Genomic DNA, 57,671 nt, shown 5'->3' with positions numbered 1-57,671 from the left:
AGTTTCTTTGCTCAGTGGCAAGAATCCTAAGAGACTCAGTCTTATTTACCTTCTGGATTCATTATATCTTTAAAGCTTGCTTTCTTTTTATTAACTTTTGCGCTTTCAAGTAACAATTCAACAGCTTGCTCTTCTAATGCAACATTCTGCATTTGTTGGTTAAGCTCTTTGTTTGTTGCGTAGTACTCGATAACTTCTTTTGGATCTTCGTAAGCTGATGCGGCTGATGCAATTAATTCGTTAACTTTGTTTTCGTCAACTTTTAATTCATTAACTTTGATCACTTCACCTAGTAACAAACCAACTTTAACACGGCGTTTAGCTTGCTCTTCAAACATATCAGCTGGAAGCTCTGGCATGTTATTAGGATCCATTTGACCCGCAAAACGTTGCATTGCTTGCTTACGTAAAACGTCAATTTCTTGAGCGATTAACGCTTTAGGAATTTCAACATCGTTAGCAGCTAATAAGCCTTCGATTACTTGCTCTTTAACTTTAGCTTTAACCGCTTGGGTTAACTCACGAGTCATGTTAGTGCTTACTTCAGTGCGTAATGCTTCTACGCCACCTTCTTGAACACCAAACAATTTAGCAAAATCTTCATCGATTGTTGGTAATACTGGACCTTCAGTTTTATGAAGAACGATATCAAACTCTGCTTCTTTGCCTTTTAGGTTTTCAGCATGGTAATCATCAGGGAAAGTCACTTTAATTGTTTTTTCATCGCCAGCTTTCATGCCAGTAATTTCTTTTTCAAAACCTGGGATCATGCGACCAGCGCCTAATTCAAGTTCGAAATCTTTAGCTTCGCCGCCTTCAAAAACTTCACCGTCAACACGGCCAGTAAAATCTAAAACAAGTTTGTCACCGGCTTTAGTTTTACGCTTGTTTTCTTTCCACGTTTTATGTTGATTCTGTAATGTAATAAACATTTCATCTAAATCAGCATCTGTAACTTCAACGTCAGGACGTTCAACGTTAATTGAATCTAAGCCCGTTAAAGCAACATCAGGGTAAACTTCAAAAGTAGCTTCGAATTCTAGCGCTTTGCCGTCTTCATTGCTTTTAGCAATAAAACTTGGACGACCAGCTGGATTCATTTTTTCTGCAACAATTGCATCAACAAAGTTACGTTGCATTAATTCACCAGCAACTTCTTGACGAACTGATTGACCGTAACGCTTTTGGATAACAGTCGCAGGAACTTTACCTGGACGGAAACCATTAATTCGCTGGGTTTTTGATATGTGACGAAGACGGTTTTTAACTTCTACATCTACTGATTCTGCAGGAACAGAAATAGTTAACTTACGTTCCAAACCTTGTGTAGTCTCTACTGAAACTTGCATTTTAATACCTCAAAACTTAGCGTTTTAGTAACGCTTTCAATAACACAACTACTTCACAGCTTAATTAGCCAAAGAGTGTGACGTTTGTAGCCCTATAACCAACGCTACAGAAGCCCGAAAAATCAGAGTAAATACCAACACTAATAAATAGTTCCTCGCTCAGCGAGGTTTAAAAGGCATGATATAGACCTAGATTTTAAAATAATGACGCGAAATTATAGCGATGCTTGATATAAGAGTCGACCCTTTAATGACGTTATTTTTGACTTATTTTTTAAATGGGTGATAAAACGAGTAAAAACAGTGTGTGCTGACTTCATTTAAATGTAATAAATTAAATTTAAAGTGCATAAAGATTGGTGTAACTGGTAGTTAAAGAGTTGTTCTAGATTAAATTTATGATTTGTAAGGAGTTGTTCTAAATTAAACTTATGATTTGTAAATAGGAGTGTATAACGGGAGATGATAACGATAAAAGGCATATAAAATAAGAAGTGGTCGGTGATGCAAGATTCGAACTTGCGACCCCTTGGACCCAAACCAAGTGCGCTACCAAGCTGCGCTAATCACCGACATTTTCTACTTAACCTACTTACTACAATATTTCATCACCATTTCTTGAGAAAAAATGGGGTGGCTAAAGGGACTTGAACCCTCGACAACCGGAATCACAATCCGGGGCTCTACCAACTGAGCTATAGCCACCATTGTAAAATACTGTTTGGTACGCCCTGCAGGATTCGAACCTGCGACCCACGCCTTAGAAGGGCGTTGCTCTATCCAGCTGAGCTAAGGGCGCACATTACCTACAGGCCAAATTTTTAGTTATTAAAAATAATTAAAAAAGTGGTCGGTGATGCAAGATTCGAACTTGCGACCCCTTGGACCCAAACCAAGTGCGCTACCAAGCTGCGCTAATCACCGATATGTACTGCGTTTAAAAGAACTAAAAATATGCCCCTTTCAACGGATGCGGATATTACCTAGTTGCCTGAGTCCCGTCAAACCTTTTTTATAAAAAAATAACCGTTTGCTCACTTTTAAAACAAGCCGCTTGATAATCAGCACTTATTGCCTATAAATATAGCAACTCTTCAATTATCAATAAATTCAGTTTTTGGCATACTTGATAAGCGTATATTTTATTTTTAAATCTTCATTTGACGATATATTACCGAATAAAAGACCATTTATAAGAACAGTAGCTATAACAGTCCAGGTTTTTATGCGAAAATAGTGTCGTTTTTCATCATTTAACTAAGTTAATAGAAACTATCATGACAGCAACTCTTATAGACGGTAAATATATTGCTCAGCAGCTTAGGCTCTCAGTAAAAGAAAAAGTAGCAGTACGCGTTAAAAATGGCTTACGACCTCCCGGGCTAGCCGTGATATTAGTCGGCTCAGATCCTGCTTCACAAGTTTATGTTGGTAGTAAGCGTAAAGCATGTGAAGAAGTTGGTTTTCTTTCTCGCTCATATGATCTGCCCCCAACAACCACTCAAGCTGAATTATTTACTTTAATTGATGAATTAAATAATGACGAAAATATTGATGGTATTCTTGTTCAACTCCCTTTACCAAAAGGTTTAGATGCTAATTTAATTATCGAGCATATTAACCCTTTAAAAGATGTTGATGGCTTCCACCCATTCAACGTCGGCAAACTAGCACTTCGTCAACCAGGATTGCGCCCCTGTACACCTAAGGGCATTATCAAGCTGATAGAGACTACCGGTATAGACCCACATGGTTTAGAGGCGGTTATAGTAGGTGCTTCAAATATTGTTGGTCGTCCAATGACATTAGAACTATTACTGGCCGGTTGCACAGTAACCACCACGCATAGATTCACTAAAAATCTTGAAGATAAAATACGTAACGCTGATTTACTTGTTGTGGCCGTAGGAAAACCTGAGTTCATTCCTGGAGAATGGATTAAGGCTGGCGCTATTGTTATTGATGTGGGGATTAACCGTTTGGCCAATGGCAAACTTGTTGGTGATGTAGGTTTTGATATAGCTCAAACGAAAGCCGCTTATATTACGCCCGTACCTGGCGGCGTAGGCCCAATGACAGTAGCAAGTTTAATCGAGAACACTTTGATAGCTTGTGAAGAATTTCACTAAATTTTAAGCCGCTTAATATAAAGGAATAATCAATGTCTGACGCTATTTATCAGTTTAATGCGCTGAACAATAAAAAAGAAACCGTTGAGTTGAAAGACTACCAAGGTAAGGTAATGCTTATTGTAAATACGGCAAGTGCCTGCGGATTTACGCCTCAATATGAAGGCTTACAATCACTTTACAGTGAGTATCAAACACAAGGTTTAGCGGTTTTAGCTTTTCCTTGTAATCAGTTTAAGCAACAAGAAAAAGGCAGTAATGAGGAAATACAGCAGTTTTGTGATCTAACGTTTAATATCAAATTCCCATTATTTGATAAAATTGACGTCAATGGCGACAACACTCACCCTCTTTTTACCTTTTTAAAGGCACAAGCACCTGGAATACTAGGTTCTAAGAGCATTAAGTGGAATTTTACTAAGTTTTTAGTGAACAAGAAAGGCCAAGTAGTTAAACGCTATGCGCCAACCACTAAACCGACTAGCATTAAAGCGGATATAGAAAAGTTACTCGCTGAGTAACTTATAATAAGCAGCCAAAAGTGTTGGCTGCTCTTATTATCTTATTGAGCTTTTGCTACTTTTAACATTTCAAGGTTACTGGCAATATCTTCTGCCGCTGTTCTTGGCGAAATATCATCATCTATTTTCAAGATTTTACCTTCTTTAGAAATATAAAATGTCACACGACTAGCAACCTGCATCATATTCAACACATCGTAGGCTTTTGCAGTCGCTTTTGTCGGATCGCTTAACATCGGAAAGTCTGCGCCGGTTTTCTTAGCAAAATCTCTGTTGTCATCTAATGGGTCAACACTGGCCATAACGTAACTTGCATTATACGCTCTGATCAAATGCCCCTTCTCAACCAATGACTTACATTCAATGGTACAACCACGTGTGTTGGCCATTGGATACCAAGCTAAAACAACCGCTTGCTTACCTTTGTAGTCACTGAGTTGGTAATAATCACCATTGGTGGCTTGCAATTTAAAATCTGGTGCTTGCTCTCCCACTTTTAAATCAGAGGCTAACAAACTAAAGCTCGTTAATAATGCTAAAAATGTACAAACTACTTTTGATGTTCTTTTCATCAGAGTTACCTTTTAAAAATGAATGGATATTATGTTGTTACTTTACCTTATTTTACCTCATTAACCTTTAGCTAAAAGGTTATCGAGCCAACTTGTCGGTAGTATACGTTTGAATACGGCAAATAGTTTAGTAGGCACGGTAATTCTGTATCTTATTTTCGGGCGTTTACTCTCTAAGGCATGGATCAACGCTTTGGTGACATCTGCCGCTTCTAAGGTAAATTTTGCATTCGAGGTTTTACTGGCCAGCCTTGCTATTTGTTGTTGATACTCAAGATGATGGGCACTGTGTTTAGCGTCAATGTTGGCTGTAAAAGCACTTAAGGCATTGGCGCGAAATTGAGTATTAATGGGACCCGGCTGTAAAAGTATCACTGCGATATTCGCTGATCTCAATTCTAACCTTAAGGTGTCAGACAAACCTTCAACAGCATATTTTGAGGCATTATAAGCACCACGATAAGCCATAGAAACAAAGCCTAACACTGAGCTACATTGAATAATTCGGCCATGACCTTGCTTGCGCATAACCGGAATAACTTGTTTAGTCAGCTCGTGCCAGCCAAAAACATTGCTTTCAAATTGGCTTATAAGCGCTTGAGTTGGTAAGTCTTCTAATGCGCCCGGTTGACCATAGGCACCATTATTAAAAAGAAAATCTAATGTCCCCCCAGTTTCATTGAGCACAAAAGCAAGTGCCGCATGGATACTGTCAACTTGGGTTAAATCAAGCTGGCAAGCGGTTAAACCTTTTTCTTGTAGCATAACAACATCGGCTTGTTTTCTTGCGGTAGCAAAAACTTGATAGCCTCTTGTTGATAACGTCAGAGCCGCATCTAAACCAATACCGCTTGAACAACCTGTTATTAAAATAGATTTTTTCACGCTGTTATTATTACCTATAATTCGAAAATTTGCTTTATTGTCGGTGAGCATACTGGGGATATCAAATCAGTACAAGGCGAGATAATTAATTGTATAGAGAAACACGAATGCCCAGCGCAATAATTGTTAGGCTAACATGATACACTTTTGTTTAAACACTAAAACGAGTTAAGCAACCATTGAAAGATTGTAATCAATGTGGAAAATGCTGTATAAAATATGGCGACGGAGGCATAGCAGCTTCGATTGAAGATATTGAGATGTGGGAAATTTTTCGCCCTCATATTCATCAATATGTAATAAAAGATAAGATTTGGTTTAATCCTCAAACCGGTAAACAACTGACACAGTGCCCTTTCCTAGAAAAAATGCCTAACCAAGATGCTACCGAGCAAGTTAAATATACTTGCGCAATTTATCAAGACCGCCCTGAAGACTGCCGGGATTATCCGAGTAATGTCAGTGAGATGCTCAGGGATGAGTGTGAAATGATAGAAATCATCGATTTAACCCATCCCCAACAAGCGCAATACAAACTTAATAAATTAATGAGCCGCAGTTAACGTTTATTTTTTGGCACATAATTTAGAATAGAAAGTGGCACCACTTTTTTGACTGGAAATCCTTCAAATTCTTTGCGTTTAATAACATGCCCTAAACGGCTTTCTATCGCACACAAGTTTCTAAAATTATCCTTGGCTACAAATGATACCGCTTCTCCAGAGGCTCCCGCTCGCCCTGTTCGGCCAATACGGTGAATATAGTCATCGACTTGATCAGGTAAGTCGTAATTAACCACTCGAGTGAGCTCGCCGATATCAAGACCGCGTGAAGCAATACCTGTAGCGACAAGAAACTTAATTTTACCGGCTTTAAAGTCATTAAGAACTTGTTCTCGCATCGCTTGTGTTCTGCCACCATGAATAGACTCGGCACTAATGCCACGTTTTTCTAGCTGGCTAACAAGTTTAGCTGCACCGTGTTTTGTTTCGATAAAGATCAGCGCTTGCTGCCATTGATGTTCAATAATTAAATGGCTCAGTAATGCCGACTTATTACCTTTATCAACCGTTATTAACCATTGATCAATTTTAGGTTTAGAGGCGCTATTATTGCCGATAGAGATTTCTGTCGCATTACTAAAGGTACGCTTTGATAACGTTCGAACATCATCAGAAATAGTGGCTGAAAATAATAAGTTTTGACGTTCGAGTGGCAAACGTTCAATGATTTTATTAATATCTTCAATAAAACCCATATCAAGCATTCTGTCAGCTTCATCTAAAACAAGGACTTCAAGTTCATCAAAATGCAGAGCACGTTGATGAGCCATATCAAGTAATCGCCCGGGAGTCGCAACAACAATATCAACCCCCCAAATAAGCTTCTGCCTTTGCGGTTCAATGTCAGTACCACCGTACATTGCCATCGAGCTTAGGTCTAAATACTTACCATAATCACGGATACTTTGTTCTACTTGAACGGCAAGTTCACGTGTTGGGGTAAGAATAAGCGCTCGAATACGTTTGCCACGTAATTTTCGTTCGGTATTAAGTTTTTCAAGTATTGGTAAAACAAAACTGGCCGTTTTACCGGTACCTGTTTGCGCTGCAGCAACAAGGTTTTTTCCCGATAAAATAACCGGAATGGCTTTTTTCTGAATAGCCGTTGGCTCGCCATATTTTAAGTCAGCAAGTGCTTTTAAAAGCGGTTCACTTAATCCCAGTGTCGAAAATGGCATAATACTATCCTTGAAGTTTAATTTTTAAACCTTTAATAAAGGTCGATAAAACTTCATCACTACAATCTCTATAATGTTTATTATTGATGCTTCGAAAAAATGCACTTAATTCATATTTGGTTAAGCTCAACTCGGCTAATTCAAGCGTATCAATCACTTCATCAGCTTGTAGAGAAAAAGCAATTTTTAACTTATTAAAAATAGCGTTATTAGTTAAGACAGCTTCAGGAACCGCTTGTGGCCCTTCTTTTGCGCCTCTTCTTTCAACAATCAAGCCATTGAGGAAACTAGCAAATTCTACATCAAGTAGTTCAACATAAGTCTCATCGTCTTTTTCTTTATAAAAACAAACCAATTGCTCTGCTGATATTTCACAAGCATTTAATTTAAAGACGGCACGGGTTTTTTCGTCATCAAAATCAAGTAAAGTACTTAAGCGACGAAGAATATCATTGTTTATCATGTTTAGACCTAGAGAACGTTGTTAAGGTGAAGGCAGCAGTAGAGTTGTCTTCAGAGTGGTAGAGAGTATAGCGCACTCGTTTTAAATGTTTGCTAACTCATTTTTTTGTCTATTAAATAGTGCTTAGTTAAAGCGTTAAAAACGCCATTAAAGGCGTTTTCAACAATCAAATAACTCAGCTAAAAGAGGACTAAGCTCTTTTTTGAGCCTGTATTTGGCTATCAAGATATTCATCTAACGAACCTTGAAAATCAACAAGCTTTTTATCTTTAATGTCGATAATACGGGTTGCTAAGCTAGAAACAAACTCACGGTCATGGCTAACAAAAATTAACGTACCTTCAAAGTCTTTTAGCGCATTGTTCAATGCATCTATCGCTTCGATGTCCATGTGGTTAGTCGGCTCATCCATAATTAATACGTTGATATCAGCCATCATTAAACGACCGAATAACAAGCGATTTTTCTCACCACCTGAACAGTTACGTGCTTTCTTGTTAGCATCATCATCAGTGAATAACATACGTCCTAGCATGCCACGAACACTTAAATCATTGTGACAAGGTCTACGCCATTGCGACATCCATTCCATCAATGTTAAGTCATTGTCAAAGAATGAACCACTATCTTGTGGACAATAACCCACAGAGGCATTTTCAGACCATTTAACAACGCCTTCAGTTTGCTCTAACTCGCTCATTAAACAGCGAAGTAACGTTGTTTTACCAACACCGTTTTCTCCGATGATAGCTAATTTAGCACCCGCTTCTAACAATAAATCACCTTTAGAAAACAAAGTAACGCCGTCAAAACCATGCGCTAAACCTTCAAGTTCTAGTGCTTGTCTGTGCATTTTCTTGCCAGGGGCAAAAGCTATTTTTGGGGTGATACGACTTGAAGACTTTACATCATCAAGTTTAATTTTATCCATTTTCTTAGCACGAGAACTTGCTTGTTTCGCTTTAGAAGCGTTAGCGCCAAAACGGTTAACAAAGTCTTGCAACTCAGCGATCTCAGCAACTTTTTTATCATTACCGGCTAATAACTGCTCGCGTAACAAACCAGACTGCGCTAAGAAGAACTCGTAATTACCCGGATAAACGCGTAATTCACCGTAATCAATATCAGCCATATGTGTACATACTGAATTAAGAAAATGTCTATCATGAGAAATAATAATCATGGTGCATTTACGTTTGTTTAACTCAGCTTCTAACCAACTGATGGTATGGATATCCAAGTTGTTGGTTGGCTCATCGAGTAATAAAATATCAGGGTTAGCAAATAAGGCTTGCGCAAGTAAAACACGAAGTTTCCAACCTGGAGCAACTTGTTGCATTGAACCATAATGAAAAGATTCTTCGATACCTGCTTCTAGTAGTATTTCACCTGCGCGACTTTCTGCGGTGTAACCGTCCATTTCAGCAAATTCACTTTCTAAGTCACCAACACGCATACCATCGGCTTCGCTCATTTCAGCTTGTGCGTATATAGCATCTCTTTCTTGCTTTACTTTCCATAATGGCATATCACCCATAATAACAGTGTCAATAACATTGTGTTGTTCAAAAGCGAACTGGTCTTGACCCAACGTACTTACTTTGTTGCCAGTACTAACCGAGACATTGCCCGAACTTGGTACTAAGTCACCACTGAGTATCTTCATGAATGTAGACTTGCCACAACCATTTGCGCCGATCAAACCGTAGCGGTGACCATTGCCAAATTTAGCCGAAATGTTTTCAAACAAAGGCTCTGCGCCAAATTGCATTGTAATGTTAGATGTAGTGATCAAAGATAAATTCCTAAATAGTGCTAACTAAAATTGTTAACCAGCAACGGTGAAGATAGCAAAAATAGAAACATATTTAAGACCATCAAAATAAAGTGGCGCATTATACAGTAAAAACTCTATTTTCTCTACTTAATCCTTAAAATTTTTGGTTGTTTTTTCACCAGTATCAACACAGAAGTGATTAGTGCTTGATATATTATTAAAAAAAATAATCAAAGCTCGTTAATCGCCTAGGGTATTTGCTTGCAAAACCTTATTTGCTCTAGTATTTTATTCGCACAATAAAAATAATATATGCGGATATTTCATGTCTATTGATACAATTTATAAGGTCACTTTACATCCTTTCATTAATGAATCTATTGCTAGCTTAAAATCGATGACCAGTTTATCGGGGAGCGCCGGCGAAGCTTTTATGGATAAAGTTGAAGACTTTCGTTTTAAAGGTTATGCCGTTTGCTCTGATATTACCGGCTGTTTAGATGGGGTAATTATGATGCATCATTACCCAGAAACCGCAGTAGCTATTGGTAATTCTGTTTGCCAAAATATGTTTGATGAAGCATATGATTACACAGAAATAAATGACGAGTTAAGTAATGCTTTAGCAGAATGGGGCAATACCATTGTTGGTCGAGCAACTGATTTACTGAGCCGCAACAACTTAAAATTTGATTTTTCTAGCCCATATTTTATCCATAATTTTAAAGATATGGAAAAATACTTAGCAGGCGTTAAAGAGATAATAACTGTACCAATTACCGTTGAAGGTGTTGGTCGTTACTATTTTAATTTATTGGTGCGTAATGTTAATTTTCAAACCAGTAATGTTGAAAGAGAACAAAGCTCAGGCATTGCAAATCCACACAGCACACCTTTACCACTAGAGAGTAAAATATTACTTGTTGACGATAGTGCGATGATACGAAAAGCAATAAAACGCTTTTTAGCCGGTTTAGGTTATGAAAATGTCATTGAAGCAGACGATGGTAGTACTGCGGTAGAAGCGGTAAAAAATCAAGCACCTGACTTCCTTTTCATGGACGTTGTGATGACTAAGATGAACGGTAACGAAGCATTGAAAGCTATTCGTGCCAGTGGCTCAAATGTACCTGTGGTAATGTTGTCTTCGGTTACCGATAAAGGACTCGTCGATGAATGCCAAGCAAGTGGCGTTTCTGGTTTTATTTTTAAGCCAATTCAAGCCAGTAATGGCGCAAAAATAATTAAAGACTATTTAAAAGTAGTTTAAGCCCGTACATATTTATTTGATGAGGTACTTTATTTCAAAGATAAAGTACCTTTAAACTATTTAATATAAAAAAGAAGTTTATAAAAGACATGGAAAAAGACACTGTTTCAACGGGTAACGTTTATGTGATGACTCACTCTTTTTTTTCAGATGTGATAAGAATAGGCTGTACTCCAGATGATCCGGTCGAATACGCTCGGTTACTATCAAAAAACTCGCCAGGTGATTACTCGCTGGTATTTTCTTTAGCGTGTAACAACCCGTGCGCGATAAAAAAGAAAATACGCGAATATCTCAACGCACAAGAATACGTTAATGAGTTTTACCAAGTATCGGCAGAGGTCGCAGCAAAACTATTAAAAAGAGAAACCTTAAGAATTGCCATTACTAATGAAGTAAGTACTGACTAATTTTTATAGAAAACGTCCCTGCCCCGGACAATAGCCACAATAAAACCACTTAACCCTATTTGACTAGTAGCTCACTAACAATAAGCTTTAACAAAAAAGTTTCACGTTCAATAGAAAGTCCCTTTTTTAGACTATTCGCTATTGTTTGCTCATTATGACTAATAGCTTGATGTATATTCATCCAAATTGGATGCATACCATTATTAATTTCATGCGCTTCAAGCTCGGGTTCAAGTAACTCTTCATCTATTGAACAAATATAACAGTAAGACTCCATATGAATAAGTTCGAAGTCGGGCTTATGCCAAGGTCTAAACTCTTCATATAAACCAAACGCTTGAATATTTTGCACATTATGCGCGCCAGTTTCTTCTTTTAACTCGCGCACCAAACCGGCAACATTACTTTCACCTTCGTCGATACCGCCACCGGGTAAACTGTAATCATGATACCGCTTGGTATACAGCAAAAGTATATCTTCACCCTTTAAGACAATAGCCCGCGTTGCTTTTCGAGTAAATTGGCGTGCTGACATATCACGAATGTCAGGATGAATAGTTGATTTTAGTAAACGCATAGCAGGATCTTTAGAAATATCTAGAAAATCATCACCATTAAAACAAGAAGTTGTTAACTCCACACCCTAACCGTAATAATTTTAAACAACAGGTTATGAGCATCTTACTACAGTGAAGATAGATTAGCCGAAGATTTTATAGCTCCGCATAAATAGTACCCAGTACTAACAGGAGCTTGCGCTATTATTTTGGTATATCAATAAAGTACTTTAGAATAATCACCAGATTTGTCATTATTAAAGTGATGTTATCTGTCATATGAATATTAAGCCCAGTGAACAGGGTCAACATGATAATAATTTTTAAGTTGCTGATAGAGCATCGGATACTTAGCATGAAACTGTTTAGCTTGCTCAAAAAACACTTCACTGGTAACAGCAAAAAATTCAGCCGGATTTGTTGCTCCGTAATAATCAAATAATGAGGGTGATCCGGTTCTTGCTTGCATCTTTAACTGTTCAAATTGTAGAGAAAAAGCAGCAGACCAACCTTGATAGCTCTGCCCTTTATCCAGTATAGGCGCACCGTTAGCGCTGCCATTTTCTTGGTCTAGCTGATGGGCAAACTCATGAATGACCACATTACGACCATCATCAGGTATTTTTGCACCGTCTAAAGTATCTTGCCAAGATAATACAACTTTACCAAAATCCCATGATTCACCCGCCAATGCTACTTTTTGTTGGTATCTTAAGCCATCAGTCCCCATATTTTGCTGTTGCTTAATAAAAGCCCGAGGGTAAACCAGTATGGTTTGTAATTTAGGGTAAAAATTAGTCTTGCGATTAAGCAACAATAGACATGCTTGGGCAGCAATCGTTATACGTATTTCATCGGTTATTTTAACACCGTTACAACCAACGAAGGTTTTCTCCGCCAAGAATACCTGAATATGTTGCTTTAACTGCAACTGTAAATCTGTTGGCATTTGTCCAAAATAAGGCATTCTTTGTTGAATGATTTTTCGCCATGTTTTTTTAAATGGCTGACGCCTTATTTTATCTCGCTGATATTCTCGCCAGTAAGGTTTACCGACAGAATAGCCAATAAGTAAAACGCCAATAAATATGGGAAGAAGATAAGACAACATAATGAACTTTACTGGTTAGGATTTACTATGATGTAGGTCCGCTATGATTAAATATCAAGCTATTTTAGCTATATTTCATCATTAAAAACGCTAAATATTAATTTTTCCGTCCTTTAAAGAACCTTTTAAGCTAAATACTGATTGTTGCCAATAAAGTTAACAGGTATACATATTGCGACATTGTGAGTATTATTTTAGCGTTAAGTAATACTTATAATAAAAGGCTCGATCGCAGGGCAATACTTGGAATTAAAACCACATGAAATTATCAAAAATATCTGCAGCGTTAGCAGCTGTGCTCGCTTTTTCTGGCTGCTCTGAACAAGAAACAAGCAGCAATAAAGCAGAGCCAAAGCAAACTCATCAAGCGACAGCAACTAGCAACAATGAATTTAAATGGCAGGTAGACCGTTTTGCTGATATCCGTGTTATACGTTATCAAGTACCTGGTTTTGAAGAGTTGCCTCTAGAAACTAAAGAATTGTTATTTTATCTTTATAAAGCAGCGCTTTCTGGTCGTGATATTACTTGGGATCATAACTACAAATACAACCTCACCATTCGTCATACGCTAGAAGCGGTTATCGCTGATTATGCCGGAGACAAAAGCAGCGAAGAATTCAAAAAGTTCAATGAATACACCAAACGTGTTTGGTTTTCTAACGGCATTCATCACCATTATATGTCAGGTAAATTCAGCCCTGAATTTAGCCCTGAAACTTTTGAAAGCTATGTCATGTCAGTTGCCGAAAAAGGTAAATTACCCTTAAATAAAGACCAAAGTGCTGAGCAGTTAGTGGCCTTACTAACGCCTATTTTATTCGACCCAACGGTCGCACCTAAAATGGTTAATCAGTCTGCTAACATTGATAATGTTGTTGCCTCTTCCGTTAACTATTATGAAGGCGTTACCGAACAAGAAGTTGAAGAATTTTATAAAAACAAGGTCGATGTAGACCCTAAGCGTCCAGTATCTTGGGGCTTGAATTCTAAATTAGTAAAAATTGACGGCAAGATAGTTGAACAAGTGTGGAAAGTGGGTGGTATGTACGATAAAGCCATCAGTGAAATTGTCTTTTGGCTAGATAAAGCAGCAACTGTTGCTGAAAACGAGCAACAACGTAAAGCCCTAACCTTGTTATCTAAATACTATAGAAGCGGTGATTTAAAAGACTTTGACGACTACTCTATTGCGTGGGTTAAAGACGTTAATTCAGATGTTGACGTAGTAAATGGTTTCATCGAAGTTTACGACGATCCTCTAGCTTACAGAGGTTCATTTGAATCCGTTGTTTCGGTAAAAGATCACGAAGCCACCAAGGTGATTGCTAAGATTGCCGCTGAAGCTCAGTGGTTTGAAGATAATTCACCACTCATTGAAAGCCATAAGAAAAAAGAAGTCAAAGGTATTACCGGTAAAGCCATTACAGTTGTTATTGAATCTGGCGATGCTTCTCCTTCTACGCCTATTGGCATTAACTTACCCAACGCTAACTGGATACGCGCTGAGCATGGTTCAAAGTCGGTAAGCTTAACTAATATTGTTAGTGCTTATGACAACGTAAAAGGTGGTTCGTTAGCCGAGTTTGTTTGGGACGATGCTGAACTTGCCCGCAGCAAAGAATTTGGTCCGTTAGCGTCTCACTTGCATACCGATTTACATGAAGTTGTTGGTCATGCTTCTGGACAAATTAACGAAGGCGTTGGCACACCTAAAGAAACTTTAAAGCAATATTCGTCAGCCCTTGAAGAAGGTCGCGCCGACTTAATTGCCTTGTACTATCTTATGGATCAAAAATTAATTGATATGGGTGCAATGCCAAGCTTAGAAGTGGGGAAAGCAAGCTACGACAGTTATATTCGTAACGGCATGATGTTGCAATTAAGGCGTCTAAAAGAGGGTGAGCATATTGAAGAAGCGCACATGCGTAACCGCCAGTTAATTGCAAGTTGGGCATTTGAAAAAGGTGCCACTGACAATGTTATTGAAAAGCGAGTTCGTGATGGAAAAACTTTTTTTGTTGTTAACGACTATCAAAAGCTACGGACATTATTTGGCCAATTATTACGTGAATTACAACGAATAAAGTCTGAAGGTGACTTTGCTGCAGGCCAAGCTTTAATTGAAGGCTACGCGGTTAAGGTCGACAAAAAATTGCACTTAGAAGTGTTGAGCCGTTATGAGAAACTTAAATTAGCACCATATTCTGGTTTTGTTAACCCTAAATTAGAGGCCGTTTATCTAGGTGATAAAATGACTAATGTTAAAATCACTTACCCTGATAACTTCCAAGAGCAGATGTTGGAATATGGTAAAGATTATGGTTTATTGCCCGTTTTAAACTAAAGTCAAAACCTCTTAAAATAACGTAAACGTTATCAGAAACCAAGGCGTGTGATCACAATAATCATACGCCTTGTTTATTTTGCTTAAAACGCCCTCTTTATCCTTAAAGTTATCTTTGGCATAATGTCGATTAGCAATATTAAGTAAAAACATGACAACTAAGTATTTTATAATATTTACGCGCAGCTTATAACTATAAAATTAAAACTATAAATTAATACAATCCAGAGAATTCTAATGAAAAAAACAACGATTCTATTATTAGCGATGGCTTCAACATTTGCCACAGCTGATGAAGGTATGTGGCAACCTCACCAATTGCCAAGCATTGCATCAGAACTTACCCAAGCAGGTTTAAAATTAAATCCTAACGATTTAACCGATCTTACTGGTTTTCCTATGGGTGCTATTGTCAGCCTTGGTGGCTGCACGGCTTCTTTTGTTTCTGATAAAGGCTTAGTTGCCTCTAATCACCATTGTGTTTATGGCTCTGTTCAATACAACTCAACAGCAGAAAACAACCTACTCGCCAATGGTTTTCTAGCAAAAACCTTTGATGAAGAGCTACCCGCTACACCCGGCAGTCGTATCTATGTAACAGAAGAAATCAATGATGTTACCACGTTAATTAAAGGCAGTATTACCGAGAACATGTCGGGCTCTGAGCGCTATAAAGCCATAGATAAAAACTCTAAAACATTAGTAGCTGAATGTGAAAGTGATGACAAATATCGTTGTAGTGTTGTCAATTTTCATGGCGGTTTAGAATATTATTTATTTAAACAATTAACTATTCGCGATGTTCGTTTAGTCCATGCTCCAGCAAGTAGTGTTGGTAAGTATGGTGGCGATGTTGATAACTGGATGTGGCCACGCCACACCGGAGACTATGGTTTTTATCGTGCATATGTCGGTAAAGATGGGCAACCCGCCGATTTTAGTAAAGACAACGTACCTTATGAGCCAAAGCATCACCTAAAAGTGAATAAAAGTAGTGTTGATGAAGGCGATTACATTATGGTGCTAGGTTACCCAGGACGCACCAACCGTTACCGCACTGCACTTGAGGTTGAAAACCAATTTACTTGGACTTACCCTAATGCTAAAAATTATCGTGAAGAGCTTATCGACTTAATTCATAACGAGTCTGCACCAGAAAGTGAAGCGAGAATAAAGTACGAAAGCACCTTAGCCGGCTTAGCTAACTACGCAAAAAATTACGGTAGCATGATAAAAAGCTACAATAAAGGCACAACGTTAGCCCGTAAACAGCAACTAGAACAAGACTTAAGCGCTTGGATCAATGCTGATAAAATGCGAAAGGCTAAATATGGCAACGCACTTACCGGCCTAAATAAGCTACTAAAACAAAACCAAAAAACTCAAGCACGCGATCTTATTCTAGGTTATATGGCTTACAACAAAATGTTAAGCACCGCTTATCGTTTACATCGTTTAGCCGTAGAAAAAAACAAACCAAACGTAGCGAGAGAAAGAGGTTACCAAGAACGTGATCTTGCACGTTTTGAACAAAGCATGAAAACCTTTAATCGTCGATTCGACGCGAATATCGATCAAAAGATCTTATTCGCTATGTTGACACATTATGTTGAATTGCCTAAATCAGAACGTATTCTCGCCATCGATGAATTTTTTGAACTTGAACAAGGGCTAAATAAAAAAGCCTTAAGCACTAAGCTTGAAAAAATGTATCAAACATCAACAATTGCTGACCAAGAAACTCGCCTTACTTGGATGAATAAATCGGTAGCCGACTTTGAAAAAAGCTCAGATCCCTTTATTCAACTTGCCGTAAAGACTTTTTCTGTAAGAAAAGCACTTGAAGAAAAAGACGAAGAATTGTCAGGTAATATTCAAGCTTATCGTCCTAAGTATATGGAAGCGTTAATCGCCTATTTTAACGATAAAAAACTCCCTGTATACGCAGATGCTAACAGTACATTACGTATTACTTACGGTAACGTAAAAGGTTATTCGCCAGTAGACGGACTCACTGCAACACCTTTTACCACACTTGAAGGTATAGTAGAAAAAGACACAGGTATAAAACCTTTTAATGCGTCTAAAAAACAACTCGAGTTAATTAAGAGTAAAAATTATGGCGAATACGCTAAAAAAGAACTCGGCTCAGTGCCAGTAAACTACCTAGGCACATTAGATATTACCGGTGGTAACTCTGGCTCACCTACTCTCAACGATAAAGCAGAATTTGTTGGTTTAGTCTTTGACGGTGTTTATGAAAGTATTATTGGTGATTGGGATTACGACACTAAATTAAACAGATCGATTCACGTTGATATTAAATACATGTTATGGGTGATGGAACATGTTGACGGCGCGACCAATCTTATTGAAGAAATGGATATAGTTGAATAATTAACTTAATTTTATTTACCTTAAAAATCCGGCTTAAGCTGGATTTTTAACGTTAACTAAACGAGATTATATGAACGATATACTTGCTAACAATACGTTATCCAAAGGTTGGTTGTTACTCTTTTCAGTTTGGGTACTCGCCACCATAAGCACGCTTGCTAGTTTATTTTTTAGTGAGGTTGTTAAACTCCCCGTTTGCTCTTTGTGCTGGTATCAGCGAATTGCTATGTACCCTTTGGTCGTTATTTTACCAATGGCTTTATTTCCATTCGACGCTAAAGTGACCCGCTATGCGAGTGTATTGGTTTTATTTGGCTGGCTAACCGCATTATTTCATGTGTTATTAGTGGCCGGTTATATTCCTAAAAGCGCACAGCCCTGCGTACAAGATATTCCTTGTTCAGAAACGCATCTCAATGTTTTTGGGTTCTTAAATATGCCAATGATGTCTTTACTAACCTTTAGTCTCATGGCTTTATTATTATTTTTTATGACTAAATCGGAATCATCATGAATAAAAAAACACTTTTCATTAGCGCCAGCCTTATTATCCTTTTGGCTTTTATTGGCGCAGCAACAATATTTAAAGCAAACAATAGCCACCAGAGCGCTAAGGTTGAAAACCTCGACATCATTGAACGTGTTGGCGCGCCAATAAAAGGACCGTTAGAGGCAAAAGTGACCATTGTCGAATTTTTCGATCCTGCTTGCGAAACATGTTCAGCTTTTTACCCACTGGTAAATAATTTAATTAAACGCTACCCTGGTAAAGTTAAGGTTATGATGCGCTACACCCCTTTCCATAAGGGTTCAGATCAAGTGGTTAAACTACTTGAAGCCGCACACTTACAAGAACAGTTTTGGCCGGCAGTAGAAATTTTATTTGCCAAACAGCAAGCCTGGACTCGCCATCATGTTGCTCAACCACAAAGTGCTCGTGCGTTATTAAAGGACTTACCTTTAGATAGCGCACAGTTTATGCGTGATGTCAGTAGCGAAAACGTTAGCAAGGTTATAATGCAAGATATCGCAGACGGTAAAACCCTCGAAGTTCGAGCAACGCCGCAGTTTTTTGTTAATGGAAAACCTCTGGTTAATTTTGGCTACGAACAGTTAACTCAGTTAGTTGAAGAAGCCATCGCCGAAGCCTACTAAGTGTTAAAAACAAGATGACGGTAAAATGTATAATCATTTTATCGTAAAATAAAATGAAAAAGGCGCGTATTCCCTCAAAGAATACGCGCCTTTTTTATGTTTACCAATAAGGTCTGATAAAAAATATCAAATCGACTTAGTTAATACTGTTCTCATCACTTAATTCAATATTAAGTTCTAAGACATTTAAATCGCCACCTTTATTATCAAGGTTTATCGAAAAACTTTCATCGGTGACTTTAATGTACTTACGCAATACCTCAAGGATATCCGCAGTGAGTTGCGGCAAGTAATCAGGCTGTTTATTTCGACTATTGCGCTCATGTGCAACAATAATTTGTAAACGTTCTTTCGCCTTAGAAGCGGTTGTTACCTGTTTTTCTTTTTTACGTAAAAAATAATCAAGTAATGCCATGTTATCCTCCAAACATACGACTAAGAATGCCTTTTTTCTTGGCATGTAAAAATCTAAAATCAACGGTTTCACCTAAAAGGCGATCAACCACATCCTGATACGCTTTTCCTGCATCACTTTCAGTATCTAAGATCACTGGCTCACCGGCATTAGATGCCTTAAGTACCGCTTGTGATTCCGGAATAACACCTAATAAAGGTATTGATAGAATATCTACCACATCTTCAACACTTAGCATTTCACCATCATCAACACGCTTAGGTGAATAACGCGTTAATAATAAATGTTCTTTAATAGGTTCTAAGCCAAGCTCAGCTCTGCGAGAACGGCTAGCTAACATACCTAAAATTCGATCAGAGTCACGAACCGATGAAACTTCAGGGTTAGTAGTGACTATAGCTTCATCAGCATAATAAAGCGCCATCATAGCGCCTGCTTCAATACCCGCTGGAGAATCACAAACTATATAGTCATAGGTTTTACCAAGCTCTTCAAGAACCTTACCAACGTTTTCTTTATTTAACGCATCTTTGTCACGGGTTTGTGAAGCAGGTAATATAGATAAACTACTGACACGCTTATCTTTAATTAATGCCTGATTTAGGGTGGCCTCACCATTAATCACATTAACAAAGTCATAAACAACTCGGCGTTCACAGCCCATAATCAAATCAAGATTTCGTAAGCCTATGTCAAAATCAATTAACACAACCTTTTGACCTTTTAACGCCAAACCAAGACCGATTGCCGCACTTGATGTCGTTTTGCCAACCCCGCCCTTTCCTGATGTAACTACTATTATTCGTGCCATAGACCGAATATCCTTTATAAGTTAAAAGTTAAATAAGTTTTGATGACGTTAATTCACTGTCAGTCAAATGTATATATACGGGTGAGCCCCAATGTTGCTCCATTGACTCGCTTAGCCAATAGTTACCATTAATCGAAACTAATTCGGCTTCAAGATTTTGGCAATATATTTGCGCATGATGGTGACCTGTTGCGCCGGCAATGGCTCGACCACGTAACGAACCATAAACATGAATATTACCATCAGCAATCACTTCAGCTCCAGCAGATACTGAGCCAATAACCACTAAATTTTGGTCTTTAGCATAAACTTGCTGACCAGAACGAATTTGACCACGATGTATTTTATCGCTGAAAAGTCCACGATCTGGTATATCTGCTATCGTTTCAGTTTTTGTAATTTCTGGTTTTTCTGCACGAGGCGCTTTATCTAAAGACTGGTTTTTTGCCGTATTAACGAATGAAAAGCCAAGTTCGCGGATCAACGTTCGTTGTTCCTTAGCTATCAACCCCGTAAAGCCAACAAAGGTAAAATTGAATTCTTCAATTAATGATTTGATTGCTTGATAGTCAACCGAACCCTCTAATTTTTCAATACTAACCACAATAGGAACAAGATAAAAAAAATCTGGCGCTTGCGCGACTTTGTTTGCTAAATCAGACCGAATATCTGCTAATTTTGATGTTTTTAAATGTAAAACAGACAGGGTAAAGCTTGAACCTTTAAATTCAATGCTAGCATCAGCCATAGCTAAATTTTTCCTAAGTATAAAGTAACGATGATTACCACTATCTTAACTTACTCAGCGATAGTGGCAATACTAGAAAAGGTGAAAGTGTTTATAAAGCGTTTTTAAGTGTCGAAATCAACACTTCTTGTCTGTGTTGATTTTGCTCAATTTTATTATTTGCTATTAATAATGAATAGCTTAAATTAATTGACGCAACTAATAAAGCACGCTCGCTGCTAGCATTTCCTCTTTGCTGTTTAATGTCATCGCACATAACAGCAAGTTTACTAGCCGCTTCCTTTAAATCCTCTGCCTGTTCAGCTGGGCAAGAAAACTGATGTAGCTTACCCATAATTTCAATGCTGATGCCATTAGAGTCTTTAATAGACATTAACTAAGCTCTTCTGCACTTTGCAATTTAGCTAATAAAGCAGTTAATACATTATTTGTTTGTTTCTGTTTTTCTTCACCTTCTAAGACTTCAAGCTGAAAGGTTTCATTTTCATCGACAAGCAAAGCTTTTTGCTCTGCTAATTCTGCTACTTGCTGAGCTAAGCCTGCTTTTTGCTCTGCTAATTCTGCTATTTGGCTTTTTAATTGGTTATTTTTATCAATGATTTTTTCGATCAGTTGTTCGAGTTGTGGGAGAGTATTTTCGTTCATAAGGCGCTCTGGTTAACTGTACTAATTAAGGGCGGCAAATTTAATATAAAGTGAGGCAGAATGCTACTTTTTACGACAATTATCGCCTTAATTTGTGTAACAATTATTAAAGATAGAATAGATTAATAAATCACGTTTAAAAAACAAGCGCTTCGACCAAATAACAAGCGGTAAATATAAGAAGTCTAGCCGGTAAATTTTTATATTAATTAACACCAATACGCATTTAACAACGCAAACTATCTTAATCTCGACCCTTTTGTATCACTAAATTAACTGAGCTTTCTCTAACCTCCTTATCAATAACTAAAACATTGACCCGCATCAAGTCTGCGTTCAAATAATAATAACGCAACAACATAAATAACAGTTCGAGATCAATATTCTAGACAAAGAACTCGATAAAATAACGTCATAGATAACGATAAAGACAATAAGTCACTACATTTTATTACTCAATGAGAACAAACTTATGAGCTTAAAAAATTCCCGCTTGGTTAACCCACTTGATAATGTTTCGTTTGGCAATGTCTACATAATGACACATTCTATTTTTTCAAATGTAATTAGAATAGGGTGTACTTCAAGCAATACTGAAGAATATGCAAAGTCGCTGTCAAAGAAGAGCCCAGGCCATTATCAACTCTTTTTTTCTTTGGCATGCGAAAATCCGTGTAAAGTTAAAAAGCAGATAAGACAGTATTTTGATGCGAAAAAATACGTTAACGAGTTTTATGAAGTATCGCCTGAAATAGCAAGAAGCCTATTAAAAAGAGAAGTGTTAAAAATACCCGTTTTAAGCGTGCACTAAACTATTTTTATAGGGTTGATCTTAATAAGTACTGATTAATATACTATTAAGATGACGGTCAACATTATGGAAATAACAGATTGGTTATAAGCGCCTATAGATAAAAGTGACTCTATTCATTTTAAAACTCATCGCTAATGGCGCTTTTTATTGTCAATAATTATGCAAATAAGTCACTTGCTTCAGGGTGTTTTTCTAAATATTTGATAATGTATGAACACTGCGCAACCGCTTTTTTATTATCAATTTTTATCTGCTGAAGAACATCTTCTAACAGTGTTTTTGCTAGGCCTTTCCCCGCTAGCTCATCAGGAACAATAGTATGGGTTAAGTGCATATTACCGTTTTGATCATCGTAAGTGATATAAGCAACCGCACCATCGATATGGTATTCGTATTTACATTCGTTTGCGTTATGTATGAGCGTGTAAGACATTATTTTTCCTTAAAAGAGATTAAAACGACTTCTTTCAAAAATAGCATGAAAGATCTAAATCTACCTGCCATATTTTACTGAAAGTGTCACATTACTGACATTCATCATATTTATTTATTCTTATAATAACACCATCAAATTGGACTAGTTAACATTAGGCCAATATTTATCTGCCGGTTTACTACGCAGGAGTTCACTGTGAATTATAAAGATTATTACAAAATTATGGGCGTTGATAAAACGTCGTCTCAGGATGAAATTAAAACATCATATCGGAAATTAGCACGAAAGTTTCATCCCGATGTCAGTAAAGAAAAAGATGCAGAAGCTCGCTTTAAAGACATTAATGAAGCCTATGACGTGTTACGCGATAAAGAAAAGCGCGCAGCTTATGACCAACTGGGTAGTAATTGGAAGGCGGGCCAAGCAGGCTTTACCCCGCCACCTAAATGGCAAGAGCAATATCAGCAAGGTAATGGGAATTTTAATGCCGGCGGTCAAGGCGACTTTAGTGATTTTTTTGAATCATTATTTGGTGGCGGCTTCAACGCAAACCAGCATTCATCGCGTGGTCCTCAGTCTAGGCAAGGGCGAGACAGTCATGCAAAAGTATTCATTGACTTACCTGATGCATATACCGGGGCAACTCGAAGCTTTACCTTGCAAGATCAAATGGTTGATGAACATGGACAAGCACAATCAAAAGCGCGAACCTTGAAAGTAAGTATTCCAAAAGGTATTAAACCCGGACAGAAAATTCGTTTACAAAAGCAAGGTGAAACAGGTTTTGGCGGCGCTAACAATGGTGACTTATATATTGAAGTAGGCTTTAACCCTCATCCCTTATATACCATTGAAGGGCAAGACATCACCACCGAGCTTACTATTAGCCCATGGCAAGCAGCACTAGGTGAAAAAGTAAAAGTGCCAACACCAACAGGAACAATTGATTTAAGCCTGCCTAAATTAGTAAATAGTGGTGCTAAAATGCGTCTAAAAGGTCGGGGCTTACCAGGTAAAATTGCTGGAGACTTTTTTGTAAAACTCAAAATTGTTTTTCCAAAAAGCTTATCCGCAGCAGAAGAAGCGCTATACCAATCTTTAAAAGGACTCGCGAATGATACTAGCAAAAAAGAAAGTGAAGATGACAAGGTTAAACAAAGTAGTTAAACAAAGTATTTAGCGTCTGCTCGGAGTAATAGACTAACAGGTAATGGTTCGCAACAAAGTAACATATTTTTGATAACCGGTATTATTGAAGTGAGAACCCGTCAGAAAAAGCCACCTTTAATACGTCTTAAATATATTAAAGCATTCTGTTAGAATAGTCGGCTATTGATTAAAGGACACCGAGGCAGCATGTCAGAATTTAAAGAATTTTCACTTTTAGAGTCAATTATTGATCGCGTTACTCTTAAGGGCTATAAACAGCCTACACCGATCCAAAAAGAATGTATTCCGGCTCTTATTAATGGGAATGATCTTCTTGGTATAGCGCAAACGGGAACAGGAAAAACGGCGGCTTTTTCACTGCCTATTATCAATAATTTTGGTCGAAATAAAATAGATATTCAAGCGAAGAGCACGCGTTCGCTAATACTAACGCCAACGAGAGAGCTCGCCTCGCAAATAATGCAAAACATTGATGACTACTCTGAAGGTTTAGAACTTAAAACTAAGGTTGTTTATGGTGGTGTAGGAAGACAAGCTCAGGTTGACTCGATCGCGCTCGGACTTGATATTTTAGTGGCAACCCCTGGACGATTATTAGATTTAATTGAAACGGGTGATATAAATTTTAAGGCGTTAGAAATATTTGTCTTAGATGAAGCAGATACTATGCTTGATATGGGGTTTTTTAAAGATGTTCAAACCATTATATCTAAACTGCCAAAGAAGCGACAAACACTATTGTTTTCAGCGACTATGCCCGCTGAAATAGAAATACTGGCAGAAGCAATATTAACAGATCCAATAAAAATTCAAGTTGCGGCTGAAACGGTCACTATCGATTTGGTTAATCAAAGCGTATACCATCTTGATAAAGCGAATAAAGTACCTTTACTCTTTAATATATTACAAAAACCTGAATTTGAAAAAGTGCTTATCTTTTGTAAAACAAAGTATGGCGCTGACATCATTGTTAAAGCATTAGAAAAAGCATCGATAACAGCCGCTAGCCTTCACAGTAGTAAAACACAAGCCGTTAGAGAGGAAGCGCTACAAAACTTTAAAGATTCTAATCTAAGAGTATTAGTTGCCACTGATGTTGCTGCTCGCGGAATTGATGTTAATAATATTACTTTAGTTATTAACTATAACCTTCCTGAAGATCCAAGAAATTACATACATCGTATAGGGCGAACTGCTCGGGCCGGTAAAAGTGGAATGGCCATTTCATTTGCTGTAGAAAATGATATGAGGCAATTAATTAATATCGAAAATAGCATAGGACAAGTTATTCCTATTGTTACGGAGCAGCCTTTTCATAAAGAGTTTTCAAAATTGCCTAAAGAAGTCAAAAAAAAGGTAAGTAAAACAAATAAAACGAACAGAACGAATAGCACAAGAAAAAAAAGAAAATAGGATAGCGATAAAGTAGCCAACTAAAGATTTTTAGCTCGGCTACAAATATCAACTGTCGATGCCTTAGAATGCTTTTTTTGCGATGAAGATAAGTACACTGGGCAAAATATTATCAGCATTAACCTAGTTGCTGTGCAAATAGGCACCATAAATTAAGTAATGTTTAGCGATTAATTTTAGTGCGCATGCGGTAATGGCTAACCACACCTATGAGTACTATTCGTTGATCAGTCGGCGCATAAAGTGATCATTAATTATTATAATGCTCAGGGGCAGATTATATGGTGCCCTACTTTTCTATCTTTTTATCCATTCGAAATAGAGTAATCAAGCATTCTGTGCTCGTTGGTTACTCAATTATCTAATGAGATAATTGAGCTTGTTAATCTTCGGCATAGAGTTTTTTAAAGTTTTTTAGATTCCAGCCAATCATGACTTCATTACCAATTTTAAGGGCGGGTAAAGAGCTAGCTCCTATAGCGTCAAGCTCTTTTCTACCGCGCTGCATTTTCGCATTGGTTAATCTGTATTTTATGCCATTATTATCCAAGTATTTTTGAGCTTCACGAGAATGGGGGCATTTATCTGAAATATATAAAACAACGCGTTTCATCACTAACCTTTGCTGAATTGTTAAAGATTCACTATTTTACTGAACTCTCAGAAAAAACAAAGATGAATTAACCGAACTTTCAATTTTATACAAAGAAAATTAAGCTACTTTGTTAAACCAAGGTAATAAAAATATATCAACTAGTTGTTTGGGCTTTGATTTAATCGTTTCTGCTTAGAGCTGCCATCAGCAAAATTTTATCAATTAAACTTTTTTAATTTGTGGTTTTATCCACTTTACAAAAGTGAACATCATTAGTTTCTTGAACACTTTGCAGCATTTAGAATATGTAAATCTAGCTTTACCCTTTAAGACAACTAAGCCACCAAACCTACCGTTCAAATGATTGCCTTGGCATTATTTTTTGTAAACTTAATTGACCTAAAAACCTTAACAAACTACCTTAATTGAAATCTTACGCTGTCCAAATTGGATTTATATGCCAATTCTCCAGCCATAAAGGAAAATCATCCGCCGGCATAGGGCGTGAAATTCCGTAGCCTTGCGCGATAGTGCAGTTCAACGACAGTAGTTTTTCAGCGTGAGCCTTTGTTTCAACCCCCTCGGCTATCACACAGCGATTGAAAATATCTGCTAAGCCGATAACAGCCTTAACAATGGCAAGGTCAGAGGTATCTGTAAGCATATCTTGAATAAAAGTCTGATCAATTTTTAAAGTATCAGCGGGTAGGCGTCTAAGGTAAGTTAGCGAAGAATAGCCAGTGCCAAAATCATCCAAGGCAAACTTTACCCCCATTTTTAGACAGGTATTCATGAGTTTACTAACCTGAATGACATCTTCTAGTGCACTAGTCTCTAATATTTCTAATTCCAGTAATTCAGGATAACTTTCAGGGTAGGCAGCTAACGCTCCCGCTAAATGAGTTACAAAATTGCCACTTTGTAATTGGCTAGCACCTACGTTGACACTTATCGGTATGGTTAACCCTTGTGTCTTCCAGATACTCATCTGTTTAAGTGCTGTATCAATAACCCATTCACCAATTTTAATACTGATTAAATGACCTTCAATGATGGGTAAAAAAGCATCGGGTGGCAAGATGCCTTGTTGAGGATGTTTCCAACGGATCAGAGCCTCAGCGCCAATCACCTCATTGGTTTTCATGTTCACTTTAGGCTGATAATATAAAACAAACTCTTTTTTCTCAAACCCCTGACGAATGCGCTCAAGACTCTCCCTTCGTGTTCGATCTGCCTCTGATGGGCCTATATCAAAAAACCGATAACAACCTTTCCCTGCATCTTTGGCAACATACATGGCCTGATCCGCCTGGCGAAGCAGGAGGTCAGGATCAGATCCATTTTTCGGATAAAGTGTCACACCAATGCTGGCTGAAACTTTTAGTATATTATCATTACAGATAATATTTTGAGATGCTGCTGTCAATATGCGCTGCAATACCGGCTCACATTCGCTTATATTATCAAGGTCGCTAAGTACGGCGATAAATTCATCACCGCCGATACGCGCTAAAAAATCACCCGCACGCAAAGACTGCTCAAACTTTGCAGAAATGTCGATTAAAAATCGATCACCCGTATCGTGTCCATAACTATCATTAATATTCTTGAAACCGTCTAAATCAATATAGGCTAGAGCAAGTATTTTTCCGTGTCGTTGGCTTTGCTTAATAGCCAACGTTAACTTATTAGCCAACAGTATTCTATTGGGAAGGCCAGTTAATATATCGTGATGCGCGCTATGTTCAAGCTGCTCTTGATGCGCTTTAAGATGAGTAATGTCAGAGAACATTGATACATAGTGCATTACCTGACCCAAGGCATCACTTACTGCGCTAATTGATTGCATTTCTGGATAAATGTCACCATTTTTTCGTCGATTCCATATTTCTGAGCTCCAATAGCCTTGTTCCTTCAGGGCTTTCCACATGTGTCTATAATAGTCATCGGACTGACGACCTGATTTGAGAATTCGTGGATTTCGGCCAATAGCTTCCTTTCTACTATAACCAGTAATTTGCGTGAAAGTGTCATTGACTTCAAGGATATTACCCTTGATATCTGTTATTAAAATACCTTCGTGGGCGTGACTAAATACGCTAGCAGCGAGTTTTAATTTTACTTCTGTTTGCTTGTGCGCGGTGATATCAGTTAATACGGTTAAGCACTCAAGGCCGTCGTCGTTGATACTCACCATCATCTGAACGGTAATTACTTTATTATCAACGTATAATTTTACCTCACAAGCGGATTGATTTAGCCCTTTAAAAGCACTCGACAGGTGTGAGTTGAATTGAGGCAGGGAATCTTCGGTTAAAAACGCGGCCAATCTCAAGCCATTTATTTTCGCGCGCGGAATACCCAACATGCTCGCAGCGGTTAGATTAGTTTGGGTAATATGGCCTGAACGGTTAAGGGAAAAAAAAGCCACTGGGGCAAAGTCGTATAAGGATTCATAGCGTATTGCTGCTGCTTCAGAAGAATCTCTGGCTAGAATAAGATCATTTTTCTGCATTTCTAACTCTATCTGGTGCACCTGTAACTCATGCAGAAGGCTAGCAGTGGTTGCTTCATCAGTAATTGAATCACTGTCAGGCAGCCCCTTTTCTTGCAGACGTAGCATAGCCTCTTTACGCACAGCAACTTTTTTACTTGTAAGCTGCTTTGAGTCTTTTTTCATGATGTACTCTTACTCATCGGGCATTTACCTTTATGTGATACTCAATTATTCCAGTATTAGCAGTTTTTCTAGTGTATTTTGTACATTAACGAGCATTTTTTTCATTGCCTTTGCCGAGGTGTTATCACCTTGTGCCAACATCACCTTAACATCATCTAACGTGCTAACATTTTGTTTTTTATCAGTAATATTTTCGGTCACACAAACGAATAGGCCTTGCTCTTGTGAGTACATTGCACAAACAAACCACTGCCTAGACTCTTTAACGTAATATTCAAATTTTTCAGACTTTCCTGACATTGCTACGCGACCACAAGCGGCCATAAATTCAGCGTTAGATTGTAGGATATTTGGCACGACTTCACTGCCTTTTTTCCCTGCTACATGATGTAATCCAGTTATACCCGCGTAAGCATTGTTTACTTCAAGATAGTTGAAATCAACCGCTTTGTCGCCTTCCATTAGTATGTTCTTGTAGGCAACGGCATGAGATGAATTCTCAAATAGCAAACGAAAGCGAGATTCTGACACAGCCATAGCAATACTTGCATTCCTGTTAATAGTATTATCGCTAAAAGTTATAACCACGCCATCAATTAGAGTTTCCTGCGTGCGATAGGGCATAATGCGTACAATATACCAACGACCATCATGAGTTGTTACTTCCTCTTCATGAAATATCAGACTTCGTAGTACTTCATCCGTATGTTCTGACAACTTAGGATAAATTAATGAACTGACCAAGTCTGTAATAGGGCGACCGACATCACTAGGAATGAGTTTGAAAATTTTAATTGTTTCTGGGGTGAAACGACGTACATTGAGCTCATTGTCTAAAAAAAGCGTGGCGATGCTAGTACTATTAAGTAGATTTTTTAAATCATCTCTCGCTTGAGACAATTCATTGACTTTGATGTTTAGCTCATGATTAACCGCTCTTAACTCTTCATTCATCGACTGCATTTCTTCTTTGGAGGTTGTAAGCTCTTCGTTAGTGCTTTGAAACTCCTCATTCGTACTTTGTAATTCTTCGTTGGTAGATTTAAGATTCTCTTGTGCAACCTGCATTTCATTAGTCGTAAGTCGCAGTTCTTCCCTGCCCTGCGACAATACATTTTTTAGTTTTTCTATTTCATTACTATGTTCTTTGGCTAGATTACCTTTGAGCGATGTTTTAATGGGTGCAATGGGCGTTGCGGAAGTCGTAAACAACACAAGAACCATAGGGCCTAATGCTGATGAATCTAATAGTGGTTGTACCCTCACATCGACCAGAATAATATTACCGTTACTGACAACCTCAACGTTCGTTATATCTAACTTTTTCTTCAGGCGCACCGCGCGATTAAATATTTCGTTCAATGGTGCCGCCAAGCCTTCACGTGCCATTGAGAAAAGGTTGTAATTCACCTTGCCTACCGCTGGCTCTAAATATTTCCCAGTTTTTCCGTTGATATAAATGACATCCGCTTTTTCAGTGGTTAGTAGAGCCGCCGGAGTAAAATTCTCTTGTAATAAGGATTGGAGTAAATCTTCTAAGTTCATAGTAACTGTATCTTGGGGGTTAACGGGCACATTTTTTTCTGGCTTTAACTCATGAGAATAACTATTCACTTCGTTAACCGGAAATTTCATTACATTAAAAGGCTGTGATGTCTCACGTCGTTTGTAAATACGCTGTTTTCCCTCTAAAAGAGTAAACAGTGACTCTTCGTTTCCAATGGTTTCAGACGTTCCTAAAACAAGCACTCCAGACGGTTTTAAACTGTAATGAAATAAGGGAAACAGTTTCTTTTGTAACTCTGGCTCTAGATAGATGAGCAAGTTACGACAACTGATGATATCAAGTTTGGTAAATGGGGGATCCATCACCAAATTTTGTTGGGCGAAAATAACACTTTCTCGTGCCTGTTGGCCTATTTGATAGCCACCGTCTACTTTCACAAAATATAGGTCTAATAGTTCCTTGGAAATATCGGCGCGAATACTATTGCTGTAAATCCCCATTCTAGCTTTGTTTACGGCATCTATATCGAGGTCAGTAGCAAAAATCTGTAGTTCAAAATGTTTGGTCGAGTTAAATTTTTTAAAAGCTTCTTGAAACACAATTGAGAGGGTATAGGCTTCTTCTCCGGTAGAGCAAGCAGGAACCCAAGCACGCAATGTACCTCCCTCTGGATATTCAGAAAAAAGCGAGGGGATCACCTCATTTTCTAGTTTTTTCCAAACAGTATTGTCGCGAAAAAAGTTAGTAACACCAATCAGTAATTCCTTAAGGAGTAATTCATTTTCTTGGGGATTAGTCCGTAAATAACGTACGTAGTCGGGTATGTTGGAAAGCTGATGCAAGGCCATACGTCTTTCAACACGACGATTAATAGTGGTTTTTTTATAAAGCGAGAAATCTTGTCCGGTATGAGCACGTAGTAATACCATCACCTTTTCAATATCTTCTTTATTTTTATTGTAATCTTCAATCGGCAACGGCACTTTATTTACATAGTTAACGATATAACTCATTAACTCATCTGCTGGTGCTACGGCATCAACTAATCCGGTATCAATGGCATTTTGGGGCATACTGTCAAACTCGGCTGTATCAGGACTTTGCACAAATACCGCACCTGCTTTATCTTTGATCGACTCCAAACCTAACGTACCATCTGCCCCCATACCTGAAAGAATAACAGCAATACTGTGCTCCTTTCTATCGGCTGCCAGAGAAGTGAAAAAAGAATCAATAGGCAATTGCAAACCATGCGGGTTAACACGAGCGAATAAAATTAATGTTCCATTTAGAATAGTTAGATCGCAGGCAGGTGGTATCACGTAAACATTATTGGGCATAATCACCATATGATCGGTAATTTGATGTACATCTAAGGGAGTCATGCGTTGCAATAAGTCGCACAGGATGTTTTTGTGGTTAGGGTCTAAGTGTTGCACCACAACAAAGGCCATGCCGCAGTCAGCAGGCACATTACTTAAAAATCGTTCGATGGCTTGAAGACCGCCAGCAGAAGCACCAATACCAATGATAGGGAAAACATCAACAGTAGACGACGTTTTATTCTCTGTTTTCTCATCAACCTGTTGTTCAGAAACAACATCTTTAGATTTTTTCATTGTGTGTGGGTATTTTTATTCTTAGGGTGGCGTTTATAGATAATGCGCCGAATATGATGAAAATTCAATAAATTCAGGTTAATCATTGGCTGCGATGAACTAAAAATACTGTCATGGTGATTGATTGAAGAGTTCTTAAACCTCAGATAACAATTAGACTCATATTGAACAAATTTACTACATAAATTCTATTTGGAGCTATTTTCTTTACAATAGAGAAATATAAGATTCATGTCGTCAATATGTTTGCAAAGATGACTTTCAAACACGAAGACCTACTTTGTATTCAGTGCTGATGAAGTAAACCTGTGACTTCAGTAAGTTTACGACCTCGAATTACTGGATAGCTTTCTGAAATAAAATTTCATTGCCGGATTTGAGCTTGAAAACGCCTCACAAGTAGTCAGATAGAGGTCATTCACCCTTACATTATTAATGCTACCTTGATAGTATCAATTGATTTTAGGTGGTCAGCTCGTTAAAAATTGCCGTTGATGCTTAGGTGTTATTACTAACATTTTGTTGAAAGAGCTATCCTGCCCCTAATGACATTACCCTTAAAGGTAACAGACATTATAAAATAGCTTAAAAACGCTTTATGATTATTAGGAAGAGGAAGTTGTTTTAGTCTTTTATAAAAAATTTTCTGCAACCACTATAATATTCATGACCATGTGACCAAAAATGCAATACCATAAATTCCCACTTACATATCTAATCAATCCTAATAAGCATGAAGATAAGAAGAGTAAAATAAATACCTCTGTTTGTTCATATTGAGAATGTATCAAGGTAAACGCTAAACTGGTAATGACAATGATGAACGTTGGATTTAGGGAGATTTGTTCTAACTTGTAGAAGGCGATCCCCCTAAAAATAATTTCTTCAAAAAAAGGACCTACGATTCCAACCGTTAAAATAAGTAATGTAATTTCAAGTCCTGTATCTATTGATTCTAAAAAGTCGAGCATAAAGCTTGGCGTTTCAAAAATGCCCATACGAAATATAAAATATTCAAATAATGAGAAGGTTAACACGGCTAATAAGGTCATTATTAGTCGTGTTAACGTTATAGATCTTAAAGCTAATCGGTTAACTATATTTTCTTTATTTTTTGCGGAAAGATAATACTGAAGAAGGGGTAGCATTAAAAATACTGAAACTATTGATGTTGTAAAATTAAAGCCTAGATTCGTGCTCAGCTGTTCAATAGTATGTACATCATCTAAAAATATTGAGCCAAGACCTGATATAAACACAATAAAGGTTGAAAATATCGGTAGTGCTAGAGCTAACAGTAATATCGATAACATTGACAATACCGATAACATCATCTTATTTAATGCCGCTGATGCGTTATTAACCTTTGATATACTCATAAATATATTAAAATCCAATTGAAAAAAACAAAACGATTGAGAAATTAATCTCAATGCATAATATTAAAACGTAATTGTCGAACCCTACTTACTGGTAAAATTAACCTGTATATCTATTAGGTCCAATAAAACAGGCAGTAAGATCCTGTCATTTAAGTGGAGACCTTAGAAGCTCCCACCATTATATTTGCAAAAGTCAGCGATATTATTAGGGAAGCCGATTTGTCAGCTGATTTATAGTAAGAGAAAGCCTTATTTGTACTTTTAGTGAATGTTAGCATGTGAAATAACAACGGCAGTAATGAGCTAAAACCGACTAGGCAGATTCATTAAATATCTTAATTAACAAATTTGCCATAAAGTTTATTTCGAATAGGTCGTTTAACGAGATAAATAGCCTCATTAGCCCTCATTTCTTTAATTAAACTAAAAGGAATGTAATCGGGTATTAGCTCAAAATAATTATTATTATTTAAATCATCATACTTAATGCTATTTACCACTGCATTCTGCCATTGATAGAAAACCCTTCCATAAACAATAGCCACATTACTGCCGCTAACACTTACCACTTTAGCTAATCTATATTTATGCTTAGGATTCAATTTATTATTAATCAACCTCATGTCTAAAAAGTAAATATCATTGACTTGAGGAGTTAAAATAAAAACGGATGCTTGTGTTTGCTCAGCGTTATGTAAAGCATATTTTTCATAGCCAAAATAGGCAATCACCACTAGAAAAGTCAATAACACGAGTTTATTTAAGGAGATTGATAACTTTGCTTTTACATTTTTTGATTCGAAGGTATGTGGCACTTTAATAAATCCTTTTAAAGTTAACTCTATTTGATAACACTGTTTAGGTTTAAAATTGAGTAATAAATCATAAATTCAATGATATATCCAATGCTCATCTCCAATATAACACCTCATCAAAAGTTAAAGATGGTTGAATAAAATAGTAAGTTAAATACAAGGTCAGCCACTCTTTAAATGTTGAGTAACTTAGGCGTTTACACTAGATAGCATCATATAAGTAACATAGGTAAATAGACATATTGGAACAACAACATATGCAAAAGCATCAGATTTACACCAACAGCCTTGAGCTATTTTTTCTTTTCTAAATAAGGATATTGAAGAGCCATAAAGAATAATCAAACCAACGGCAACTATCGACATCCAAGAAATATCATTACCCACTAAAAGCAATAATGGCGTTATTGCCGAAAGACACCACAATGAAGCTACAAAACTAGCGCTGTTGTATATAACAATTAGATACTTCATCACATCCAAAATTTTACTAATTCGTTAAAATTGTTAGTTAAAATAATTAGCCATTGGAAACAACCAACTTTTATTTATTCTACTTTAATCGTTTAATAGCTTTTTAAAACGGTAATTCCTCTCCCTTAAAATCATAAAATTTCCCAGTGGTATCAATAGATAAATTTAGAATCACTTTCATAATTCCAAGAGCCGAATCTTTAACATTTTCTCTTGCAGAAGAACCGCCCATATCTGTTTGAACCCAACCAGGATGAACAGCCACCACAGCGACATTGTCATTAACAAGTTCATTGGATAAATTCACGGCTAGCATGTTGGCTGCTGCCTTAGACATTCGGTAACCATACCAATCTACACTTCTTTCTCGTGTTAGGGATCCCATAACAGAAGAAATTATAGCTATTTTACATAGACGATTTTTCTTCATCAAAGACAAAAAACAATGAGTTAAATACAATGGGCCAAGCGAATTCACTTTAAAACTCATTTCAGCATTTGCATAATTAATGTCATGAATACTTTTATTTTCTTGATCTAAATAACCAGCATTATTTATGATTAAATCTATTTTGATACTTTCTTCACTGAGTTTATTTGCTAACCTCTCAATATTTTCTGGACAGGTGATATCCATTAATTCAATGAGTAATTTTTCAGAGAACTTATCCTTCAATGTTATTAAGTCAGCCGATGCCTTTTCATTTCTACAGGTAGCAATTACTGTCCACCCATTTATAAGATATTGTTTTGTTAATTCGAAACCAATGCCTCTATTAGCACCCGTTATTAATACAATTAAATCACTCATGTTGAACCTTTAAATATGACACCCCATTTAGAGGCAAAAATGGTTTACTAAAATGGTAGATATTTTCCAAATATGAGAGCGCAACAGAAAACTGTTTTTGGTCTCTCTTTAATAGCTTATAGTTTGATTAACAGCAAACTAAAATAACACAATTAAAAAACAAGCTAGAATAATTGCCAAATAAAAAAACTGCCTACCTGTACTCGAACGTTTTTCCGCTTGCTTTGAGTGTGTCATGTGAATATCACGAATAATTTGTCCCTTGTTTTTACCGACACAATGGGGGCAAATAGAATAAGATATTTTATATCTCAAACCACATTTATTGCACTGGGTCGTTGGCTCTCTACTGTAATCTATAATCATGGTTTTTTGTCATAAAGCATTTTATTAAGCTTGTAAAAATAGCTATTTATAATAACAGGAACAAGAGAAGCAAATGTTTTGTGGCCGTTTAAGTAACTGCATAGACGCTATTATAATTCAGGCTTAAAACCAGCTGCTTTAATTTCATTAATTAAAAATAACCCAATATCATCGATATTATGATCAACTTTTTTATATATAAAACCGCTTAAATCAGCAGGTATATCCACATCGCCTTTATGAAGAACACAGACATTTTTTCTCCCAAGCTTAGCGACCAAATAACCAAACTCAAAAATGACATTAGGTTTGGCTCTAATGACTTTTTTTCTCTCAGCATCTATAACACTAGATTGATCAATCGTATACGAAACTTCATCAGGGGTAAGTAATATGAATGCATAAGATACATCACTGTTGGCCTCGAGTTTTTCAATGAGACTTTGCTCAGCATCCACTTCTCTGTGCAAAAAAATTGGCTGAATTCCGATTTGTGTAAGAAATAGCGCTAATTCAATTTTTAAAGCATTGTCATGCCCATGAACAATAAGTACTTTATTATTACTTGGTACTAGGGAGTTAGTTACATTCGTTTTTTCGGTCGAACCTTTGGGTTTATTGGTTTTTTTTGGTGGCCCTGAAACTAATAATTCATTAAATATATCGCCTTCATCTATTAACGAAATTAATGCATTTAATGTTTTAATATAATTGTCTTTTGCAAACTCAAATTTGTCTTCACTATTACCTGTTACCTTTGAATTATTTGCAGCTTTAAAATAAACAAAAGGTTCTGAATTTGGCTTAACTGTTTGTTTCAAAATATTTTCTATATCATTTACCCATGTATCCCACGTAGGTAAAGGCTCCCCTAAAGTCAGATCAAGTGATTCATGCTTTTTACTACAGTTTTTCCAATTAAACGCTTCACTCATTTCTGCTAGTTTATTGATTTTATTTTTTAACAGCTCCACTACTCGGATCCTTGCACTGCATATAACGCCCGATTAACTGGCGCATAGTTATTGACTAAAGTAAGCACCGAAGAAGCAAATATCCAACGGTTATTTATTCTATTTAATAGCTTATGTTTCACCATACTCTGACTTTATTAAGCCAAAACATTTAAGGTCGTGAAACTGATTCTTCCAATATCCACTTTGACGGCGAATACCCTCTTCTTTAAAGCCTACGTTGAGTAAAAGAGACTCTGAGGCTAGATTCCCGGGAACCGTATCACCTTGAATGCGATTCAATGCTCCGCATGGTAACTCACCACAAAATGCTGATTTAACAATTCTATGCACAGCTTCTGTTGTGTAACCACTGCCCCAGAACTTAGGCAGTAAATCGTAACCTATAACAGCATTTTTCATTTTAGGACTCCAAGTATTAAACCCACAAGTCCCTATTAATTGATGTGTTTCTTTTAAGCGTATAGCCCAACGAATACCAGAGTTTTCTGTAAAGCGAGCATTAAAGAATTCTATTAAATTACTCGCTTGTGAATGTTTAGTAAATGCGTCCAGATCATAATATTTGACAACTGAATTGTCTGAGAATAAATCAAATAAGCTATTTGAATCTTCTGTAGTTAATTTATCTAACCTTAAACGATTAGTTTCTAATACTGGAAATAACAACCTAAATCCTCCATGAACTATAGTATCCTACTTGAGTCGGTTACTATTTTTACCACTCTCGCCATTCTTCTGTAACATCACCTTCAAATTCTACATTGGCTTTAGTTGTTACTTTTTGAATGAAATCACAAATATCTTCACGTTGGTCAGTTTCTATTAAACATTGACCACAGTCATCGTTTAATTCGTTCAAAGATAAAATTAAATATTTAATATGATTTTTAGTACTATCAACAGTTTGAATTTCTGATCCCATTGACGACATGAACTCTAAGAGTAATGTAATGCAATCAGTAACATTATCAGATGTGTAATCAGGTTGATTTTCTCCCTCAATAAAATCTAACATTCCATATTGAATACTTTTAAGTAAACTTTTCACATAAATCTCCGTAAAAAAATGCCCAATTAAGGGTAAAGTTTAGTTAGCTAAAATGTGAAGCTAAACGTAAGCTAGCCAACGGTTAAAAGCCCAGCTTGAATACCTTTGCTATATAACAAATGCAACAATAATTGCCGTTACAGCTAATACACTGTACTCGGGCATCCCTGTTGGTAACTTAGACATAAGTACGAAGCAAACGAAAGCTAAGGCAAATAAAATGGCACTGCCAACAAAAACCCCCATAAATGTATGCCCCATAATTAAACCAACAATAGCTAAGGGAATACTAAACAATAATGCTGAAAAATAAGGTTCCTTTTTCATCAAGTATAATTTATATGAAAGAGCTAACATCAATAGTTTAATAATCAAAAAGAGCATATAAATACCTTGTAATATAACGCCCATTTAAGGGGGAATAATGGTTAGTTAAAATAGCGACCAAGGAGCAAAAGCCAGCGGCTTTTTGTCCTTGTTTAATTTGTTGTTGCTTGCTAATCGGCATAGGTATGCAATATTTCGTTTACAGATGGCCGTTTATCGAAGCTGAAGTTACAAAGTTGAATATACCCAATATTATGACTAGGTGAAAGCCAAAAGTAACTCCCCATTGAGTCAATTGATAAACCTCTATGAGAATATATTGTCTCACCTTTAACCTCCCTAATGAACAGTCCATTATTATATGGTACTCCTCCAATTTTAGAAACGGTCTTTAAAGAAGATAATATTTGACTGATAAAATGACCTTTACTGTCGTCAGTATTCTGGAAATTGGAGAGTCCTCCAATGTTGGAAACAGGCTTCATCGGATGCAAGAATGTACTCCAAAATAATTTGTCATCAATAGGGGACATTAAATGACTTATCCATTTGGCAAAATCAGGGAGCGTTGATAAAATTCCGCCATCGCCCTGGGTAATTAGATTTGATGAATTACGTCGATATTTGTATGTAGGCGAATTTACAGCACTATACCCCGTAGCACTCCAAGGAATTTCAATAGTCTGTAAACTCACAAGTTCAGTTGAAGACATTCCAAGTGGTTTAAATAGTTGTTTTTTAGCTAAGTCACTAAAAGGTATTCCACTAGCTTTTTCAAGTATATCAGCCAAAAACAAATAACCCGTATTACTGTAACTTGAATTTTCGCCCGGTTTGAATGATGGTGCAGATAACGCCATCATAGTATCAAGAACGTGCATTAGAGTAACATCACGTGCAATCGGCTTCCCTACAACTAGATCTTCAAGTACATGGGGTATGGTAGATACCCTTTTTACAAGTTCCTCCCTAGTTTTTTCATCATTTAAATAGTCTGGCAGACCACTTTGGTGATTAATTAAATGATGTAACTTGATATTTTCAAACCAACGGGGGCCTTGGGGATAATATTTCTTCAATGAATCATTTAAAGATAGTTGGCCTTTCACCTCTAATTGTAACGCTAAAACAGCAGTAAAATGTTTAGTAATAGACCCCAAGTTAAAAACGGTTTTCTTATCTATTGGAACTTGATAGCGTAAGTTTGCCTGCCCAAAATAGCGCTCATAAACTAATTCACCTTTCTTCACCACACCAACAGCACAACCAGGAGTTTCAGAGTTTAACTCACTAAAATCATCACTAACGTTAGCATCTACGGTGAATGTAATCGTGTTTAAAATAATAAATATTAACAAAGGTATTTTCATTTAAAATCCATTTTATCAATGCCAAGTTTTATATTGTAAGCTAACGCAGCCTAAAGCGGACTGAAATAGGCGACGCGCAGAAGCAAGTAGCCAACGGTTAAAAGTCCTGCTTAAATGGCCTGTTATAAGCAAATGCCAGCTAACTTTAACTATTTCGTTAACGTGCACTCTTTTTTTATATTGCCTTCAGGATCTATACAGGTAGCTACATCTGGCTTAACACACGAATTATAAGTCTCGGGGGAGATATTTCTATGGGCACCTTGCACGGTTACGTTAAACAAGCCAACAAAAATATCGCTAATAAAATTAGAGCTCCAAGAGCTTTCTTTATCGTGTTCACTATAAGTAGAACCAGAAGCAAAATTGCAACCAACCTCTTCAGCACCATGAGAAGAGCAACCAGAAATCCCCAAGACTAAAAGTAAAACTAACGTAAATTTAAATGCCATTGTTCATCCTTGTTTAATGGGGCGTTATATTTTTTGACACAGCTTAGTATCGACCTTTATTTCGGTGATCTGTTTATGATTAGTATCATAGTAATTATATGAAATGAAAATATTTAAATCTCTAAATGCTTGCATTTCTTTTGTTGAACAAACAAAGTTCGTCACCTTAGGTGTCATAGTTTCGACAAATTTTTTTAAATCTAAATTGTCTTTTTCATAATTTGGCAATTGATAGTTATATGTAAACGTTTCTTTTGCACCAATAGTAGCTATTAAAACTGTTTCTGAATCTACATTCATTGGTAGATTCTTATTTATTTCGCTAGCTGTACTCATGAGAAATTTAGTTTTATCTTCACCTGCATCACCACTAAATAAACCACTTACTGCCCAATTTCCAATTATTGCCCCACCGATTGCACCAGCAATGGTTAAAACATTCGTCCATGTAATTTTTTTCATTAATACTCCAAACTTGGTAATAATAAAACAGCTTATTAGACGAGCAAAAACCTCCTTCTCTCCAGATAATTAACCGTCTATGATTATAATGAAAACATAAAATACTCATAACCTTCAATTGCATCAAGCCTTTATTAACATTATTTTAACTAAACTTTAAATGATGACTGTTTTATCACGCGTTCTCTGTTGAAAGTGTACAAAGTTACTAGCTTAAAAATTATTTTCTTACTTAGTCTAATTGTCGAAATATTATCAAGGCTGATGCCTGTTCATTTACATAGGGTAATTAACGATCTGTTTTCCAATTAATAAAGGCGATGTGATTTTTAGCTGTTGATGAATGGAGCAGCAGCAAAGTTATTTGACTAAACCTATGGTACTAAGGTGCCAATTAAAAAGTTAACTGTTTGCATTAATATATAGCATAAGAATAATGCTGAAGATTTTAGAGCAACGGGTTAAATAGCCTTTTCGAGATGGCCAAACTTACTCTTTTACTATTATCTGATGCCCTTTAATAAACCGCCCTATCGCAAGTATTTGCCCAATAATGATCAACGGCGCAGGGGCTCACACGTCTAATTACTTTTTTATTGACGAAAACGGTAAGAAACTAATAACACAATTAAATAGGAAAATAATTATGCTAAAAGGTAAAACAGCTTTGATCACAGGTTCAACCAGTGGTATTGGTTTAGCGGCTGCACATGTCTTAGCTGAGCAAGGCATTAATTTGGTACTACACGGTTTAATGGCTGACGAAGAAGGCCAAGCCTTAGCCGATGAATTTGCGAAAAAATATAATATCAAGACACTTTTTGATAGTGCAAATTTAATGTTAGCCCAAGATATTTCAGTGTTTATGACTAAGGCTACTCAAGTCATGGGCTCTATCGATATACTGGTCAATAATGCAGGTATTCAACATACCGAAAGTATTGATACTTTCCCTGAAAATAAGTGGGATGCGATAATTGCCATCAATTTGACCGCGGCATTTCACACCATTCAAAAGTCACTTCCGGGTATGAAAGCAAAGGGTTGGGGCCGCATTATTAATATCGCTTCTGTTCATGGACTCGTGGCCTCGCTAAATAAATCCGCTTATGTTGCAGCAAAGCATGGCATTGTTGGCTTAACGAAGGCCGTTGCGCTTGAGTGTGCCGAGCATGGCATTACCGTTAATTCTATTTGCCCAGGTTGGGTGGATACCCCATTAATTAATAATCAAATTAATGATATAGCACAACAGAAAAGTGTTAGCTTCGAACAAGCAAAATATGCCTTAGTAACGGCTAAGCAACCCTTACCTGAAATGATGGACCCTCGCCAAATTGGTGAATTTATTTTATTCTTATGCAGTAATAGTGCGCGTAGTATAACCGGTTCGGCACTTCCCATGGATGGTGCTTGGACCGCCCAATAAATAACAGGATAATATATGACGATAGCTAACAACGAAAAAACAGCAGGTGAAAAAATTCGCCGTCAAGTTATGGGCGATGAATTTGTTGACCGCGCACTTAATAATGCCGATGATTTTAGTCAGCCTATGCAAGACTACATCAACGATCATGGCTGGGGAGCAACCTGGCAGCGAACTGAATTAGATCTTAAAACCCGTAGTTTAGTGACTATCGCTATGCTGGCAGCACTAAGAGCTCCTCAAGAACTTAAAGGGCATATTCGTGGTGCATTAAATAATGGCGCGACTAAAGAGGAAATAAGAGAAGTATTACTGCACAGCGCTGTGTATTGTGGCGCGCCAGCTGCACAAGAGGCTTTTAGAGCCGCTAAAGAAGTTTTATAAATCGTCTATAAATATCGCTTTAAAATTGTAAAGGCTAGACAAAAAATTTGCCTAGCCTGCTTACTTATTTAGTTAAAAATCATCATAAAAACGCGACAAAACTCTAAAAACTTCGAATTTCTACGGTATTACTATTGAAGTTAAATTTGTTGATTTTTCCGCATTCAGCAAAATGATTACTCGATGCATAAGGTGTGTTAGCTTGGTTGATGTCACCTTCCCAACCTTGACCATTTTTAACATAGGCTTTTACTTCAAACTTGTTATTAACCGCTTTACTACAATCCATATCAACATCTAACATCCAGTAATGTTGACCCCAAATATTTAACGGCTCTTCACCATAACCATCATTAGCAACGGTACGCTTTGTTCCCCAACCTGCAGGCCAAGCATTGGTGGTCCAATCAAGCGGAGTTCCTTCAGCGGTGCTACTTTGAGCGGCCTCACTGCCATACCAATCTAAGTAGCTTTCGTTGGTTTTCCATGGTGTTGTCGTTGCACTTTTTAAATTGTTATGGCGAATAGTCATTGCACACTCAAAATTAGTGGTTTGACAATTTCTACCAAGATTATTATTGGCGTAGTTATGATCAATACCGCCGCGAATAAACATATCTTGACCACTTTGCGTTTGTGCTTGAATAAATATCACCGTACGTTTCAATGTTGCTGGGCCTGTCACTTCACCATTAATTTTTGCGCCTTGATGAATGGCAAATGCATCCCAAACACCCACATTGGCATTAATACTTCCACCGTTGTTTACTGTAATCGTTTCACCGCTACACGATTTAGCATCAGCAGATAATTGCCCTTTTAAAACGTTACAATAAGTACCTGCACTCATTTGTGTATTTAGCGTAGACGTTAAATTAACATCTTCTTTATTAATTGCGACAAAACCCGAACTACCTCGACCAAAAGCAATTTGGTTATTGCCATTATCCCACCAGTTTGTGGTGCTCCAATTATCTCCAGTATTATTTCTAAAGTCGACACCACCAGCAATATATGACCATCGATGCTCACACTTCCAACTACTGCCAAAGCATTCTAGATCACCATTGTTATGGACCGGAACACTTGGAGCACCCGCATCAGTATCACCCTGAAAATCATAGCTCGACATAACTTTTGGGTAACCATACGGATAAGCCAACATAAATACATTCGCTAAGTCGTATAAACGGCCATCTTCAAAAGTAATCACATTACCACCGCCACCATGGCCACGTTGATTATCATGGTTATCGACAAAAACCACCGCAGAACTACTCGGTAAAAATCCCCAAGCTTCACCAAAACTACTCAGTGATGCTAGGCTGCCATTTTTGAAGGTGTTACCTAGCTGTGTGGTATATTTAAATTCAGTTACTAAACCTGTGCTTTGGTATTCACTGGAGGTGATGGGTTCACCGCCTTGATCAATCACCTCCTGAAATACCAAAGGCGAGCCATTAACTTTCGACAATACTCCTTGAATATCGCCTAATGACATGTGCTTAGAGGCGTCAAATCGAAAACCTGTAACACCAATATCTTGCAAGTCGTTTAAATAATCCGCGAGCGTTTCTTGTACATAAGCGGCACCAGTATTGAGGTCAGCTAAGCCCACTAGCTCACAGTTTTGTACTTGCCAACGATTGTTATAATCGGTAATGGCACAAGTATCATGAAAGTCTTGTGGCCCGTAATTAGGGAAGCTTTTGTTACCATAATTACTCCCTGCAGTCCCCGTACCATTGCCAGACGCCATATGATTTAAAACTGCATCAACATATATTTCTACGCCAACGGCCTTACAACGATTCACCATATCGACAAACTGGGCACGGTTACCGCTTCGACTCTCTATTTTATAGCTTACCGGTTGATATCGAGTCCACCATTGTCCCCCTTGAATATGCTCATTAGGTGGTGACACCTGAACTGCGGCATAACCTTTAGGGCCTAAATAATCTTCACATTCTTGGGCAACATCTTGCCAGCTCCATTCAAAGAGATGAACAAAAGTAGTCGGTTCAGCAGCAGCTTGAGCCTGACAAACAATGCCTAATGCCAGACCTGTTGTTAATAACGATTTTATTACTTTAGTTTTCATTTTTATTGTTATTCCTAATGTAAAATTAATGTTTATATTTGCTTATTAAATAGCCAAGACAGGTTGCGTTAAATTTAAACAAAGCGCTATATCAAAGAAGATGAATACGTATTCAACCATTTTTTGTAGGTGTTTTACCGAACAAGAAACTATATTGAAATTATGATGACCTAGATGAATATGAAACGTGTTAACAACGTCGGTAACGGGATCACTGACATTATGATAAAGAGATCTTGCTCTCTGGTAACAAGACCTTGCGATAATTAATGCTTTTGCCACAGAAATCTGTGGCAAGCTTAGCTATTTATTAATAAAGTTAGCGATCAGCTGAAAAGTTTGCTGACACTCTTCTGCAACCAATGCATCAAGTAACATATAGGCATGCGTTAACCCATCAAACTGATGATGATGCACCGCTACCCCAACCGCTTTTAACGCTTTAGCATAAGCTAAACCTTCATCTCTTAACGGGTCGCATCCGGCGGTAATAACTAAGGTTTCGGGTAAAGTCTTGCTTATTTCACCATACAAAGGTGATGCAGCTTTACTGTTATCACTCGCTTTAAAATACTGATTAAAGTACCAAGTTATTTTATCTTGCTCAAGTAAAAAACCTGAACCATTCTCGGTAAAAGAAGGCTGCTGGCCGGTGTAATCAACACTTGGGTAAATTAAAATCTGCTTATCGATTCTTAAGCGTTTATCTTGCTGGCTTTGCATAGCAAGCGTAGTACAAATAGCGCCGCCAGCACTATCACCGATAATATAAAGTGCATTAGAAAAGTTGAGCCCAGCTAAACAGGCTTGGTAATTAATTAACACCTCTCGACAATCATCGATACCTGCTGGATAAGGATGCTCCGGTGCTAAACGGTATTCGACACTGATAACAATACAATGACTTTGTGCGGCAATTTTACGACAAATGGGATCGTATAATTCAACACTGCCACACATATGACCACCGCCATGATAATGAATAACTACGGGTAATGCTTCCTCTGGCGCTGGGCTATAAACTCGCACGGCAATAGCGCGTTCTTCTGCTTGCACTGCACGGTCTTGCACAAAACTGAGTGCTGGCCCCTCGCCTATCAAAGGCGCCAATTTATCTAAATTTGAGCGAACCAGTGCAGGAGAAAATTGCACACCTTGTTTTTTTGACTCGGCTAAAGCTTCATTTGCCTGCGCTAAAAAGGGCGCTAATTTTTCTGAAATTACACCTCGCATAATTCATCTTCCTTGTTTTTTTGTTGACCCGTTTCAGTTAAGAAAAAACTACCTATAAAGAAAGTACCACTGACCAAGGTGGTTAAAGCAAATGCCCATGTATAGTCACCTTGGTGAATATCAACTAACTTGCCAAACAACCATAAAACCAAGGTACCCACCATATAACTTATCGAATAGAACAAACTAAAAACAACGGTTATTTTTTGGCTGGTCATTTTTGACAACTCATGAGGTATTGCCACTAATGCCGTTATTGGAAAGAATATAGAAAAACCTAACACCATAGCACTAAGTGTTTGTACTACTTCTGACGGGCTAAAAGATAAGGTAAACACAGTGATCACAATCAGTAAACCTGACCAACGGATCACAGGCACCCGTAAAGGGAATTTTTTACTGTAAATAATACCGGCTAACGTTCCTATAATTCCAAAACCTATCAATAACGCACTTTGACTGATACCCGCTTTAGGATAGAAAGTGAACAAACATAAATAAAAGGCAAGAATACCTGAATAGGTTAACGCATAGACCCAAGAAAATTTATCTTTTAAGCCATCTGTGTACGAATAATGCGTGTTAATTTCACTAGTATCTTTGGCCTTGCTATGAGGTTTTGCTTCGTCAACAAATAACCAAGCAATACTTAATGCCAAACTTGCTAATGAAAAAATAATCAAGGTATTTTGCCAGCTACCGGTTAACGAATTAAAGTTACTCATTTGCCATAAAATAATGCCTGTGCCCAAATTAAAAGCAACGGCATTGATCCCGTTTATCGTGGCACGCTCTTCTGGAGGGAACCAAGACATAACGATGGGGTTAAAATATACAATCATAAACGCTCCGCCCAATCCCATTAAAAACCGGCTCACTAATAGCAATTCATAATTGGGCGCAAAAGGTGTTAATAGCCCCACTGAAATTAAAATACCTGATGCAAAAAAAGCATACTTACCCCCTAGTTTTAGGGCTAACCAAGCAGCGGCAAAGGTCCCTACAATTTTAGCTAAGGTAACCGCACCACTAATAAAGCTGGCTGAAGCTAAACTATTAATATTCATTGCCGCCATGATTTGATTCATGCTTGCGGTGCCGCCAACCCATGCCATTGCAAATAAGGTGTAACTAATAAAAACAATGGCTTCTACTAAATACTTGTTACTTATCTTAAGAGTTCTCATATAGATTAATTTCTAATATAGTAATGTCAAAATTCAGCTTAACTAAATAAATTATCTATTGATGTACTACCTTCGTGCACTGTGCTGAAATTTAAGCCATGTTATGATGTCTGCCGCCATTTTATTTGCAGACGTAAAGTTGATATGGGATCGGTACTTAGTAAAGTGTTGCTATTTATAAGGTGTTTTCAGTGTTAATTTGGCTTTCTCTTAATACCTGGTTGGTGTCTTTTCTTGCCATAGGTTATTTATTACTGTTGTTTGTTGTTGCCTACTGGGGACAAAAGCAAACCACTAAGCAGTGGCATTCTCGCCCTTGGGTTTACAGTTTAGCTTTAGGGGTAAGCTGCACCTCTTGGGCTTTTTATGGCACGGTTGGGCAAGCAGCAACAACCGGCGCTTGGCTTGCTCCCATCTATATTGGCTCAATTTTATGCTTTGTTTTGGCTTGGCCGATGTTGCTGCGAATATTACGTATTACCAAGCAACAAAACCTAACCTCTATTGCTGACTTTATTGCTTGTCGCTATGACAGATCGCCAAAAATAGCAGCGACAGTAACCTTAGTCGCCCTTCTGGGCACCATTCCCTATATCGCACTGCAATTAAGAGCTATCAGCAAAAGTTTTGATTTACTCACCGGCACTTACCGCTCAGGAATAAGCACGACCTTTGTTGTGACCTTAGTATTAATTATTTTCAGTATATTATTTGGTGCTCGCCAAGTGGCCGCCAATAAACAAAATCAAGGCTTAGTTCTAGCCATAGCTTTTAGTTCGTTAGTTAAATTATTTGCCTTAACCGCGATAGGCATTTTTGCGACATTCTTTGTTTTTGATGGTATTGGCGATTTAATCAGCCAAGCCGAAACGTCAACTAATTATCAACCGGTAAAAAACACTTATTTTGCAGTATCACAAGCGATACTTGGCGTAATTACTATTTTTATTTTGCCACAGCAATATCACATGTTGATGATAGAGAATCATCAGCAAAAAGAATTGAAAATGGCACGTTGGCTCTACCCCGTTTATTTAATTGCCATTAATTTATTTATCTTACCTATTGCCTTAGCTGGCCAAAGTTTATTTCCGGGTGGTGGTGTTGATGCCGATACGTATGTTATTACTATCCCACTCTTTTTTCAGCAAGCATGGCTTGGTGGCCTCGCTTTTATTGGTGGTTTAGCCGCAGCAACCAGCATGGTCATAGTCGCCACAATAGTACTCAGCACTATGGTAACAACAGAAATCGTTAACCCCTTGCTACTGCACTACAACAGTTATATTAATACCCAGAAAAAACAACTGTCAGGGCTGTTATTAAATATTCGCCGCATAGCAATTGCTTTACTGCTGCTATTGGCTTTTGGCTTTGAGCGGATCGTTAATCAACAAAATCACCTTGCCACCATTGGCCTATTGTCATTCGTACTTCTATCACAATTAGCCCCTTTAGTTGTTGGCGCATTATATTGGCGAAGAGCAACCAGTAACGCCGCTTTTATTGGCTTAATTGTCGGCAGTCTTTGCTGGTTTTATACCTTATTGCTACCCAGTTTATTGCCGAACGCTCCGTGGATAACTACAGGATTATTTGGTATAAGCAGCTTACGGCCTTATGCACTTTTTGGTGTCGACTTTCTCGATAATATTAGTCACGGTTTATTATTTAGTTTATTAGCCAATACTTGCTGTTTTATTGGTTTTTCATTATTTGGTCAGCGCAGTGTTGGCGAAAGATTACAAGCAGAGCTCTTTATCAGTAAAAAGCAGGGGGCAATTCAACAAAACTTATCAAGTAAAGACCTTTATCACTTATTGCAACGCTTCGTTAATGATACAAGCGCCGATGATTTTCATCATAATCATGCAAAACAACTTAGTAATACCGCCGCGAGTCAAAAGCTGGTCGAGTATACCCGCTTGCAGTTATCAAGCGTATTAGGCTCAGCCTCAACGCGCATGGTAATGAAAGCCGCAAGTAAACAACAAGCCTTACCTTTGGAATATGTCGTTAATATTGTTGATGAAGCCAGCAAGTTGTTTCAATTTAATCGCGAATTATTACAAGCCGGTGTAGAAAATATAGAACAAGGTATAAGTGTTGTTGACGCCGACATGCGCTTAGTTGCTTGGAATAAACGCTATATAGAATTACTAGATTACCCAAGCAGTTTAGTTTGTGTCGGTAAACCAATCTCCGAGCTTATTCAATACAATGCCGATCGCGGAGTCATTATTGCTGATAAAGGTAACTCTACAAAAAATAGTGCCGAGCATACCGATGATTTTATAACACGCAGAATTGACTATATGCGTAAAGGGAACAGTCATTATTTTCAGCGAGAAATGCCAAGCGGTATTGTCTTAGAAATTAGAGGCCAAGCGATGCCTGGCGGTGGTTTTGTTAGTACTTTCTCAGATATAACCGCACATATAGAAGCTGAAAAAGCTTTACAAAGGGCGAACGAGACCCTTGAACAAAGAGTGATTGAACGAACCCGTGAACTAAACCATGCAAAGGCAGAAGCCGAAACAGCTAATAAAAGTAAAACTAAGTTTTTAGCGGCTGCCAGCCATGATTTAATGCAACCTTTCAATGCTTTATCTTTATTTACCAGTATGCTTAATAAAAAAGTAACCGGTACTCATTTAGAAGAATTAGCCAGCAACATTCGTCATTCACTAAATGCTGCAGAAAGTTTACTCTCAGATCTCGTTGAAATATCTCGCTTAGATGGTAAGTCGCAACACATTGCGATCACCTCTTTTTATGTTGACGAATTATTAGCCCCCTTGAGTAAAGAGTTTTTCTTACTGACAGAGCAAGCTAATCTAACGTTTAGCTATGTAAAATCTAACTGTATTATTGAAACCGACCAAAGATTGTTACGCCGTGTGGTGCAAAACTTTCTCTCCAATGCTATTAACTATTGCCCACAAACCGACCGCCAAGGCAAAGTATTACTTGGCGTTAGGCGACAACAAGACAAGATCGTTATTGAAGTTTGGGATAATGGACCGGGTATTGCGAAAAACAAACAGCAAACTATCTTCAAAGAGTTTGAGCGCTTAAATGAAACTCAAGACCAACCGGGTTTGGGGCTAGGTTTAGCCATATCAGATCGTATAGCTAAACTTTTAGGGTTAACCATTTCAGTAAAATCTACGGTTGGTAGAGGTTCATGCTTTAGCATTACTCTGCCTCGTAGTAAGTTATTACCGGTCAGAGCCTCGGTTGTTAATACTCAAAATAGCATTAGCGCCTCTGCTGAATTTAATCAGTTACCTATTTTACTTATTGATAATGAGCCCTTAATGCTAAAAGCGATGCAATCGCAACTCGCTGAATGGGGGTGTCATGTTATTGCCGTGAGAAATGAAAAACACTTAGCAGAAGTACTAGTTGATAAAGAGTTCAAACCCAAATTAATTATTTCAGACTACCACTTAGATGATGACAAAAATGGCGTTGATTTAGTTCAAAAAACGCTTACTAACCATAAGTGGCAAGCTCCTTGTATTATCTGCTCTGCAGACCCCTCTGAACAAGTGCGAGAGCATACCAGCGGTGCCGATTTCTCGTTTATGCGTAAACCAATTAAAGCGTTAGCGTTAAAAAAATTGATGCGACAGTTATTATCGCTTTAGTCATACTAGCAGTGACAGCAAAGTTAGTGGCGCTGCTATTATTTTAAATATCTTGTAAAGACTTTAACAATAATAAAACTACGAATAAAAACGTCAAGTATTTCTATCTTTACTGGCTTCAAAATCTCTTTGAAAAACAACTCAAAAATCTGATAAAAGTGTCCGCCACAACAGACACTTTAATTAAGCGAGAATTATTTAATTTATTCCACATAATCCTTCTACTACTAAAGAGTCACTTCTTTTGCTACCAATATTCGTTAATGTTGCTGAGTTCAAATTTCAAACAGTTTGGATACAAAAATGGAGAGTACCCCTCAGGACAAGTCAAAAATAAATGACAATAAATAATAGGCTTTTTATGAAACAGGTCCTAATTACACTTTTTTACATACATTTTAACAACCGTGACGTCCCTCACTCGAACTTATCTAACCGCTTTATGACTAGTGTTTTAGTTGGTAATACGACCGATAGTTCGCCGTAAAGGTCAACATTGGCGGCTAATAAAATACCTAGATACAACACTTGCAGTTACTTCCTAATGTTTACTTTATCTTTTGATAAAACTAACCAATAGACCAAGTAGAAAATATTGAAATAACACTCAAATAATAATAAAACAAAGAGAGATTCATTATGAAAAGAAAAATAAATATCCAATTAAAGGCAATATTAACTGTTACTGGCTTGTTACTCGCCAGTGCAACCGTGCAAGCCAGTTGTCTCGATAACGTGGTACTGGTGCATGGCAATACTGGCACGCCGTCAGATTGGGATAATACCTACGACGCTTTACTCGCGAAAGGCTACAGCAGCAGTCAAATATACCGCCCAGCATGGGGTGGTAGTAATGCCGCTTATAATAATCACAGCGGCTCAGAAGAAACACCTGTTCGAAATGCTATCAATTCAGCGCTTAGTGCGTCATGCACAGGAAAAATTGATGTAATTGGCCACTCTATGGGGGTTACTTTAGCAGCACAACAAATTATTAAACTCAATAAAAGTAGCCAAGTGGATGCCTTTGTCGGCGTTGCAGGTGCTTATCGCGGTTTATGGACTTGTGGCGCATATCCATGGAATGTTTGGATCCCTACCTGTGCCAGTAATGGCTTATCGGTATCAAGTCCATTTCTTGATTGGCTAGGTAATAAAGTCATTGCTAATCGTGTTTATTCTATTAAAAGTTGGGATGATCAAATAGTTTGCGGTAGCGGAACATGTACGGTAAGCGGAGTTCATTCGAGTCAAATACCTAATGAACTAGCCAGCTATACTTATTCACTTGACCATTTTGGTTTACAAACCAATACAGCCAGTAAACAAGTAAGCTTAGTGACAGCACAATAACTCCTTATGAGTTATACAAACCAATACGGCCAGTAAACAAGTAAGCTTAGTGACAGCACAATAACTCCGTATGGGTTATACAAACCAATACGACCAGTAAACAAGTAAGCTTAGTGACAGCACAATAACTCCGTATGAGTTATACAAACCAATACGGCCAGTAAACAAGTAAGCTTAGTGACAGCACAATAACTCCGTATGAGTTATACAAACCAATACGGCCAGTAAACAAGTAAGCTTAGTGACAGCACAATAACTCCGTATAGGTTATACAAACCAATACGGCCAGTAAACAAGTAAGCTTAGTGACAGCACAATAACTCCGTATGGGTTATACAAACCAATACGGCCAGTAAACAAGTAAGCTTAGTAACAGCACAATAACTCCGTATGGGTTATACAGAAAAGGATGGCTAAACAGCCATCCTTTTTTATCTTTCTTTTTTATCTTTATAGTTTTGTTTAGGTGCCTTTACAGACCATTGCGCCCTGCTCGCCCGATAACATAGCTAAGCACGATAAACTACTGCCTTATTGTCTTCTAGCGGTTCTAACAACATTGACAATAATCACTTAGCTTGATTAATTTTCACTCTTTTCTAGTCAAAAACATATGACTAAAACTGCATTTCAGGAACATCATCAGGAATGACTAATTCACCTGCGGTTAGTTTAACAATCTCTGCAACACTCACCCCTGGGGCACGTTCGAGTAGATGAAAACGACCGTCTTTAATCTCAATAAAAGCCAAGTCGGTTAACACTTTTTTTATACAGCCTTTACCGGTTAACGGCAGTGTACAATTTGCCAGTAATTTAGAATCACCATGTTTTGACGCATGGGTCATGGTTACTATGATATTGTCTGCGCCAGCGACCAAGTCCATTGCACCGCCCATACCTTTAATTAGCTTACCGGGAATCATATACGAAGCAATATTACCGTTAACATCGACTTCAAAAGCGCCCAGCACCGTTAAATCAACATGACCGCCACGGATCATGGCAAACGACTGTGCAGAATCAAATATTGATGCACCGGTCGCCATAGTCACAGTTTGTTTACCGGCATTAATTAAGTCGGCATCGACTTCAGCTTCACTGGGAAATTGTCCCATACCTAATAAGCCATTTTCAGATTGCAACATTACTTCTATCCCCTCAGGGACATAGTTAGCTACTAAGGTAGGAATACCAATACCAAGATTAACATAGAAGCCATCTTGTAATTCTTGCGCGACACGCTGAGCGATTTGATTTCGGTCTAAAGCCATGATTATTCTCCTGTTGTCGTGCGAATAGTGCGTTGTTCAATACGTTTTTCAAAAGTGCCTTGTATAACACGGTTAACATAAATGCCCGGTGTATGGATTTCATCTGGGTCTAGCTCACCTGGCTCAACAATTTCTTCAACTTCTACCACAGTAATTTTTCCTGCGGTCGCGGCTAATGGATTAAAGTTACGTGCTGTTTTTCTGTAAACTAAATTACCAAACTTATCAGCCTTCCAGGCTTTAATAATGGCAAAATCACCGGTAATAGCTTCTTCAAGAATATAATCTCGTCCATTAAATTGGCGTTGATCTTTACCTGCTGCCACTAAAGTTCCAACACCGGTTGCGGTATAAAAAGCGGGGATACCAGCACCACCTGCGCGCATTTTTTCGGCTAAAGTACCTTGTGGTGTTAATTCCACATCTAATTCTCCCGACATCATTTGTCGTTCAAATTCAGCATTTTCTCCAACATAAGAAGCAATAATTTTTTTAATTTGCCGCTTAGGTAACAACAGGCCTAAACCAAAATCATCAACACCACAGTTATTAGAAACTAGCGTTAACCCTTTAATGCCTTGGCGCTCGATTTCTTTGATTAAATTCTCAGGAATACCACATAAACCAAAGCCGCCAGCGACCACCGTCATATTGTCGGTTAACCCTGCCATTGCTTCTTCATAGGTATTCACTACTTTATTAAATCCTGCCATTATTTTTATCCAGTTATTAAGGAAGTTGACTTAACACCAGCATTATACAATTGCATAAATATGTAAAATTAATTAATATTAACTATTGATAAATAAAACTTATAACTGGATATTTTAGGATAATTGCATGAATATTACTCTCAAGCAACTACGCACTTTTATCACTATTGCCCAATCTAAAAGCTTTGCCGAAGCCAGTGAAATTTTACATTTATCACAGCCAGCATTAAGTATTAGTATCAAAAATTTAGAAGAGACCGTTGGCGGTAAGTTACTGGCGCGTTCAACAAGAACCTTATCATTAACGCCTGAAGGGCAAATTTTCTTACCAACAGCAAAACGTTTGTTAGCAGACTTTGATGATGCTTTTATTGAGCTTGCTGAGCTGTTTTCTCTCAAACGTGGAAATTTATCTTTAGCCGCAATGCCATCATTTGCGAGTACCCACTTGCCGCAACATTTACTGGCTTTTACAACCCAATATCAAGAAATTAAAGTAAGAGTGCATGATGTTATCGCCGAAGAAGCTGTTGCTATGGTGCAAAATGCTAAGGTAGAGTTTGCGATTACCTTTGATCCTGGTGAATTTGATGATTTACATTTTGAAACACTGTTTAGTGATGAATTACTGGCGGTATTCCCAGATAACCATGACCTAGAACAAGCTGAAGAGTTAACATGGCAGCAACTCAGCCATTATCCTTTTATTGCCTTGCAACGACCTTCGAGTATTCGCTTACTTATGGAGGAGACATTAGCCGAACAGGCTTTATTTTTAAAGGTAAAGTATGAAAGTAATCAGTTGGCTACTGTCGTTCAAATGGTCGCTAATAAATTAGGCGTTAGTGCAATACCGTCTTTGTACAAACAACAAATACAAGCGCTTAACATTCAGCATCGCCCATTAGCTTCACCAACCATTAGTCGACGTGTAGGAATTGTTGCTCGAAAACGTTATCCGTTATCCCAGTCAGCACAGTTTTTTGTTAAATTATTACGTCAGCACTATCACTGATCACGCAAAGCCTTGATAAATTATCAAAGAATAAAACATAATTAACCGCTGTATTATTACACATTATAGACTTTCATTTTCTTGTGGCGCTAACATCAATTGCTGATAAGCTAAACCCGCTTGAGTGCGGTTATAAACGCCCAGTTGCAGCAAGATTGCTGAAACATGCTTCTTTACCGTATTTTCTTTAATATCTAAAATGCCGGCAATTTGCTTGTTTAATTGCCCATCGGCAACATAAGACAAGACCTTGTATTGCTGCGGAGTTAATTTTGCTAATTGCTGAGCCAATAACTTATTTGCAGTAACTTGTTCACTGTCTAATGAAATATCAAAGTTATCAGGTAACCAAGTTCCGCCAGCGAGTACACAATTTATCGCTTGTGCTATGACCGATAAATCAACAGACTTGGGAATAAAGGCCGCCGCACCAAAAATAATCGCTTTTTGCATAATATTAGGTGTTTCATCAGAAGACACCATAATAACAATAAGGTCTGGGTGATTGTTTTGTAGCTGAGTAAGTCCCGTAAAACCATTATTACCTGGCATATGTAAATCAAGAAAAATTATTTCTAAGCTTGGTGATTGTTCTATTTGCTGCAATAAATCACTAAAACTAGACGCTTCAATAATGCTACAGGCAGGCATACATTCGACCACAGCTTGTTTTAACGCCGTACGAAACAACGGATGATCATCAGCAATTACTACTTGCGCTGTACTCATGCTTTATCCTCTATCGGTATATCACAATGTCATTTAATTAATAACAGTTTAAGGGATGTTTTTCTACTACGCACACTTTTAATTTTCAACTAAAGTAGTGACTTAACCAAAATTATATCAACAAAAAAGAGCGAGTAATAACTCGCCCTTTTACAGTTAAAATAACAAACTACACCTAGAAACTATAACCAACACTAAAGGCAACAGTTGATGGATCACCATAATAACCAATTAACGTAGTATCGCCACCTAAACCTGGTGCGTAGCTACCATCATTATTTTGCTCACCCAGAAAAGCATAATTACCCACTAAATACTCTTCATCGGTGATGTTTTTCCAATGTAACGAAGCGGTCCAATCACCATCATTGCTATACCAATTAACGCCAACGTTTAATAAACCGTAACCGTCTTGTGTTAATAAGTTATCTGTTGGTGTTAAGTCATAGTCGCTGCGATAATAGTAATTACCATTAACAACAAAATCACCCATAGTACTTTCGATATTGTAAGCAAATCCTATATTAGCAGTAGTGTCTGGCGTATTGGTAATAGTGAAAGTATCACTAATATCAATAGACTTACCTTCACCATCAAAAGAATTTACTTTTTTAAACGATGCATCAATTAGACCTAAAGTTGCAAATAAATTTAAGTTGTCGGTAACAGAATATTGAACTTCTAGTTCTAAGCCAGAAGCCGTTGATTGCCCTATGTTACCTAAACGTTGACTTAATTCACTACCATCACCACCTTCTACCGGTAATACCGTTACAAATTGACGGTCGGTATGGTCAAGGTAAAATACTGTCGCATTAATTCTTAAATTGTCATTCCATTCACTTTTTACACCCATTTCATATGAATCAACCACTTCTGGGTCTACTGCTGGCTCAGGGCCACTGGCTCTAGGGTTAAACGTTCCTGATTTAAAGCCTTGTGAATAGCTAGCAAAAAACATCATGTCTGTGGTGTATTGATATTCAACACCAACTCGAGGCGTAAAGCGAGACCAGCTTTCGCTGTCATTAAGCACTTCAGGGAAAGTAATATCACTTCGAACATAACCTGGTACCCAATCACTTTCTGGATAAATAGTTTCATATGCTAAGCCATTATTAACGTTTGCCACTTTTTCTTCATCGGTATAACGAGCACCTAAGGTCATAGAAAGCTTATCGGTAATATTGTACGAGCCTTGTGCATAAACCGCATAACTTTCGCTATTATTACAACCAGCAACTTCACGAGTGAGCCCTGGTAAGCTAAGCGATTTGCCTAAATGCTCTAGAATCGCATCAAAGGTCCCACAAGACTCACCGTCAAAGTAATAAAGACCAGAAACAAAAGTTAGGTTGTCTGAATCATAATTTACTTGAAACTCTTGCGTAAATTGTTCGTCATCATAAATAGCAGGTACATCAAAAATGCGCTCTGGTGTATTATCAAAATCAATATTGGTCTTAGAATAATTTTCTCGACTCGCTGTAATTGACTTAATTGACCAGGTATCATTAACATAATATTCTGCTGTTAGACTATAGCCTTCTGACTCAACACTGTTCCAAGTAGGCATACTGGTATAGGAATCGTAGACGCTGTCTGGTACAGGTGCGTCAGTAACAATGCTTGGTAAAAGTCTGTAACCTCCCTTCGCATTTGAGTCATCAATTGTTTTATCGTAATTAAAACGAAAGAAAAGATCATCTGTCGGTGTGAATTCAACGGTAAGACGACCGGCAAAAACATCTTTATTGTAGTTCTCTAAATCTTGATCAGGTAATTCAGACTGTAAAAATTCACCGTAGCCGTCACGAGTTAAATTGGCTAAAGCAAACCCCACATAAAGTTTATCTTCGATAACAGGAATTTTTCCCGCTAGTTTATAATCTTGGCGACCATAATTACCAAAGGTTGCTTTGAGGTCGACTTCAACGTCACCTGACATTTTTTTAGTAACGTACTTAATAGCACCGCCTATAGTATTTTTACCATATAAGCTTCCTTGTGGGCCACGTAATACTTCAATACGTTCTACATCAAGAATATCAAGAACCGCGCCTTGTGGACGAGCAATATATACATCGTCAACATAAATACCTACGCCAGGTTCATAACCCCATAATGGATCGTCTTGACCCACACCGCGAATGAATGCGGTTAAGGTTGAGTTAGTGCCACGGCTGCTTTGCAACGTTGTATTTGGCGAAAATTGTTGAACTTCTGTCATGGCACTAATACCATTTTGTGCGAGTTGTTCTGCTCCTACCGATGTAACAGCTACAGGTACATTTTGTAAACTTTCAACTTTTTTACGCGCAGTAACCTCAATACGTTCAAGACCTGAGTCTTTTGCTGCAGCCGATGTGTCTTCTGCTGCTGCAAAAGTTATATTACTGGTTAATGCTGCGGCAATAGCCAAAGCGAGGTAACTTCTATTTTTGTTGTACTGTTTCATGGAGGAAGCCTTATTATAATTTTTATGTTTTATATTTTGGATCGGAGGACACAACGTCTGACTTCCATTCACGCATGCCTACTCCGTTTGCGTTTTCTTGTTGGAAAAAAAAAAAAAT

At 37.6% G+C, this 57,671-nt stretch carries 52 protein-coding genes and 4 tRNA genes; 17 read left to right on the top strand and 39 right to left on the bottom strand.

What is annotated here, in order from left to right:
* Window positions 1–41: 41 nt before the first annotated feature.
* The 5 genes from tig to H4J69_RS00260 all read right to left on the bottom strand — a co-directional run bounded on the left by tig (window position 42) and on the right by H4J69_RS00260 (window position 2,273).
* Window positions 42–1,349, bottom strand: a complete 1,308-nt coding sequence (tig, locus tag H4J69_RS00280; protein ID WP_070374164.1) for a trigger factor — start codon at window positions 1,347–1,349, stop codon at window positions 42–44.
* A gap of 495 nt (window positions 1,350–1,844) precedes the next feature.
* Window positions 1,845–1,921 (bottom strand) — tRNA-Pro (locus tag H4J69_RS00275).
* Window positions 1,922–1,978: 57 nt separating this feature from the next.
* Window positions 1,979–2,054, bottom strand: a tRNA-His gene (locus tag H4J69_RS00270).
* Window positions 2,055–2,071: 17 nt separating this feature from the next.
* Window positions 2,072–2,148 (bottom strand) — tRNA-Arg (locus tag H4J69_RS00265).
* Between the two features lie 48 nt (window positions 2,149–2,196).
* Window positions 2,197–2,273, bottom strand: a tRNA-Pro gene (locus H4J69_RS00260).
* Between the two features lie 353 nt (window positions 2,274–2,626).
* On the opposite strand from H4J69_RS00260, the gene folD reads away from it, so the two are divergent.
* Both folD and H4J69_RS00250 read left to right on the top strand, forming a co-directional pair.
* Window positions 2,627–3,478, top strand: a complete 852-nt coding sequence (gene folD, locus H4J69_RS00255) for a bifunctional methylenetetrahydrofolate dehydrogenase/methenyltetrahydrofolate cyclohydrolase FolD (protein WP_182214853.1) — start codon at window positions 2,627–2,629, stop codon at window positions 3,476–3,478.
* Window positions 3,479–3,510: 32 nt separating this feature from the next.
* Complete coding sequence (locus H4J69_RS00250; RefSeq protein WP_182214852.1) at window positions 3,511–3,999, top strand: glutathione peroxidase; 489 nt, start codon at window positions 3,511–3,513, stop codon at window positions 3,997–3,999.
* Between the two features lie 41 nt (window positions 4,000–4,040).
* Here the strand turns inward: H4J69_RS00250 and H4J69_RS00245 are convergent, their stop codons facing one another.
* Window positions 4,041–4,571: a redoxin domain-containing protein gene (locus H4J69_RS00245; protein ID WP_182243198.1), complete on the bottom strand. Its 531-nt coding sequence runs from the start codon at window positions 4,569–4,571 to the stop codon at window positions 4,041–4,043.
* 60 nt (window positions 4,572–4,631) lie between these two features.
* Window positions 4,632–5,456, bottom strand: a complete 825-nt coding sequence (locus H4J69_RS00240; protein ID WP_182244052.1) for an SDR family oxidoreductase — start codon at window positions 5,454–5,456, stop codon at window positions 4,632–4,634.
* Between the two features lie 179 nt (window positions 5,457–5,635).
* On the opposite strand from H4J69_RS00240, the gene H4J69_RS00235 reads away from it, so the two are divergent.
* Entirely contained in the window at window positions 5,636–6,019 is a 384-nt protein-coding gene (locus tag H4J69_RS00235) for a YkgJ family cysteine cluster protein (RefSeq protein WP_182214850.1), read from the top strand.
* Here the strand turns inward: H4J69_RS00235 and H4J69_RS00230 are convergent.
* From H4J69_RS00230 to H4J69_RS00220, 3 genes are all read right to left on the bottom strand, one after another.
* Window positions 6,016–7,197, bottom strand: coding sequence for a DEAD/DEAH box helicase (locus tag H4J69_RS00230; RefSeq protein WP_070374169.1), 1,182 nt, complete (start codon window positions 7,195–7,197; stop codon window positions 6,016–6,018). The two genes, H4J69_RS00235 and H4J69_RS00230, sit on opposite strands and share 4 nt — an antisense overlap.
* Window positions 7,198–7,201: 4 nt before the next feature.
* Window positions 7,202–7,660 (bottom strand): DUF1456 family protein, encoded by a 459-nt coding sequence (locus H4J69_RS00225; RefSeq protein WP_070374170.1) that lies wholly within the window; start codon window positions 7,658–7,660, stop codon window positions 7,202–7,204.
* A 190-nt stretch (window positions 7,661–7,850) separates the two neighbouring features.
* Window positions 7,851–9,455 (bottom strand): ABC-F family ATPase, encoded by a 1,605-nt coding sequence (locus H4J69_RS00220; protein ID WP_070374171.1) that lies wholly within the window; start codon window positions 9,453–9,455, stop codon window positions 7,851–7,853.
* Between the two features lie 307 nt (window positions 9,456–9,762).
* On the opposite strand from H4J69_RS00220, the gene H4J69_RS00215 reads away from it, so the two are divergent.
* Together H4J69_RS00215 and H4J69_RS00210 are read left to right on the top strand one after the other, a co-directional pair.
* Complete coding sequence (locus tag H4J69_RS00215; protein ID WP_182214848.1) at window positions 9,763–10,707, top strand: response regulator; 945 nt, start codon at window positions 9,763–9,765, stop codon at window positions 10,705–10,707.
* 89 nt (window positions 10,708–10,796) lie between these two features.
* On the top strand, window positions 10,797–11,117 hold the full coding sequence (locus H4J69_RS00210; protein ID WP_182214846.1) for a GIY-YIG nuclease family protein: 321 nt from the start codon (window positions 10,797–10,799) through the stop codon (window positions 11,115–11,117).
* Between the two features lie 55 nt (window positions 11,118–11,172).
* Here the strand turns inward: H4J69_RS00210 and H4J69_RS00205 are convergent, their stop codons facing one another.
* Complete coding sequence (locus H4J69_RS00205; protein WP_182214967.1) at window positions 11,173–11,694, bottom strand: NUDIX hydrolase; 522 nt, start codon at window positions 11,692–11,694, stop codon at window positions 11,173–11,175.
* Window positions 11,695–11,960: 266 nt separating this feature from the next.
* Complete coding sequence (locus tag H4J69_RS00200; RefSeq protein ID WP_182244051.1) at window positions 11,961–12,785, bottom strand: zinc-dependent peptidase; 825 nt, start codon at window positions 12,783–12,785, stop codon at window positions 11,961–11,963.
* A gap of 259 nt (window positions 12,786–13,044) precedes the next feature.
* On the opposite strand from H4J69_RS00200, the gene H4J69_RS00195 reads away from it, so the two are divergent.
* The 4 genes from H4J69_RS00195 to H4J69_RS00180 all read left to right on the top strand — a co-directional run bounded on the left by H4J69_RS00195 (window position 13,045) and on the right by H4J69_RS00180 (window position 18,684).
* The gene (locus tag H4J69_RS00195) at window positions 13,045–15,132 is read left to right on the top strand and encodes a dipeptidyl-peptidase 3 family protein (RefSeq protein ID WP_182244050.1); all 2,088 of its coding nucleotides are present in this window, start codon (window positions 13,045–13,047) and stop codon (window positions 15,130–15,132) included.
* A gap of 237 nt (window positions 15,133–15,369) precedes the next feature.
* The gene (locus H4J69_RS00190; RefSeq protein WP_182214841.1) at window positions 15,370–17,529 is read left to right on the top strand and encodes a S46 family peptidase; all 2,160 of its coding nucleotides are present in this window, start codon (window positions 15,370–15,372) and stop codon (window positions 17,527–17,529) included.
* A 70-nt stretch (window positions 17,530–17,599) separates the two neighbouring features.
* Window positions 17,600–18,043 (top strand): disulfide bond formation protein B, encoded by a 444-nt coding sequence (locus H4J69_RS00185; RefSeq protein ID WP_182244049.1) that lies wholly within the window; start codon window positions 17,600–17,602, stop codon window positions 18,041–18,043.
* The gene (locus tag H4J69_RS00180) at window positions 18,040–18,684 is read left to right on the top strand and encodes a thioredoxin domain-containing protein (protein ID WP_182214838.1); all 645 of its coding nucleotides are present in this window, start codon (window positions 18,040–18,042) and stop codon (window positions 18,682–18,684) included. The genes H4J69_RS00185 and H4J69_RS00180 overlap by 4 nt, the downstream gene beginning before the upstream one ends.
* Before the next feature lie 136 nt (window positions 18,685–18,820).
* Here the strand turns inward: H4J69_RS00180 and minE are convergent, their stop codons facing one another.
* From minE to H4J69_RS00155, 5 genes are all read right to left on the bottom strand, one after another.
* Complete coding sequence (gene minE, locus H4J69_RS00175; protein WP_070374180.1) at window positions 18,821–19,099, bottom strand: cell division topological specificity factor MinE; 279 nt, start codon at window positions 19,097–19,099, stop codon at window positions 18,821–18,823.
* A gap of 1 nt (window position 19,100) precedes the next feature.
* On the bottom strand, window positions 19,101–19,910 hold the full coding sequence (gene minD / locus H4J69_RS00170) for a septum site-determining protein MinD (RefSeq protein WP_070374181.1): 810 nt from the start codon (window positions 19,908–19,910) through the stop codon (window positions 19,101–19,103).
* Window positions 19,911–19,938: 28 nt separating this feature from the next.
* Window positions 19,939–20,658 (bottom strand): septum site-determining protein MinC, encoded by a 720-nt coding sequence (minC, locus tag H4J69_RS00165; protein ID WP_182243183.1) that lies wholly within the window; start codon window positions 20,656–20,658, stop codon window positions 19,939–19,941.
* Between the two features lie 91 nt (window positions 20,659–20,749).
* Entirely contained in the window at window positions 20,750–21,031 is a 282-nt protein-coding gene (locus tag H4J69_RS00160; RefSeq protein WP_182214834.1) for a cell division protein ZapA, read from the bottom strand.
* Entirely contained in the window at window positions 21,031–21,303 is a 273-nt protein-coding gene (locus H4J69_RS00155) for a DUF904 domain-containing protein (protein WP_182214833.1), read from the bottom strand. Before H4J69_RS00155 ends, H4J69_RS00160 begins: the two co-directional genes overlap by 1 nt.
* A gap of 472 nt (window positions 21,304–21,775) precedes the next feature.
* On the opposite strand from H4J69_RS00155, the gene H4J69_RS20415 reads away from it, so the two are divergent.
* Entirely contained in the window at window positions 21,776–22,114 is a 339-nt protein-coding gene (locus H4J69_RS20415; RefSeq protein ID WP_182244048.1) for a GIY-YIG nuclease family protein, read from the top strand.
* Window positions 22,115–22,274: 160 nt separating this feature from the next.
* On the opposite strand, the gene H4J69_RS00145 is transcribed toward H4J69_RS20415, so the two are convergent.
* Window positions 22,275–22,550 carry a GNAT family N-acetyltransferase gene (locus H4J69_RS00145; protein WP_182244047.1) on the bottom strand — a complete coding sequence of 92 codons (276 nt, stop codon included), beginning with the start codon at window positions 22,548–22,550 and terminating at the stop codon, window positions 22,275–22,277.
* 198 nt (window positions 22,551–22,748) lie between these two features.
* Here H4J69_RS00145 and H4J69_RS00140 point away from each other — a divergent pair, with 198 nt between their 5' ends.
* Both H4J69_RS00140 and H4J69_RS00135 read left to right on the top strand, forming a co-directional pair.
* Window positions 22,749–23,720, top strand: a complete 972-nt coding sequence (locus H4J69_RS00140) for a DnaJ C-terminal domain-containing protein (RefSeq protein WP_182244046.1) — start codon at window positions 22,749–22,751, stop codon at window positions 23,718–23,720.
* Between the two features lie 189 nt (window positions 23,721–23,909).
* Complete coding sequence (locus tag H4J69_RS00135; RefSeq protein ID WP_182217817.1) at window positions 23,910–25,136, top strand: DEAD/DEAH box helicase; 1,227 nt, start codon at window positions 23,910–23,912, stop codon at window positions 25,134–25,136.
* 382 nt (window positions 25,137–25,518) lie between these two features.
* Here H4J69_RS00135 and H4J69_RS00130 read toward each other — a convergent pair whose 3' ends face one another.
* From H4J69_RS00130 to H4J69_RS00065, 14 genes are all read right to left on the bottom strand, one after another.
* On the bottom strand, window positions 25,519–25,749 hold the full coding sequence (locus H4J69_RS00130) for a glutaredoxin family protein (protein ID WP_070374193.1): 231 nt from the start codon (window positions 25,747–25,749) through the stop codon (window positions 25,519–25,521).
* A gap of 415 nt (window positions 25,750–26,164) precedes the next feature.
* Complete coding sequence (locus H4J69_RS00125; RefSeq protein ID WP_259367684.1) at window positions 26,165–28,411, bottom strand: GGDEF and EAL domain-containing protein; 2,247 nt, start codon at window positions 28,409–28,411, stop codon at window positions 26,165–26,167.
* 45 nt (window positions 28,412–28,456) lie between these two features.
* Window positions 28,457–31,537, bottom strand: coding sequence for a chemotaxis protein CheB (locus H4J69_RS00120; RefSeq protein ID WP_182245074.1), 3,081 nt, complete (start codon window positions 31,535–31,537; stop codon window positions 28,457–28,459).
* Window positions 31,538–32,169: 632 nt separating this feature from the next.
* Complete coding sequence (locus tag H4J69_RS00115; RefSeq protein WP_182245075.1) at window positions 32,170–32,916, bottom strand: CPBP family intramembrane glutamic endopeptidase; 747 nt, start codon at window positions 32,914–32,916, stop codon at window positions 32,170–32,172.
* 338 nt (window positions 32,917–33,254) lie between these two features.
* Window positions 33,255–33,734 (bottom strand): hypothetical protein, encoded by a 480-nt coding sequence (locus H4J69_RS00110; RefSeq protein WP_182217811.1) that lies wholly within the window; start codon window positions 33,732–33,734, stop codon window positions 33,255–33,257.
* A gap of 189 nt (window positions 33,735–33,923) precedes the next feature.
* Complete coding sequence (locus H4J69_RS00105) at window positions 33,924–34,208, bottom strand: hypothetical protein (protein WP_182217809.1); 285 nt, start codon at window positions 34,206–34,208, stop codon at window positions 33,924–33,926.
* Between the two features lie 103 nt (window positions 34,209–34,311).
* A complete protein-coding gene (locus tag H4J69_RS00100; protein ID WP_182217807.1) occupies window positions 34,312–35,019 on the bottom strand; it encodes an SDR family oxidoreductase in 708 nt (235 codons plus the stop codon).
* Between the two features lie 476 nt (window positions 35,020–35,495).
* Window positions 35,496–36,359 carry a TIR domain-containing protein gene (locus H4J69_RS00095; protein ID WP_182217806.1) on the bottom strand — a complete coding sequence of 288 codons (864 nt, stop codon included), beginning with the start codon at window positions 36,357–36,359 and terminating at the stop codon, window positions 35,496–35,498.
* Window positions 36,360–36,470: 111 nt separating this feature from the next.
* Window positions 36,471–37,028, bottom strand: a complete 558-nt coding sequence (locus H4J69_RS00090) for a GNAT family N-acetyltransferase (RefSeq protein ID WP_182217804.1) — start codon at window positions 37,026–37,028, stop codon at window positions 36,471–36,473.
* A 49-nt stretch (window positions 37,029–37,077) separates the two neighbouring features.
* Window positions 37,078–37,410 carry a hypothetical protein gene (locus H4J69_RS00085; protein WP_070374205.1) on the bottom strand — a complete coding sequence of 111 codons (333 nt, stop codon included), beginning with the start codon at window positions 37,408–37,410 and terminating at the stop codon, window positions 37,078–37,080.
* 108 nt (window positions 37,411–37,518) lie between these two features.
* Entirely contained in the window at window positions 37,519–37,794 is a 276-nt protein-coding gene (locus H4J69_RS00080) for a hypothetical protein (RefSeq protein ID WP_070374206.1), read from the bottom strand.
* Between the two features lie 113 nt (window positions 37,795–37,907).
* Complete coding sequence (locus tag H4J69_RS00075; RefSeq protein ID WP_182245076.1) at window positions 37,908–39,107, bottom strand: serine hydrolase; 1,200 nt, start codon at window positions 39,105–39,107, stop codon at window positions 37,908–37,910.
* Between the two features lie 149 nt (window positions 39,108–39,256).
* Window positions 39,257–39,559, bottom strand: coding sequence for a hypothetical protein (locus H4J69_RS00070; protein ID WP_182245077.1), 303 nt, complete (start codon window positions 39,557–39,559; stop codon window positions 39,257–39,259).
* A gap of 24 nt (window positions 39,560–39,583) precedes the next feature.
* Window positions 39,584–40,021, bottom strand: coding sequence for a hypothetical protein (locus tag H4J69_RS00065; RefSeq protein ID WP_182217800.1), 438 nt, complete (start codon window positions 40,019–40,021; stop codon window positions 39,584–39,586).
* 646 nt (window positions 40,022–40,667) lie between these two features.
* Here H4J69_RS00065 and H4J69_RS00060 point away from each other — a divergent pair.
* Window positions 40,668–41,450 (top strand): 3-hydroxybutyrate dehydrogenase, encoded by a 783-nt coding sequence (locus tag H4J69_RS00060; protein ID WP_182217798.1) that lies wholly within the window; start codon window positions 40,668–40,670, stop codon window positions 41,448–41,450.
* Between the two features lie 15 nt (window positions 41,451–41,465).
* Window positions 41,466–41,834, top strand: a complete 369-nt coding sequence (locus H4J69_RS00055) for a carboxymuconolactone decarboxylase family protein (protein WP_182217796.1) — start codon at window positions 41,466–41,468, stop codon at window positions 41,832–41,834.
* Window positions 41,835–41,937: 103 nt separating this feature from the next.
* Here H4J69_RS00055 and H4J69_RS00050 read toward each other — a convergent pair whose 3' ends face one another.
* From H4J69_RS00050 to H4J69_RS00040, 3 genes are all read right to left on the bottom strand, one after another.
* A complete protein-coding gene (locus H4J69_RS00050; protein ID WP_182217794.1) occupies window positions 41,938–43,938 on the bottom strand; it encodes an alpha-amylase family protein in 2,001 nt (666 codons plus the stop codon).
* 303 nt (window positions 43,939–44,241) lie between these two features.
* Window positions 44,242–45,171 (bottom strand): alpha/beta hydrolase, encoded by a 930-nt coding sequence (locus H4J69_RS00045; protein WP_182217792.1) that lies wholly within the window; start codon window positions 45,169–45,171, stop codon window positions 44,242–44,244.
* On the bottom strand, window positions 45,159–46,358 hold the full coding sequence (locus tag H4J69_RS00040; protein WP_182217790.1) for a CynX/NimT family MFS transporter: 1,200 nt from the start codon (window positions 46,356–46,358) through the stop codon (window positions 45,159–45,161). The genes H4J69_RS00045 and H4J69_RS00040 overlap by 13 nt, the downstream gene beginning before the upstream one ends.
* A gap of 191 nt (window positions 46,359–46,549) precedes the next feature.
* Here H4J69_RS00040 and H4J69_RS00035 point away from each other — a divergent pair, with 191 nt between their 5' ends.
* Window positions 46,550–50,011 (top strand): PAS domain-containing hybrid sensor histidine kinase/response regulator, encoded by a 3,462-nt coding sequence (locus H4J69_RS00035; protein WP_182245057.1) that lies wholly within the window; start codon window positions 46,550–46,552, stop codon window positions 50,009–50,011.
* Between the two features lie 639 nt (window positions 50,012–50,650).
* Window positions 50,651–51,364: an alpha/beta fold hydrolase gene (locus H4J69_RS00030; protein WP_182245056.1), complete on the top strand. Its 714-nt coding sequence runs from the start codon at window positions 50,651–50,653 to the stop codon at window positions 51,362–51,364.
* Window positions 51,365–51,981: 617 nt separating this feature from the next.
* Here the strand turns inward: H4J69_RS00030 and H4J69_RS00025 are convergent.
* Both H4J69_RS00025 and H4J69_RS00020 read right to left on the bottom strand, forming a co-directional pair.
* Entirely contained in the window at window positions 51,982–52,638 is a 657-nt protein-coding gene (locus H4J69_RS00025) for a 3-oxoacid CoA-transferase subunit B (RefSeq protein WP_182217785.1), read from the bottom strand.
* A gap of 2 nt (window positions 52,639–52,640) precedes the next feature.
* Window positions 52,641–53,351 carry a CoA transferase subunit A gene (locus H4J69_RS00020; RefSeq protein ID WP_182245055.1) on the bottom strand — a complete coding sequence of 237 codons (711 nt, stop codon included), beginning with the start codon at window positions 53,349–53,351 and terminating at the stop codon, window positions 52,641–52,643.
* A 127-nt stretch (window positions 53,352–53,478) separates the two neighbouring features.
* On the opposite strand from H4J69_RS00020, the gene H4J69_RS00015 reads away from it, so the two are divergent.
* Window positions 53,479–54,366, top strand: coding sequence for a LysR family transcriptional regulator (locus tag H4J69_RS00015; RefSeq protein WP_182245054.1), 888 nt, complete (start codon window positions 53,479–53,481; stop codon window positions 54,364–54,366).
* 63 nt (window positions 54,367–54,429) lie between these two features.
* Here H4J69_RS00015 and H4J69_RS00010 read toward each other — a convergent pair whose 3' ends face one another.
* Both H4J69_RS00010 and H4J69_RS00005 read right to left on the bottom strand, forming a co-directional pair.
* Window positions 54,430–55,095 carry a response regulator transcription factor gene (locus tag H4J69_RS00010; RefSeq protein ID WP_182245053.1) on the bottom strand — a complete coding sequence of 222 codons (666 nt, stop codon included), beginning with the start codon at window positions 55,093–55,095 and terminating at the stop codon, window positions 54,430–54,432.
* A gap of 175 nt (window positions 55,096–55,270) precedes the next feature.
* Entirely contained in the window at window positions 55,271–57,553 is a 2,283-nt protein-coding gene (locus H4J69_RS00005; RefSeq protein ID WP_182217778.1) for a TonB-dependent receptor, read from the bottom strand.
* Window positions 57,554–57,671: the final 118 nt, after the last annotated feature.

The organism is Colwellia sp. BRX10-9, assembly GCF_014077405.1.
In the GTDB taxonomy this organism is placed as follows: domain Bacteria; phylum Pseudomonadota; class Gammaproteobacteria; order Enterobacterales; family Alteromonadaceae; genus Colwellia_A.
The sequence above is the reverse complement of the archived record's forward strand: the minus strand, read 5'-3'. Positions and strand labels throughout refer to the sequence as shown.

Bases quoted from the DNA above. Each gene is read 5' to 3' on its own strand.
- tig (WP_070374164.1), bottom strand. From the start codon at position 1,349: ATGCAAGTTTCAGTAGAGACTACACAAGGTTTGGAACGTAAGTTAACT.
- folD (WP_182214853.1), top strand. From the start codon at position 2,627: ATGACAGCAACTCTTATAGACGGTAAATATATTGCTCAGCAGCTTAGG.
- H4J69_RS00250 (WP_182214852.1), top strand. From the start codon at position 3,511: ATGTCTGACGCTATTTATCAGTTTAATGCGCTGAACAATAAAAAAGAA.
- H4J69_RS00245 (WP_182243198.1), bottom strand. From the start codon at position 4,571: ATGAAAAGAACATCAAAAGTAGTTTGTACATTTTTAGCATTATTAACG.
- H4J69_RS00230 (WP_070374169.1), bottom strand. From the start codon at position 7,197: ATGCCATTTTCGACACTGGGATTAAGTGAACCGCTTTTAAAAGCACTT.
- H4J69_RS00225 (WP_070374170.1), bottom strand. From the start codon at position 7,660: ATGATAAACAATGATATTCTTCGTCGCTTAAGTACTTTACTTGATTTT.
- H4J69_RS00215 (WP_182214848.1), top strand. From the start codon at position 9,763: ATGTCTATTGATACAATTTATAAGGTCACTTTACATCCTTTCATTAAT.
- H4J69_RS00210 (WP_182214846.1), top strand. From the start codon at position 10,797: ATGGAAAAAGACACTGTTTCAACGGGTAACGTTTATGTGATGACTCAC.
- H4J69_RS00205 (WP_182214967.1), bottom strand. From the start codon at position 11,694: ATGCGTTTACTAAAATCAACTATTCATCCTGACATTCGTGATATGTCA.
- H4J69_RS00200 (WP_182244051.1), bottom strand. From the start codon at position 12,785: ATGTTGTCTTATCTTCTTCCCATATTTATTGGCGTTTTACTTATTGGC.
- H4J69_RS00195 (WP_182244050.1), top strand. From the start codon at position 13,045: ATGAAATTATCAAAAATATCTGCAGCGTTAGCAGCTGTGCTCGCTTTT.
- H4J69_RS00190 (WP_182214841.1), top strand. From the start codon at position 15,370: ATGAAAAAAACAACGATTCTATTATTAGCGATGGCTTCAACATTTGCC.
- H4J69_RS00185 (WP_182244049.1), top strand. From the start codon at position 17,600: ATGAACGATATACTTGCTAACAATACGTTATCCAAAGGTTGGTTGTTA.
- H4J69_RS00180 (WP_182214838.1), top strand. From the start codon at position 18,040: ATGAATAAAAAAACACTTTTCATTAGCGCCAGCCTTATTATCCTTTTG.
- minE (WP_070374180.1), bottom strand. From the start codon at position 19,099: ATGGCATTACTTGATTATTTTTTACGTAAAAAAGAAAAACAGGTAACA.
- minD (WP_070374181.1), bottom strand. From the start codon at position 19,910: ATGGCACGAATAATAGTAGTTACATCAGGAAAGGGCGGGGTTGGCAAA.
- minC (WP_182243183.1), bottom strand. From the start codon at position 20,658: ATGGCTGATGCTAGCATTGAATTTAAAGGTTCAAGCTTTACCCTGTCT.
- H4J69_RS00160 (WP_182214834.1), bottom strand. From the start codon at position 21,031: ATGTCTATTAAAGACTCTAATGGCATCAGCATTGAAATTATGGGTAAG.
- H4J69_RS00155 (WP_182214833.1), bottom strand. From the start codon at position 21,303: ATGAACGAAAATACTCTCCCACAACTCGAACAACTGATCGAAAAAATC.
- H4J69_RS20415 (WP_182244048.1), top strand. From the start codon at position 21,776: ATGAGCTTAAAAAATTCCCGCTTGGTTAACCCACTTGATAATGTTTCG.
- H4J69_RS00145 (WP_182244047.1), bottom strand. From the start codon at position 22,550: ATGTCTTACACGCTCATACATAACGCAAACGAATGTAAATACGAATAC.
- H4J69_RS00135 (WP_182217817.1), top strand. From the start codon at position 23,910: ATGTCAGAATTTAAAGAATTTTCACTTTTAGAGTCAATTATTGATCGC.
- H4J69_RS00130 (WP_070374193.1), bottom strand. From the start codon at position 25,749: ATGAAACGCGTTGTTTTATATATTTCAGATAAATGCCCCCATTCTCGT.
- H4J69_RS00125 (WP_259367684.1), bottom strand. From the start codon at position 28,411: ATGAAAAAAGACTCAAAGCAGCTTACAAGTAAAAAAGTTGCTGTGCGT.
- H4J69_RS00120 (WP_182245074.1), bottom strand. From the start codon at position 31,537: ATGAAAAAATCTAAAGATGTTGTTTCTGAACAACAGGTTGATGAGAAA.
- H4J69_RS00115 (WP_182245075.1), bottom strand. From the start codon at position 32,916: ATGAGTATATCAAAGGTTAATAACGCATCAGCGGCATTAAATAAGATG.
- H4J69_RS00105 (WP_182217809.1), bottom strand. From the start codon at position 34,208: ATGAAGTATCTAATTGTTATATACAACAGCGCTAGTTTTGTAGCTTCA.
- H4J69_RS00100 (WP_182217807.1), bottom strand. From the start codon at position 35,019: ATGAGTGATTTAATTGTATTAATAACGGGTGCTAATAGAGGCATTGGT.
- H4J69_RS00080 (WP_070374206.1), bottom strand. From the start codon at position 37,794: ATGCTCTTTTTGATTATTAAACTATTGATGTTAGCTCTTTCATATAAA.
- H4J69_RS00075 (WP_182245076.1), bottom strand. From the start codon at position 39,107: ATGAAAATACCTTTGTTAATATTTATTATTTTAAACACGATTACATTC.
- H4J69_RS00070 (WP_182245077.1), bottom strand. From the start codon at position 39,559: ATGGCATTTAAATTTACGTTAGTTTTACTTTTAGTCTTGGGGATTTCT.
- H4J69_RS00065 (WP_182217800.1), bottom strand. From the start codon at position 40,021: ATGAAAAAAATTACATGGACGAATGTTTTAACCATTGCTGGTGCAATC.
- H4J69_RS00060 (WP_182217798.1), top strand. From the start codon at position 40,668: ATGCTAAAAGGTAAAACAGCTTTGATCACAGGTTCAACCAGTGGTATT.
- H4J69_RS00055 (WP_182217796.1), top strand. From the start codon at position 41,466: ATGACGATAGCTAACAACGAAAAAACAGCAGGTGAAAAAATTCGCCGT.
- H4J69_RS00050 (WP_182217794.1), bottom strand. From the start codon at position 43,938: ATGAAAACTAAAGTAATAAAATCGTTATTAACAACAGGTCTGGCATTA.
- H4J69_RS00045 (WP_182217792.1), bottom strand. From the start codon at position 45,171: ATGCGAGGTGTAATTTCAGAAAAATTAGCGCCCTTTTTAGCGCAGGCA.
- H4J69_RS00040 (WP_182217790.1), bottom strand. From the start codon at position 46,358: ATGAGAACTCTTAAGATAAGTAACAAGTATTTAGTAGAAGCCATTGTT.
- H4J69_RS00030 (WP_182245056.1), top strand. From the start codon at position 50,651: ATGAAAAGAAAAATAAATATCCAATTAAAGGCAATATTAACTGTTACT.
- H4J69_RS00025 (WP_182217785.1), bottom strand. From the start codon at position 52,638: ATGGCTTTAGACCGAAATCAAATCGCTCAGCGTGTCGCGCAAGAATTA.
- H4J69_RS00020 (WP_182245055.1), bottom strand. From the start codon at position 53,351: ATGGCAGGATTTAATAAAGTAGTGAATACCTATGAAGAAGCAATGGCA.
- H4J69_RS00015 (WP_182245054.1), top strand. From the start codon at position 53,479: ATGAATATTACTCTCAAGCAACTACGCACTTTTATCACTATTGCCCAA.
- H4J69_RS00010 (WP_182245053.1), bottom strand. From the start codon at position 55,095: ATGAGTACAGCGCAAGTAGTAATTGCTGATGATCATCCGTTGTTTCGT.
- H4J69_RS00005 (WP_182217778.1), bottom strand. From the start codon at position 57,553: ATGAAACAGTACAACAAAAATAGAAGTTACCTCGCTTTGGCTATTGCC.